The 54,161-nt window shown below is 69.6% G+C and carries 41 protein-coding genes and 3 pseudogenes; 20 read left to right on the top strand and 24 right to left on the bottom strand.

Annotation, left to right across the window (positions count from 1 at the left end):
• The 3 genes and pseudogenes from A5673_RS30045 to A5673_RS14965 form a co-directional block, all read left to right on the top strand.
• Positions 1-796: pseudogene (locus tag A5673_RS30045) on the top strand (serine/threonine protein kinase); the annotation flags it as partial.
• Complete coding sequence (locus A5673_RS30040; RefSeq protein ID WP_231971109.1) at positions 775-1,431, top strand: bifunctional 2-polyprenyl-6-hydroxyphenol methylase/3-demethylubiquinol 3-O-methyltransferase UbiG; 657 nt, start codon at positions 775-777, stop codon at positions 1,429-1,431. The pseudogene A5673_RS30045 and the gene A5673_RS30040, both read left to right, overlap by 22 nt.
• 138 nt (positions 1,432-1,569) lie before the next feature.
• A complete protein-coding gene (locus tag A5673_RS14965; protein ID WP_068233543.1) occupies positions 1,570-3,456 on the top strand; it encodes a serine/threonine-protein kinase PknH/PknJ in 1,887 nt (628 codons plus the stop codon).
• A gap of 23 nt (positions 3,457-3,479) precedes the next feature.
• On the opposite strand, the gene A5673_RS14960 is transcribed toward A5673_RS14965, so the two are convergent.
• The 3 genes from A5673_RS14960 to A5673_RS14950 all read right to left on the bottom strand — a co-directional run bounded on the left by A5673_RS14960 (position 3,480) and on the right by A5673_RS14950 (position 6,824).
• On the bottom strand, positions 3,480-4,049 hold the full coding sequence (locus A5673_RS14960; protein ID WP_068233540.1) for a hypothetical protein: 570 nt from the start codon (positions 4,047-4,049) through the stop codon (positions 3,480-3,482).
• 230 nt (positions 4,050-4,279) lie between these two features.
• Positions 4,280-5,416: an adenylate/guanylate cyclase domain-containing protein gene (locus tag A5673_RS14955; RefSeq protein ID WP_068233537.1), complete on the bottom strand. Its 1,137-nt coding sequence runs from the start codon at positions 5,414-5,416 to the stop codon at positions 4,280-4,282.
• Between the two features lie 16 nt (positions 5,417-5,432).
• Positions 5,433-6,824, bottom strand: a complete 1,392-nt coding sequence (locus tag A5673_RS14950; RefSeq protein ID WP_082958748.1) for an amidase — start codon at positions 6,822-6,824, stop codon at positions 5,433-5,435.
• Positions 6,825-6,871: 47 nt separating this feature from the next.
• Between A5673_RS14950 and A5673_RS14945 the strand changes: the two genes are divergently transcribed.
• The 3 genes from A5673_RS14945 (at position 6,872) to A5673_RS14935 (ending at position 11,820) form a co-directional block, all read left to right on the top strand.
• The gene (locus A5673_RS14945) at positions 6,872-7,306 is read left to right on the top strand and encodes an HIT family protein (protein ID WP_068233568.1); all 435 of its coding nucleotides are present in this window, start codon (positions 6,872-6,874) and stop codon (positions 7,304-7,306) included.
• Between the two features lie 4 nt (positions 7,307-7,310).
• Positions 7,311-7,760, top strand: a complete 450-nt coding sequence (locus A5673_RS14940) for a nitroreductase family deazaflavin-dependent oxidoreductase (protein ID WP_068233535.1) — start codon at positions 7,311-7,313, stop codon at positions 7,758-7,760.
• A gap of 97 nt (positions 7,761-7,857) precedes the next feature.
• Complete coding sequence (locus A5673_RS14935; protein WP_068233532.1) at positions 7,858-11,820, top strand: bifunctional diguanylate cyclase/phosphodiesterase; 3,963 nt, start codon at positions 7,858-7,860, stop codon at positions 11,818-11,820.
• A gap of 3 nt (positions 11,821-11,823) precedes the next feature.
• Here A5673_RS14935 and A5673_RS14930 read toward each other — a convergent pair whose 3' ends face one another.
• From A5673_RS14930 to A5673_RS14920, 3 genes are all read right to left on the bottom strand, one after another.
• Positions 11,824-12,855, bottom strand: a complete 1,032-nt coding sequence (locus tag A5673_RS14930; protein WP_068233566.1) for an LLM class flavin-dependent oxidoreductase — start codon at positions 12,853-12,855, stop codon at positions 11,824-11,826.
• A gap of 142 nt (positions 12,856-12,997) precedes the next feature.
• Complete coding sequence (locus tag A5673_RS14925) at positions 12,998-14,116, bottom strand: FAD-binding protein (protein WP_068233529.1); 1,119 nt, start codon at positions 14,114-14,116, stop codon at positions 12,998-13,000.
• A complete protein-coding gene (locus A5673_RS14920; protein WP_068233521.1) occupies positions 14,113-14,940 on the bottom strand; it encodes a uracil-DNA glycosylase in 828 nt (275 codons plus the stop codon). Before A5673_RS14920 ends, A5673_RS14925 begins: the two co-directional genes overlap by 4 nt.
• A 61-nt stretch (positions 14,941-15,001) precedes the next feature.
• Here A5673_RS14920 and A5673_RS14915 point away from each other — a divergent pair, with 61 nt between their 5' ends.
• A complete protein-coding gene (locus A5673_RS14915; protein WP_068233519.1) occupies positions 15,002-16,243 on the top strand; it encodes an MFS transporter in 1,242 nt (413 codons plus the stop codon).
• Here the strand turns inward: A5673_RS14915 and A5673_RS29555 are convergent, their stop codons facing one another.
• Positions 16,244-16,846, bottom strand: coding sequence for an SHOCT domain-containing protein (locus A5673_RS29555; RefSeq protein WP_068233515.1), 603 nt, complete (start codon positions 16,844-16,846; stop codon positions 16,244-16,246).
• A 65-nt stretch (positions 16,847-16,911) separates the two neighbouring features.
• Here A5673_RS29555 and A5673_RS14905 point away from each other — a divergent pair, with 65 nt between their 5' ends.
• The 3 genes from A5673_RS14905 to A5673_RS14895 all read left to right on the top strand — a co-directional run bounded on the left by A5673_RS14905 (position 16,912) and on the right by A5673_RS14895 (position 20,254).
• The gene (locus A5673_RS14905) at positions 16,912-18,279 is read left to right on the top strand and encodes an FAD-binding oxidoreductase (protein ID WP_068233509.1); all 1,368 of its coding nucleotides are present in this window, start codon (positions 16,912-16,914) and stop codon (positions 18,277-18,279) included.
• A gap of 158 nt (positions 18,280-18,437) precedes the next feature.
• Positions 18,438-19,679 carry a cytochrome P450 gene (locus A5673_RS14900; protein WP_197518386.1) on the top strand — a complete coding sequence of 414 codons (1,242 nt, stop codon included), beginning with the start codon at positions 18,438-18,440 and terminating at the stop codon, positions 19,677-19,679.
• A complete protein-coding gene (locus A5673_RS14895; RefSeq protein WP_068233500.1) occupies positions 19,679-20,254 on the top strand; it encodes a TetR/AcrR family transcriptional regulator in 576 nt (191 codons plus the stop codon). Before A5673_RS14900 ends, A5673_RS14895 begins: the two co-directional genes overlap by 1 nt.
• 9 nt (positions 20,255-20,263) lie before the next feature.
• On the opposite strand, the gene A5673_RS14890 is transcribed toward A5673_RS14895, so the two are convergent.
• Genes A5673_RS14890 through A5673_RS14870 form a run of 5 tightly spaced genes read right to left on the bottom strand, consistent with a single transcriptional unit; the run spans position 20,264 to position 26,706 of the window.
• A complete protein-coding gene (locus A5673_RS14890; protein WP_082958752.1) occupies positions 20,264-21,496 on the bottom strand; it encodes a lysine N(6)-hydroxylase/L-ornithine N(5)-oxygenase family protein in 1,233 nt (410 codons plus the stop codon).
• A gap of 10 nt (positions 21,497-21,506) precedes the next feature.
• The gene (locus A5673_RS14885; RefSeq protein ID WP_068233494.1) at positions 21,507-22,313 is read right to left on the bottom strand and encodes a GNAT family N-acetyltransferase; all 807 of its coding nucleotides are present in this window, start codon (positions 22,311-22,313) and stop codon (positions 21,507-21,509) included.
• A gap of 11 nt (positions 22,314-22,324) precedes the next feature.
• Positions 22,325-23,866, bottom strand: a complete 1,542-nt coding sequence (locus tag A5673_RS14880; RefSeq protein WP_082958751.1) for a DHA2 family efflux MFS transporter permease subunit — start codon at positions 23,864-23,866, stop codon at positions 22,325-22,327.
• 30 nt (positions 23,867-23,896) lie between these two features.
• Complete coding sequence (locus A5673_RS14875; RefSeq protein ID WP_068233493.1) at positions 23,897-25,039, bottom strand: acyltransferase; 1,143 nt, start codon at positions 25,037-25,039, stop codon at positions 23,897-23,899.
• Complete coding sequence (locus A5673_RS14870; protein ID WP_068233491.1) at positions 25,036-26,706, bottom strand: DEAD/DEAH box helicase; 1,671 nt, start codon at positions 26,704-26,706, stop codon at positions 25,036-25,038. The genes A5673_RS14875 and A5673_RS14870 overlap by 4 nt, the downstream gene beginning before the upstream one ends.
• 185 nt (positions 26,707-26,891) lie before the next feature.
• On the opposite strand from A5673_RS14870, the gene A5673_RS14865 reads away from it, so the two are divergent.
• Both A5673_RS14865 and A5673_RS14860 read left to right on the top strand, forming a co-directional pair.
• Complete coding sequence (locus tag A5673_RS14865; protein ID WP_082958750.1) at positions 26,892-27,491, top strand: LppP/LprE family lipoprotein; 600 nt, start codon at positions 26,892-26,894, stop codon at positions 27,489-27,491.
• A 61-nt stretch (positions 27,492-27,552) separates the two neighbouring features.
• Positions 27,553-30,951: a TM0106 family RecB-like putative nuclease gene (locus A5673_RS14860; RefSeq protein ID WP_068233485.1), complete on the top strand. Its 3,399-nt coding sequence runs from the start codon at positions 27,553-27,555 to the stop codon at positions 30,949-30,951.
• Here A5673_RS14860 and A5673_RS14855 read toward each other — a convergent pair.
• A complete protein-coding gene (locus tag A5673_RS14855) occupies positions 30,948-32,690 on the bottom strand; it encodes an MFS transporter (RefSeq protein WP_082958747.1) in 1,743 nt (580 codons plus the stop codon). The genes A5673_RS14860 and A5673_RS14855 overlap by 4 nt on opposite strands.
• 164 nt (positions 32,691-32,854) lie before the next feature.
• Here A5673_RS14855 and A5673_RS14850 point away from each other — a divergent pair, with 164 nt between their 5' ends.
• Together A5673_RS14850 and A5673_RS14845 are read left to right on the top strand one after the other, a co-directional pair.
• Positions 32,855-33,619: a hypothetical protein gene (locus tag A5673_RS14850; RefSeq protein WP_068233480.1), complete on the top strand. Its 765-nt coding sequence runs from the start codon at positions 32,855-32,857 to the stop codon at positions 33,617-33,619.
• Positions 33,620-33,792: 173 nt separating this feature from the next.
• Entirely contained in the window at positions 33,793-37,530 is a 3,738-nt protein-coding gene (locus A5673_RS14845) for a multifunctional oxoglutarate decarboxylase/oxoglutarate dehydrogenase thiamine pyrophosphate-binding subunit/dihydrolipoyllysine-residue succinyltransferase subunit (protein WP_068233479.1), read from the top strand.
• 135 nt (positions 37,531-37,665) lie between these two features.
• On the opposite strand, the gene A5673_RS14840 is transcribed toward A5673_RS14845, so the two are convergent.
• Positions 37,666-38,886: a bifunctional 2-polyprenyl-6-hydroxyphenol methylase/3-demethylubiquinol 3-O-methyltransferase UbiG gene (locus A5673_RS14840; RefSeq protein WP_068233477.1), complete on the bottom strand. Its 1,221-nt coding sequence runs from the start codon at positions 38,884-38,886 to the stop codon at positions 37,666-37,668.
• On the bottom strand, positions 38,883-40,109 hold the full coding sequence (locus tag A5673_RS14835; RefSeq protein WP_068233563.1) for a bifunctional 2-polyprenyl-6-hydroxyphenol methylase/3-demethylubiquinol 3-O-methyltransferase UbiG: 1,227 nt from the start codon (positions 40,107-40,109) through the stop codon (positions 38,883-38,885). The genes A5673_RS14840 and A5673_RS14835 overlap by 4 nt, the downstream gene beginning before the upstream one ends.
• A gap of 475 nt (positions 40,110-40,584) precedes the next feature.
• Here A5673_RS14835 and A5673_RS14830 point away from each other — a divergent pair, with 475 nt between their 5' ends.
• Positions 40,585-41,412 carry an SDR family oxidoreductase gene (locus A5673_RS14830; RefSeq protein ID WP_068233475.1) on the top strand — a complete coding sequence of 276 codons (828 nt, stop codon included), beginning with the start codon at positions 40,585-40,587 and terminating at the stop codon, positions 41,410-41,412.
• 87 nt (positions 41,413-41,499) lie between these two features.
• Here A5673_RS14830 and A5673_RS14825 read toward each other — a convergent pair whose 3' ends face one another.
• From A5673_RS14825 to A5673_RS14815, 3 genes are read right to left on the bottom strand one after another with little or no spacing between them, the layout of a single operon-like run.
• A complete protein-coding gene (locus tag A5673_RS14825) occupies positions 41,500-42,351 on the bottom strand; it encodes a glycine betaine ABC transporter substrate-binding protein (protein WP_068233474.1) in 852 nt (283 codons plus the stop codon).
• Positions 42,348-43,520 (bottom strand): NADP-dependent malic enzyme, encoded by a 1,173-nt coding sequence (locus A5673_RS14820; protein ID WP_068233471.1) that lies wholly within the window; start codon positions 43,518-43,520, stop codon positions 42,348-42,350. The genes A5673_RS14825 and A5673_RS14820 overlap by 4 nt, the downstream gene beginning before the upstream one ends.
• A gap of 52 nt (positions 43,521-43,572) precedes the next feature.
• The gene (locus tag A5673_RS14815; protein WP_068233468.1) at positions 43,573-44,562 is read right to left on the bottom strand and encodes a malate dehydrogenase; all 990 of its coding nucleotides are present in this window, start codon (positions 44,560-44,562) and stop codon (positions 43,573-43,575) included.
• Positions 44,563-44,738: 176 nt separating this feature from the next.
• Here A5673_RS14815 and corA point away from each other — a divergent pair, with 176 nt between their 5' ends.
• Entirely contained in the window at positions 44,739-45,842 is a 1,104-nt protein-coding gene (corA, locus tag A5673_RS14810) for a magnesium/cobalt transporter CorA (protein WP_068233560.1), read from the top strand.
• 25 nt (positions 45,843-45,867) lie between these two features.
• On the opposite strand, the gene A5673_RS14805 is transcribed toward corA, so the two are convergent.
• Genes A5673_RS14805 through A5673_RS14780 form a run of 6 tightly spaced genes read right to left on the bottom strand, consistent with a single transcriptional unit; the run spans position 45,868 to position 51,250 of the window.
• Positions 45,868-46,452, bottom strand: a complete 585-nt coding sequence (locus A5673_RS14805) for a suppressor of fused domain protein (RefSeq protein ID WP_156748237.1) — start codon at positions 46,450-46,452, stop codon at positions 45,868-45,870.
• Complete coding sequence (locus tag A5673_RS14800) at positions 46,449-47,621, bottom strand: ABC transporter ATP-binding protein (RefSeq protein ID WP_068233465.1); 1,173 nt, start codon at positions 47,619-47,621, stop codon at positions 46,449-46,451. Before A5673_RS14800 ends, A5673_RS14805 begins: the two co-directional genes overlap by 4 nt.
• Positions 47,622-47,625: 4 nt before the next feature.
• A complete protein-coding gene (locus tag A5673_RS14795; RefSeq protein ID WP_156748239.1) occupies positions 47,626-48,450 on the bottom strand; it encodes a carbohydrate ABC transporter permease in 825 nt (274 codons plus the stop codon).
• A 1-nt stretch (position 48,451) separates the two neighbouring features.
• Positions 48,452-49,291 (bottom strand): carbohydrate ABC transporter permease, encoded by an 840-nt coding sequence (locus tag A5673_RS14790; protein ID WP_068233552.1) that lies wholly within the window; start codon positions 49,289-49,291, stop codon positions 48,452-48,454.
• A gap of 20 nt (positions 49,292-49,311) precedes the next feature.
• On the bottom strand, positions 49,312-50,718 hold the full coding sequence (locus tag A5673_RS14785) for an extracellular solute-binding protein (RefSeq protein ID WP_068233547.1): 1,407 nt from the start codon (positions 50,716-50,718) through the stop codon (positions 49,312-49,314).
• 4 nt (positions 50,719-50,722) lie between these two features.
• Complete coding sequence (locus tag A5673_RS14780) at positions 50,723-51,250, bottom strand: general stress protein (RefSeq protein ID WP_068233460.1); 528 nt, start codon at positions 51,248-51,250, stop codon at positions 50,723-50,725.
• Here A5673_RS14780 and A5673_RS30625 point away from each other — a divergent pair.
• From A5673_RS30625 to A5673_RS14760, 4 genes and pseudogenes are all read left to right on the top strand, one after another.
• A pseudogene (locus A5673_RS30625) lies at positions 51,153-51,655 on the top strand (DUF4190 domain-containing protein). The gene A5673_RS14780 and the pseudogene A5673_RS30625 sit on opposite strands and share 98 nt — an antisense overlap.
• A 57-nt stretch (positions 51,656-51,712) precedes the next feature.
• On the top strand, positions 51,713-53,023 hold the full coding sequence (locus A5673_RS14770) for a magnesium transporter MgtE N-terminal domain-containing protein (RefSeq protein WP_068233453.1): 1,311 nt from the start codon (positions 51,713-51,715) through the stop codon (positions 53,021-53,023).
• Positions 53,020-53,562, top strand: coding sequence for a DUF1003 domain-containing protein (locus A5673_RS14765; RefSeq protein WP_068233450.1), 543 nt, complete (start codon positions 53,020-53,022; stop codon positions 53,560-53,562). Before A5673_RS14770 ends, A5673_RS14765 begins: the two co-directional genes overlap by 4 nt.
• 101 nt (positions 53,563-53,663) lie before the next feature.
• Positions 53,664-54,161 (top strand): annotated as a pseudogene (locus tag A5673_RS14760) (hypothetical protein); the annotation flags it as partial.

Genomic DNA, 54,161 nt, shown 5'->3' with positions numbered 1-54,161 from the left:
CGCGCCCGCCAATCCGTCGGGATCCGGGCGGATACCGCAGCCCGGGCACGGCGCGGCCCCGCCCCCACCGAGTCTGCCGGGCTACCAGCCGCCCTTCGGCGGGCCGCCGCCGCAATTCGCCGGCCCTGTGCCATGGGGCCCCGGGCGCCCGCCGGCACCCCCGCGCCGCCGCAACCCCTGGATCCTCGTCGCGGCGATCGCCGCCGCCGTGATCCTCGTCGCCGCGGTCATCGGCATCTCGATAGCCGTCGGGAACGACGACAGCGAAACCCCCACCGCGGCCAGCACCACCACCACCACGACGACCACGACCACCAAGAGAACGAGCACCCGCACGACCTCCCCATCGCCGTCCGGCCCGCCGCCCGGCGCGGTGAGCCGGCTGCAAAGCCTGCTGCCCACCGGCTACCCACCCGGCACGTGCAATCCGGACCCCCAGCCGATGGTGGGCTCGATCGTCTCCATCTCGTGCGGGCAGAACACGGATCCGGGCGGCCCAACCATCTCGGCCTACGCGCTGTTCTCGGACCTGCAGGGTGTGCAGGACGCGTTCACCCGCTTCACCGGCGCCGACACGCTCGTCAAGTGCCCGGGCGACAAGGCCTCGCCCGGCACCTGGTGGCACAACAAAGACCCGAACACCATCCTCGGCCAGATCGCCTGTGGGACCTACAAGAACGACGAGCCGAAGGTGATGTGGACGAACCAGCAAACCCTGGTGTTCGCGGTCGTCGGGGGAAACACGCAGGGGCCGAACCTCGACCAGCTGTACAAGTGGTGGGCCAACCACTCTTGAGCGCGAGCTGGCTGGCATGGGACCACAACGCCTACTACCAGCGAGTGCTGTTGCGGCAGCTGTCGCCGCGGTGCGGGCGGGTGCTCGACGTCGGTTGCGGGGCGGGGGCATTCGCGGCGCGACTGGCCGCCCGCGCCGATCATGTCGATGCGATCGACAAGTCGGCCGCGATGATCGAGGTGGCCCGGCGGCGCGCACCGGCCAACGTCACCTGCACCCTGGCCGACGTGATGGACACTCCCTGGGCCGCAGGCCATTACGATGCGATCGTCTCGCTCACCGCGCTGCACCATGTCCCACTCGACGACGCTCTGCGGCGGCTGGGGCCGGCGTTGCGCCCCGGCGGCGTGCTGGCCGCGGTGGTGTTGCCGCGCGTCGACCTGCCCCGCGAGGCGCCCACCGAAATCGTTGCGGCGGCGGCCAATCCGGCGCTGGGCGCAGTGTTCGCCGCGCTGCGGGCGGGCCGCGGCGACTGGTATGGACCGGACCCGGTTGACGAGGCGATGCCGACAGTCGTCGATCCGCCGCTGACCACCCGGCAGGCCCGCGAAATCGCGGGCGCGACCCTGCCCGGCGCCCGCGTCCGCCGGCTGCTGTTCTGGCGTTATCTCCTGCTGTGGCGGCGCCGCGCCTAGCGATGTGGTGGTTGTCCCGCGGCGGCGCCGCCGCGCGCCCACCGTCTTGATTGCTGAGCCCGGGCTCGCGGTTGGCCGTTTGAGGCCGCCCGATGTTGATATGGTCGGCGGGTCCGGGGTTGGTTTGGAGGGTCAGGAATGAGCGACGCGCAGGCCTCACGGGTGGGTTCGATGTTCGGGCCCTATCACCTAAAACGACTGCTGGGCCGCGGTGGGATGGGCGAGGTCTACGAGGCCGAGCACACCGTCAAGGAGTGGACGGTGGCGGTCAAGCTGATGTCGGACACGTTCAGCAAGGACCCGGTGTTTCGCGAGCGGATGAAGCGCGAGGCCCGCATCGCCGGCCGTTTGCAGGAACCCCACGTGGTGCCCATTCACGACTACGGCGAGATCGACGGCCAGATGTACATGGAGATGCGCCTGATCGAGGGCACGGACCTGGATTCGGTGCTCAAGCGGTTCGGCCCGCTGACCCCGCCGCGCGCGGTGGCCATCGTCACCCAGATCGCCTCGGCGCTGGACGCCGCCCACGCCGCCGGCGTGATGCACCGCGACGTCAAGCCGCCCAACATCCTGGTCACCCGCGACGACTTCGCCTACCTGGTGGACTTCGGCATCGCCAGCGCGACCACCGACGAGAAACTGACCCAGCTCGGCACCGCCGTCGGCACCTGGAAATACATGGCGCCCGAACGGTTTTCCAACGACGAGGTCACCTACCGCGCCGACATCTACGCGCTGGCGTGCGTGCTGCACGAGGCGTTGACCGGATCGCCGCCCTACCGCGCCGACAGCGCCAGCACCCTGGTCACCGCACACCTGATGGATCCGATCCCGAAGCCCAGCGCCGTGCGCCCGGGCGTCCCCAGGGCCTTCGACGCCGTGATCGCGCGCGGCATGGCCAAGAAACCCGAAGACCGCTACGCCAGCGCCGGCGACCTGGCGCTGGCCGCCCACGAGGCCCTCAGCGACCCCGATCAGGACCACGCGAACAACATCGTGCGGCGCAGTCAGGAAGCCACCCTGCCCGCCACCGCCGAGGCGCACACCGCGGACAGCGGCGGCCCCACCCTGGCCGCCAGCGCCGTGGGCCCGCCACAACCTCCGGCCAGCACCCCACCGCCCGCGCCGGTGCAGGGTTCACCGCCGCCCTACCCCACGGCGCCCAGCTCGGGTCCGATGCCGCAGGCAGCCCCGACCCCGCGGCCGTGGGCCCCCGACAGCGGCCCGGTGCCGTCCGGACCGCAGGCCTACCAGGGCGGCAGCGGTAATTGGGGGGGCCCGCCGCCACAGTTCACCGGCCCGGCTTCCTGGAATCAGCCGGTGCCCAAGCCCAAACGCAACGCGTGGCCCATCGTCGCAGCCGTCGTCGCCCTGGTGGTCCTGGCGGGCGGCGGCGTGGGGATCTGGCTTCTGACCCGGCCGGCGCCGGCGCCGCCTCCGCCGGATCCCATACCCGCCGGACGGCTCAGCGCCCTGTTGCTGGATCCGTCGGGCGTCAACACCATCATGGGTTCGTCCGCGATGACGCCCGGCAAGCCGATCACGTCGACGGACACCTCGACGGTGACGCTCTCGCTGCCGAACTGCCTGGGATCGCTCTACACCAGCCAGGACCCGGTGTACGCGGGCACCGGCTACACCGGGATCAGTGGGCTGGTGTCCTCCGAACCGGGCGACGACTACGACCACTGGGTCAACCAGGCCGCCGTCGCGTTCCCGTCCGCCGAGAAAGCCAAGGCGTTCGTGCAGGCGTCGGCGGACAAGTGGAAGAACTGCTCCGGCAAGACGGTGACCGTGACGAACAAGACCAAGACGTTCCGGTGGACGTTCGCTCAACTGGGCGGCGGCCCACCGAAGATCGCCATGCTGGAAACCCAGGAGGGCGCCGACGGCTGGGAGTGCCAGCGCGCCATGGGGGTTGCGAACAACGTGGTCGCCGACGTCAACGCGTGCGGTTACCACATCAGCGATCAGGGCGCGCAGGTCGTCGACAAGATCCTCGCCAAGGTCGACAACGAATAGCCAAGGCGCACAGCGTCGTTGGCCTATGACTGGAGGTCGGGCCCCTCGGCGCGCAGATCGTCGACCGCCGACATCGCGTCGCGCAGCTTGGCCAGCCACTCCTCGGTGTGCTCGCCGACCAGCTTGACCGTCCACGCGAGCGCGTCGGCGCGGGACCGGGCGACGCCGGCGTCGACCAACGTGTCGAGCACCTGGCGCTCGGGTTGCTTGAGGCGCGTCATCACCGGTACGGCGATGTGGGTGAACAGGATTCGCTCGCCGCCCACTTCCACGCCCCAGGAAACCTTGCGCCCGTAGCGATCCTGCGCCTCGTCGGCAATGCGCATCCGCTCCGAACGGGTCTCCTCGCGGAATCGCGAGACCCGGCCCTGCGCGCGGGCCTCGCTCTCGTCTCCGGCGGCCTCGGGTTCGGCCAGCTTGCCGATCACGGTGATCTCTTCGCGATCGACGATGACGGTGGGGTCGCCGTCGAACCAGACCTCGGGGAGGCGACCGGCGAACCATTCCGCCGCGCCGCTGGCGTCGGGCTGCTGGGCCTGCTGCCAGCCGCCGGGGCGGCCGTAACGCCGCCCGTGTGTGTGGTGCGATTTCATGATTACATGATTACACCGTTACAACTGTAATGGAATGCCGTTCACCGCAGGCGAACAGCTCGAACCGTTCCCCGGCGCGGGGCCGACCCTTGTCCGGGGCTGTTCAGAGTTGTAGTTTTGGTAGCGAAGCAGGCCCGGAAGCGACCGATTCGAAGCGCTGGGAAACGGGGTAGGAAACCAGCCGCGTGCGACCTAAGCGTCAAACGCCCCCTAGAGTCGCCCGGGCCTGCCTATGCGGAAGAACCATCCCCGCGGCGCATCCGAAATAGCTTGACCTCGCTCTTGATGCCCTTGAGCCGGCGCGCGCCGGCGAACGACCCCTGGAAGTCGCCGTGGTCGCCGAGGGCGTCGAGGACCGAGTCGGCGGCCAGCACGGTGCCCGGGCGGGCCACGGCGGTCACCCGGCTGGCCACGTTGACCGGGCTGCCGAACCAGTCGCCGGCCCTGCTCACCGCCATCCCGGCGGCCATTCCCGCCCGCAACCGCGGGAAGTCGTTGTCGCTGTCGACCGCCTCCACCAGCTTCAGCGTGACGTCGAGCATGGGCTGCGGCTCGGGACAGACCAACATGACCGCGTCGCCGATCGTCTTGATGAACCGCACCGGCGGGACGGTCAGGTCCCGGGCCAAGTGGGCCAGGCGGTTGGCCAGGTGCCCCAGCTCTTCGGCCGACATCACTTCGCCGAGCCGGGTGAAGCCAACCAGGTCGGCGAAGGCGACCGTGATGTGGCGCGCGCCCGGAAGCGGCTTGCCGGCGGCCCGTTCCGCGGCGTTGACCGCTTCGGTCTCCATCATGTGGCGCAGCTGCATGAACATCATGTTCTGGATCAGCGGGCCGAGCTGGGGCGCGATCTTGCTGACCAAAGCCTTTGACGCCTGGGCGATTTCCAGTTCCGTGGCTCCCGCGTGCATGATCGCCGACAGGGCGGTGTACCGCATCACCTCGGCGGCGCGCGAAAGCCCTTCGGCGAGCACCTGGACCACGAGCACCAATTGCTCGGGATCCAGGCCCAGCTCGACGAACCGCTGGATGAACGCGGCGGCCTCGCCGTCGGCCCGCATGTGCACGACCGCGTCGGGGTCGTCGACTCGGACCAGGCCGATGGCGCGCTGCAGCCGCTGCAGCAGCGCCAGGTCCACGCCGTAGGTCTCGCTGATCTCCCGGGTGGAGACGTAGGTGCCGTCGTCCCCGATGAGGTGGCGGGTGGCCAGCAGCAGCGGCGGGTTGGTGCTGCGGATCTCCTCGGCGGTGATGCCCTGATCCAGCAGCCACCGCACCAGTTCCGCGCGCTCGGCCCGCGCGGCGCCCTCGAGCGCCTCGAGCAGATCGTCGATGTTGTCGTCGGCGCCCACGTCGTCAAGGTACAACGCGCGCGCGATACCCCTAGGACACCGGCGGTCGCCGGTGGGCCCACGGGCGGGCGGCCTCGATCTGCGCCGACAGCGACAGCAACGTCGCCTCGTCGTAGGGCCGGCCCACCAGCTGCACCCCGAGCGGCAGCCCGTCGCCGTCGAAGTCCCACGGCACGGCCGCGGCGGGCTGCCCGGTCAGGTTCCAGACCTGCTGGTACGGGACCCGCTGGGCCACCGCCAACAGCGTCCACACCGCGCCGCGACGCTGGTAGGCGCCGATGCGGGACGGGCCCGTCGCGTTGCCCGGCGTCACGACGACGTCGACGTCGTCGAAGATCGACTGGATCCGGGTGATCGCCTCGCCCTCGGCCTCGCGCAGGGCGGTCATCCGCCGGTCGGAGAACATGGCACCGGCGCGCGCCAGGTTGCGGGTGCGCGCCTCGAGGCGCTCGGGGTGGGCCAACGAGTCCGCGTCGTCGCTGATGCCGCGCAGGTAGCGGGGCAGGTAGTTGGCGATGATGGCCGACGGCGGATAGTCGGGGTCACGGGTGATGACCTCGTGGCCCAGGTCGCGCAGCAGCGCCCCGGCCTCCTGCACCGCCGCCAGCTGCGCCTTGCCCACCCGGACGGGCAGCGGCGTCGGGCCCTTGGTGCTCAACGCGATTCGCAGCCGGCCGGGGTGGCGGGCGGCGGCGGCCGCGAACTCCCCCTCGGGCCCGGGCACGGTCGACGTCGCATCGAGGAACAGCGCCGCGTCTGCCACCGACCGGGCCAGCGGGCCGTTGACGCTCAGCCCGTACCAGGCGTCGTCGTGCGGCTCCAGCGACACCCGATCGCGTTGCGGCTTGAGGCCGAACACGCCGCACCAGGTCGCCGGGATGCGAATCGAGCCGCCGCCGTCGGAGCCGAGCGCCAGCGGGGCCAGCCCGGCGGCCACCGCCGCGGCGCTACCGCCGCTGCTGCCGCCCGGCGTGCGCTTGGGGTTCCACGGGTTGCGGGTGGCCCCGAACGTCAGCGACTCGGTGTAGGGAAACATCATCAGCTCGGGCACGTTGGTCTTGCCGATGATCACCGCGCCGGCCGCGCGCAGCCGGCGGACCGCCTCCCCGTCGGAGGTCGCCGCTGGGCGGTGCCCCCCACTGCCGTAGGTGGTGACCTCGCCGGCGACGTCGACGTCGTCCTTGATCGCGACCGGCACGCCGAGCAGCGGCAGCCGCTCCCCCGCGTCCAGGCGGTCCTGCGCCTCGGCCGCCGCGTAACGCGCGCTGTCGGACAACACCACCCGGTAGCAGCGCAGCTCGCTGTCCAGGCGCGCGATCCGCTCCAGATAGATCTCGAGCAGCTCCGGCGCGGTCAGTTCGCCGTCGGCCAGCATCCGCGCCTGCGCGGCCGCGCCGGCGTAAGCCACATCGCGGGCGTCCACTGCGGCAGCGTATCCCGCGGCGCGCGGCAGTCAGTACCGTGGGCGACATGCCCTGTGTGTTCTGTGCGGTCGTCGCCGGGGAGGCCCCTGCCCTGAAGATCCACGAAGACGACGACTACCTCGCCATCCTCGACATCCGCCCGTTCACCCGCGGCCACACGCTGGTGATCCCCAAGCGGCACACCGTCGATCTGACGGACACCCCGCCCGAGACGCTGGCCGGCATGGTCGGCATCGGCCAGCGGATCGCCCGGGCCGCCCGCGCGACGGAGCTGGCCGACGCGACCAACATCGCCATCAACGACGGCCGCGCCGCCTTTCAGACCGTCTTTCACATCCACCTGCACGTGCTGCCGCGGCGCAACGGGGACAAGCTCTCGGTGGCCAAGGGGATGCTGGTGCGCCGCGACCCGGACCGGGAGGCCACCGCGCAGCTCCTGCGGGACGCCGTGGCGCGCATCGACGCGAGTCAGCAAGACTGAGCCCGTGAGCAACCTGACCCCACTGGAGCAGTTCGTGCTGCTGCCGTTCCTGCGCCTGCACGACACGATCTATCGCAAAACCGACGGCCGGATCGGCCACCGCATACCGGGAATGCCGCCCAGCCTGCTGCTGCACACGACCGGCGCGAAGACCGGCCGGCAGCGCACCACGACGCTGACATACGCCAAGGACGGCGACTCGTACCTGGTCGTCGCCTCCAAAGGCGGCGACGACCACAACCCCGCCTGGTACCACAACCTGCGCAAGCGCCCCGACTGCGAAATCAGCGCCGGGCCGAAGCGGATCGCGGTGACGGCCCGGCAGGTCGGGCCCGACGACTCCGACTACGCGAGGCTGTGGGACATCGTCAACAAGAACAACGGCAACCGCTACGACGGCTATCAACGCCGGACGGCGCGGCCCATCCCGATCTTCGCACTGACTCCGCGTTGAAAATGGCCAGGTAGGCCCGGATAGCGGCGCAGCGGTCTATTCTCCTGACACGCGCGGTGAACGCTCACCGCAAAGCGCGGGATCGGCTGGAGCGGCTATGACACGGCGGGCGGGAAATCCGTGGCGGCGGTTCGGCCTGTCCGCCCGCGCGGGTTGGCTCCTCGTCGGCGTTTACGGTGTCGCGGCGCTGCTGGTGGTGGCCTCGTCGCTGTTCAGGTGGCGCGGCGCGTTCGGGACGCGGCCGGTCGACGAGGCCGCGTTCGCGCTGTGCATGCTCGTGGCGGGCGCCAGCGCCGGCTATGCGGCAAGCTTCTCGACCGGGCGCCGCAGGTTCGGCTGGCTGGCGCTCGTGATCGGCCTGGTGGGCTGGGGCGCGGGCGAGATCCTCTGGTCGGGTTACGAGGCGCGCCCGGAGATCGAGCACGCCACCCACCCCGCCGTGGCCGAGGTCGTGTTCAGTTTGTATCCGCTCGGCGCCATGGCGTCGCTGGCGCTGTTGTCGCATCTGTCCCGCCACAGCCCCCGGCGGCTGGTGCTGGACGGCCTCATCGTGGCGACCTCGCTGTTCGTCATCTCGTGGGTGTTTGTCCTGGACAAGCAGCTGCGCGAGGACAGCGGCTCGCGGCTCGCCACGCTCATCGAGGTCTTCGCCGACGTCGTGATCCTGACGACGGCCATCCTGATGCTGTCGCGGGTCCGCTCCAACGACCTGCCGAGCCGGGGTCTGCTGGCCGGCGGCATCGCGACCATCGCCGCCGCCGACATCGCGATGGTGTTCCAGACCGGGGTGGGCAGCTACCACCTGGGCGATGTGACCGACCTGGGGCGGGTGGCCGGGTTCGGGCTGCTCGCACTGGCGGCGCTGACCAGCGTCCACGAAACCGGCAACGACAATCCGCGGACCGAGATCATGTCCCCCGCCCTGCTGTGGCTGCCCTACCTGCCGCTCATGCTGGCCGCCGCGGTCGGCCTGGGTCACGCGGTGGGCCTGATGGCGCACGGGCCGCTGCTCGCCGCGCTGGGGATCCTTGTCGCCGCGGTGCTCGCCCGGCAGTTCATCGTGCTCGTTGAAAACCAGGGCCTGCTCACCGAAGTCGCCCGGGAAGCGTTCCGCGACAGCCTGACCGGCCTGGCCAACCGGGCGCACTTCCTGCATCGCCTGGAACAGGCCGTCGCCCGGCAGCGCCGCGCCGGTGGGCCCATCGCGGTGTTGTGCCTGGACCTCGACAACTTCAAAGCGGTCAACGACGCGTTGGGTCACCCGGCCGGCGACGAGCTCCTCGTGCGGGTGGCCGGCCGGCTCACGGCCGCGCTGGGCGACACCGGCATCGTGGCGCGCCTCGGCGGCGACGAATTCGCCGTCCTCATCGAGGCTTCGGTCGAAGAATCCCAGGCCGCCGCCGACCGGGTGCTCGACGCGTTCGGCACACCGATTGTGATCGACGGCGTCCCCATCGAGGTCAGGCCCAGCGTCGGCTTCACCGCGGCCGCCGCCGCGTCCAATTGCACCGTCGACCAGCTCCTGCAGCATGCCGACTTGGCCATGTACGCCGCCAAACGCGAAGGCGGACAATGCATTCGAGGCTTTGTGCCCGACCTGCCCTTCCCCTACGCGTTCCCCGAAGCCACGACGTCGGCGGAACCGATTTCGGCGGGGGTGGCCCGAGTCGCCAACGCGGCCGCGGTGGGCGCCTTCGGCACCCAGACCAAACTGGCACGATCGCTGGCACCGATCGCCGAAGCCGCGACCTCACCGCGGGAGCGACCGCACGACACCCCGCCCGGCATGCGGTGGCCGCCTACATCGATCCGGATTGCCTTGGCGGCATTGGGGATTGGCGTGGCGGTGTTCGCCTTGACGAGCGTGGTGGATCCGGGTGCCGCGCGCAACGCGTTCTTCGTCAAATTCCTCTATCCCGCGCTGAACCTGTCCGCCGCGGCGCTCATCGTCGTTCGGGCCTCCCGCGTCACGGCCGACCGCCTCGCCTGGGTCTTGATCGCGATCGGCATGGCGGTGTCGGCGGTCGGTGACATCGTCTACGCCACGTGGGTGCCCGACGGCCAGTCGCCGTCGGCGGCAGATCCCGAATATTTGGCGTTCTACCCCTTCCTGTACGCCGGGCTGCTGCTGCTCATGCGGTCACGGCTGAGGTCGGTGCCGCTGCCGATCCGGCTCGACGCGCTGGTGTGCGCGCTGGCCGCGGCCGCGGTGGGCGTGGCGCTGCGCGCGGGGCCGATCCATGCGGCCGCGGTGCGCGCACCGGCGACCGTGCTGTTGGGGCTGATCTACCCGTGGGGCGACCTGGTGCTGCTGGCGCTGACCGCCGGCATGCTGCCAATCCTGGGCTGGCGCAAGGGATTCCGCTGGGGCCTGCTGGTCGCCGGGTTCATCGCCTTTGCCGTCGCCGACACGGCGTATCTCTTCGAGACGGCCGAAGGGACCTACCGGGTGGGCACCACGCTCGACGCCCTGTGGCCCGCCGCGTCGCTACTGGTGGCCATGGCGAGCTGGGCGCCGTGGACCTCGACGACGCCCGCCCCGAAACGCGGAGTGGCCTCCTACACCGTGCCGGTGGTGTGCACCGTCGCGGCGCTCGCGGTCGCCGTCGTCGCGCACAACTCAAGGCTGGCAACGGCTCTGGCCGCGTTGAGCCTGATCGCGGTCGCGGCGCGATTCTCGGCGACCTTCCGCGACGTCAGCCTGCTGGCCGAACGGCACAAGCAGGCCATGACCGACGAATTGACCAACCTGCCCAACCGGCGGTCGCTGGCGACCGCCTTGACGGGGCTGTCCGACTCGGCGCCGGCGGGGCCGCTGTCGGTCCCCGGGGCGCCCTCACGCCGGGCGCTGTTGTTGCTGCACCTGTACGAGTTCGACGAGATCAGCGACTCGGTCGGCGCCCGGTTCGGCGACGAGCTGTTGTGCCACGTCGCAGACCGCCTGGCGCACTGCGTCCGTCACGACGATCTGCTGGCGCGGGTGAACGACGACGAGTTCGCCATCCTGCTCGCCGAGGGGTCGGACCTGATCGCCGCGCGCGCCCAGGCGGGCCGGCTGCTCGAGGCCCTGAGCGACCCGTTCGCGCTCGATCCGATCACCGTGCAGGTCGATGCCCGCATCGCCATCGCGCTGTGCCCCGACCACTGCGACCACCCGCAGGAGCTGTTGAACCGCGCCGAGACCGCGCTGCCCCACGCGAAGTCCGCCATCAGCAAGATCGCGGTGTACGACTCGGCGTACGAGATGTACCGCGACAACGACCCCAACCTCGTCGAGGAATTGCGCGTCGCGCTGCTGGATGACCAGCAGCTGACCGTGTACTACCAGCCCAAGATCACTGCGACCGACGGCAGCGTCCACAGCGTCGAGGCGCTGTTGCGCTGGCGCCATCCCCACCGCGGGTTGCTGCTGCCGGAGGAATTCCTGTGCGCCGCCGAACGCGCCGGGCTGATGCGCCAGATCGCCAACCGCACCATCAACCTTGCCCTCAGGCAGGCCCGGTCCTGGCGCGACCAGGGCATGGCGCTGCCCGTCGCGGTGAACCTGTCGACGACGAACCTGCTCGACCTGGACCTGGTCAGCACGATCGAGGGGCTGCTGAGCACCCATGGCCTGCCGGCCGACTCCCTGATCGTCGAGATCACCGAAAGCGCCCTCGTCGACTCGGCGCGCTCCCGTCACACCGTCGCCGCGTTACAGGCCCTCGGCGTTCGGATCTCGCTGGACGACTACGGCACCGGGTGGTCTTCACTGGCCCGCCTGCAGGACGTCTCGGTCGACGAGCTCAAACTCGACAGGGTTTTCGTGTCACGGCTGGCCCACGACCCGCGATCGGTGGCGATCGTGCGTTCCACCGTGGCGCTGGCCCGCAGCCTGGGCGCCGACCTGGTCGCCGAGGGGGTGGAAGACGAGGTCACCCTGCGCGCGCTGCGCCGGTACGGCTGCACCATCACCCAGGGCTTCGTGCACAGCCCGCCGCTGCCGCCGGACGACCTGCGCGACTGGATCGCCGTCCACGCCCCCACGTCCCGGCGGAGCACCTCACGCGTGACCGACTGACCGCTAGAACAGCTCCTTGGCGAGCAGCTCCAGCGTCGCCACGCGCGCGGGCGCGGCGGCCGGGTCGGTGCCGAGGTGGGCCGACGCGACCGGGTGCACCATCACCTCGTCGACGCGGAACCGTTCGGCGAGCGCGCGCACCTGTTGGGCGGCCTCTTCGGGCGTGCCGAGGACGGCGCGGCGCAGCCCGCTTTCCACGATGCGCTGCTGCTGTTCGGTCAGCTGGGCGACTTCGGCCTCCTCGACGAGCGGCACCGGCCCGAGCGGCTGCCCGGTGCGCAGCCGCGCCATGATCTGCAGGTTGGGCAGCATCAAAGCCGTTGCCTCGTCACGTGTTTCGGCCACGGCGGCGTTGACCGTCAGGAACGTCACGGGCTCGGGCGTGAGCTTGCTGGGCTGGAATCGGGAGCGATACACCTCGAGCGCCTCCTCGGTCCCCTGCCCGGAGAAGTGGTGCGCGAACACGTACGGCAGGCCCTTGGCCGCGGCCAGGTGCGCGGAGTACATCGACGAGCCCAGCAGCCACAGCCTCGGCTCGCTCGCCGCGGCCGGGGTGGCCTTGAGCCGGTAGTCCCCCGACCGCAGCGGCACGATCACGCCGCGCGCGCTCATCAGCGCGGCCACGTCGTCGAGGTATTCGGGGAAGTTCTCGATATCTTCGTCGCCCCGGCTGCCGCGCAGGGCGTACGACGTCACCGGGTCGGAGCCGGGCGCCCGGCCGATGCCCAGGTCGATGCGGCCGGGCGCGGCCGCCTCCAGCAGGGCGAACTGCTCGGCGACCGCCAGCGGCGCGTGGTTGGGCAGCATCACGCCGCCCGAGCCCAGCCTTACGTGCGTGGTCTGCGCGGCCAGGTAAGCGATCATTACCGGCGGGCTGGTGGCCCCCACCGACGGCATGTTGTGGTGTTCGGCCACCCAATAGCGGGTGAAGCCCAGCCGGTCGGCCGTCTGCGCCAAACCGACGGTGGCCGTCAGCGCGTCGCCGGTGGTCTGGTCGGTGCGCACCGGCACCAGGTCAAGGACGGAAAGTCGCACGATGGCGTCAACGCCTTTGGGCATTCGAACGTTCCCGGTGAGTGTGCGCTCACGGCTTTCGGTGTGAACACAGGGCGGGATTTCGGCCGACTTTTCGCCGCGGCTTCACACCCAAAGCCCAGGCTTCACACCCGAAGCGCGATCAGTAGTCCTTCAACGTGATGGAGTTGACGATGCGGTCGAACACCTCCTGCGGGATAGGCGCACCCCCGGGGATGTTGTCGATCACCAGCCACTGGTTGCGCTTGACGTAGTCCTGAAATTCCTTCTGGTAGTTGGCGAAACCGGCCTCATAGTCGTCACCGGCGGCCGCGAGCTCGCCCGCCAGAATGTAGGCGCCCAGCAGCGCGACGCTGGTGCCCTGGCCCGACAGCGGCGAGCAGCAATACCCCGCGTCCCCGACGAGGGCGACCCGGCCCTTCGACCAGCGGTCCATCTTGATCTGCGACATCTCGTCGAAGTAGAAGTCGGGGGCGGTCCGCATGTACTCGATCAGCTGCGGGCGGACCCAGCCGTCGTCGGCCATGCGCCGTTCCAGCTCGGCGAACACCGCCTCGGTGTCGCGGTAGTCGATCCGCAGGTCGGCCTCCATGAAGCCGACCATGGCCCGCGCCTCGGTGTTGTTGCGCGCGCTGTAGACGCCGACCATGGTGTTGTCGCCGTAGTGCCAGGTCTGCCAGTAGTCCAGGTCGAGGAAGTTCGGCACGGTGAAGATCGCCGCGTGGGTGCCCAGCCGCTCGATGAACTGCGCCTCCGGGCCGAAGACCAGCCGGCGCACGTTGGAGTGCAGGCCGTCGGCGCCGATCACCAGGTCGAAGGTGCGCGCGTCGGCGCGCTCGAAGGTCACCTTGACCGAGGTGCCGTCGTCCTCCACCGCGGCGATGCTGTCGTCGAACATGTATTCCGTGTCCAGCTTCGTTGCGTCGTAGAGCAATTCGACGAGGTCGTCACGCAGCAGCTCGATGTCGGGGTTGGCGATGATCCCGCCGGTGGGCGTGGCTTCGGTGTCCTCCGACAGCTCGTTGCCGTCGCGGTCCACCACGGACGCACCCCGGATTCGCGTCCGCACGTGGTCGGCGGCCGCCCGCAGCATCATGCGTTCGAGCACCGTCAGCGCCGGGCCCCGCACGTCGATGGCCTGCCCGCCCGGCCGCAGCCCGGGGTGGCGTTCCACCACCGTCACCGAATAACCATGGCGGGCAAGCCAATACGCGGCCGTCGTCCCGGCCACGCTGGCACCGGAAACCAGGATATCGGTCACGTAACTCCCGCCAGTTTCTTCGCTTCGGTGAAGACGTCGTCGAGCATTTCCGGAGTCAACCTACCGGTGAACATATTTTGCTGGCTGGGGTGGTAGCAGCCCAGCAATCGCACCCCGGTTTCCAGCTCCACCGCGACGCCGTGGCCGAACCGCGGCTTGCGCAGTCCGGACAGGCCCGGCAACCGCAGCGCGATCTGCCACCCGAACCCGCCCAGGGCCACGATCACCTGGACATGCTCGGACACCAGCCGCCATTCGGCCTGCAGCCACGGCCAGCAGGTGTCCCGCTCCGCGGGCGTCGGCGCGTTGGCCGGGGGCGCGCAGCGCACCGGCGCCGAGATTCGAATCCCCTTGGCGCGCAAGCCGTCCGCCGCGTGGACGCTCGTCGGCTGGTTCACCAGCCCGGCGCGGTGCAGCGCCGCGTACAGCTGGTCTCCGGAGCGGTCCCCCGTGAACATCCGGCCGGTCCGGTTGGCGCCGTGCGCGGCGGGCGCCAGCCCGACGATCAGCAGCCAGGGCCGCTCCGATCCCCAGCCCGGGACCGGCCGCCCCCAATAGGGCTGATCGGCGAATGCCCGGCGCTTGACGGCGGCGACCTCCTCGCGCCAGGTGACCAGCCGCGGGCAGGCCCGGCAGACGCTGATCGCGGCGTCCAGTTCCGGGATCGACGCGGCTCCGGCCGCCAGCGCGGCGACCTGCGTCGGGTCGGCGGCCACCGGCGTCTGTGGGGTGGCCGGATCCCCCGGCCATCCGGTGCCGGGCACCACCGGAGACGTGAACTCCTGGCCGGTATGCGGGTGGGCGAGCACAGGAACATCCTGCATGAGCGCGAAAAATCGGTCGCTGCGACGAGCCCTTTGGCGCTACATTCAGCCGCGATATCCCATGAAAAGCAGCGGCCCGGCGGTTTTGATCCTGTTCGCCACCCTGGTGGCGACCGCGGGTACCGGCATCTCGATCGTCGCGTTCCCGTGGCTGGCGTTGCAGCACCACGACAGCGCGAAGGACGCGTCGGTGGTCGCCGCCGCCATGACGGTGCCGCTGGTGTTCGCCACGCTGGTGGCCGGGACGGCGGTCGACTTCTTCGGGCGCCGCCCGGTCTCGCTCGTCTCCGATTCGCTGTCCGGGACGGCGGTGGCCGCCGTGCCGGCGACGGCCTGGTTGTTCGGCGCGCAGGCGCTCAGCGTCGCGGTGCTGGCCGTGCTGGCCTTCTGCGCGGCCGGTTTCGACCCGGCGGGGATGACGGCGCGGCAGTCGATGCTGCCCGAGGCCGCCGACCGCGCGGGCTGGTCGCTGGACCGCACCAACAGCATCTACGAGGCGATCCAGAACCTCGGGTTCATCGTGGGCCCGGGCATCGGCGGCGTGATGATCGCCACCGTCGGCGGGACCAACACGATGTGGGTCACCGCGGGATTGTTCGGGTTGTCCTTCCTGGCGATCGGGGCGCTGCGGCTCGAGGGCGCCGGCCGGCCACACCATGCGACCCGGCCCGGCGGGTTGGTGTCCGGCGTCGCCGAGGGCATGCGATTCGTGTGGAACCTGCGGGTGCTGCGGGCGCTCGGGCTGATCGACCTGGTCGTCACGGCGCTGTACCTGCCGATGGAAAGCGTGCTGTTTCCCAAGTACTTCAGCGACCGCCACCAACCCGCGCAGCTGGGCTGGGCGCTGATGGCGTTGGGGGCCGGCGGGGTGGCGGGCGCGCTGGGCTACGCCGTGGTGTCCGGACGCACCCGGCGGCGGACGGCGGTGCTGACCGCGATGCTGACCTTCGGCGCGGCGACGGTCGGCATCGCGTTCCTGCCGCCGTTGCCGGTGATCCTGGTGCTATGCGCGGTCACCGGCGTGGTCTACGGGCCGATTCAGCCGATCTACAACTACGTGATGCAGACGCGTGCGCCGCGCCACCTGCGCGGCCGGGTGGTCGGGGTGATGACGGGGCTGACCTACGCGGCCGGCCCGTTGGGCCTGCTGGTCGCCGGGCCGCTGACCGACGCCGCCGGGCTGAAGGTCACGTTCCTGGCGTTGGCGGTGCCGATCCTGGTGATCGGCCTCATCGCGTGCGGCCTGCCCTCGCTGCGCGAGCTGGACCGCAAGCCGGAGTTCGCCGCGGAGTCGCCGCTGTGATCACTCGCCGAGGATCTTGCGCTTCTGCTGCTCGAACTCCTCCTCGGTGAGCAGGCCCCGGTCCTTCAGCGCGGCCAGCCGCTCCAGCCGGTCGATCGGGTCGGCAGGGTGCTGGGCTGCCGCCTGCGCCGCCTGCGCCGCGCCGAGCGCCTGCTGCTGCATCTCGGCGCCGCGCCGCATCATCTCTTGGCGGAAGGCGGTGGGATCGGCGATGGCCTGGCGGATGACGTCGCCCATCGGCATGCCCATGACCCGAGCGCCGGCGAGGTCGGGGCGCGCGGCGGTCACGGCGTCGATCGCCGCGTCCGCCGTGGCGGCCGGCTGGCGGTCGATTTCGACGCGGCTGTGATCCTTGGGGTCGTAGAGCACCGGCAGCCGCATGCCCGGCCGCGGCCGGGTCAGCTGGGGTAGCAGCGCGGTGACGCTGGCCTCGAAGGGCGGCTCGGCGTCGGGCGTGACCCGCAACGCCAGCTTCCAGCGAACCTCGGTGTTGCCGACCAGATTCGGGTTGCCGACGGTGACCGAGATCGCCGACTGCTCGGCGGCGACGACGTCCGCAACCGCCCGGATTCCGACCTTGCTGAGATTTCGCCGACCGAACACCTCTGACCCGACCTTTCGGAGAATCGCTCAACTGTACAGCGACGACGGGGCCGTAGGATCGGGTCGTGACTGCTGACGTCCTGGCCGAGCTGATCGCCGGCCTGCCCGACGGGATGGTCGTCACCGACCCGACCGTCACCGAGGGCTACCGGCAGGACCGCGCCTTCGACCCGGCGGCGGGCAAGCCGCTGGCCGTGGTCCGGCCGCGGCGCACCGAGGAGGTGCAGACGGTGCTGCGCTTGGCCACGGCGCACCGGGTGCCGGTGGTGACGAGGGGCGCCGGCAGCGGCCTGTCCGGCGGGGCGACCGCGCTGGACGACGGCATCGTGCTGTCGACGGAAAAGATGCGCGACATCACCGTCGACCCGGTCACCCGCACCGCGGTCTGCCAGCCGGGCCTGTTCAACGCCGAGGTGAAAAAGGCCGTCGCCGAGCACGGCCTGTGGTATCCGCCCGACCCGTCGTCGTTCGAGATCTGCAGCATCGGGGGCAACATCGCCACCAACGCCGGCGGGCTGTGCTGCGTGAAGTACGGCGTCACAACCGATTACGTGCTGGGCATGCAGGTGGTGCTGGCCGACGGCACCGCGGTGCGCCTCGGTGGCCCGCGGCTGAAGGACGTCGCGGGGCTGTCGCTGACCAAGCTGTTCGTCGGCAGCGAGGGCACCTTGGGCGTCGTCACGGAGGTGACGCTGCGGCTGCTGCCCGCGCAGAACACGTCGAGCGTGGTGGTGGCGTCGTTCGGGTCGGTCTCCGCGGCCGTCGACGCGGTGCTGGGAACCGTTGCGCGCCTGCGCCCTTCGATGCTGGAGTTCATGGACAACGTGGCGATCAACGCCGTCGAGGACACGCTGCGGATGGACCTGGATCGCGGGGCGGCCGCGATGCTGGTGGCCGGCTCCGACGAACGGGGACGCGCGGGTTCCGAGGACGCAGAGGTGATCGCCGCGGTGTTCGCCGAAAACGGAGCGACGGAGGTGTTTTCGACCGACGACCCGGACGAGGGCGAGGCCTTCATCGCGGCGCGCCGGTTCTGCATCCCCGCGGTGGAGGCCAAGGGGTCCCTGCTGCTGGAGGATGTCGGGGTGCCACTGCCGGCGCTCGGGTCGCTCGTCACCGGCATCGAGCGGATCGCGGCGGAGCGGGACCTGATGATCTCGGTGATCGCGCACGCCGGAGACGGCAACACCCACCCGCTGATCGTGTACGACCCCGCCGACGCCGCGATGACCGAACGCGCCCATCTCGCATTCGGCGAGATCATGGACCTGGCCGTCGGGCTGGGCGGCACGATCACCGGCGAGCACGGGGTCGGCCGGTTGAAGAGACCCTGGCTGGACGGTTACCTGGGCCCCGACGTCATGGAGCTGAACCAGCGCATCAAGCGCGCGCTGGACCCGCTGGGCATCCTGAACCCGGGCGCCGCGATCTAAGTTCGGCTCGTTCGGTGCATTGAATGTGCGCTGTCGGCGTTGGGTGTGAGCCGTTGGTGCGATTTTGTGCGCTTTTGCGCCTTGGACGCACGCCCAAAGCCCTCAACGCACCCTGAACGAGCCTTGACACGCCGCCGCACTTGTCGTACGAATGAGACATGGCTGCGGTTATGTCTCACGAGGCCCCGGCGGCGTTCCGGCTCGCCACCGCCGACACCTGGCCCGCCCCCTGGTCGATGTACCGCGCGCTGCGCGACCACGACCCGGTGCACCACGTGGTTCCCGACGGCAGGCCCGCCGACGATTACTACGTGCTGTCCCGGCACGCCGACGTCTGGGCGGCGGCCCGTGACCACGAGACGTTCTCCTCGGCGCAGGGCCTGACTGTCAACTACGGCGAGCTGGATCTCATTGGCCTGCGAGACAATCCACCGTTCGTGATGCAGGACCCCCCAGTGCACACCGAGTTTCGCAAGCTGGTGTCGCGCGGCTTCACGCCGCGGCAGGTCGAGGCGGTAGAGCCCAAGGTGCGTGACTTCGTCGTCGAGCGCATCGAGCGGCTACGCGCCCGCGGCGGCGGCGACATCGTCACCGAGCTGTTCAAACCGCTGCCGTCGATGGTGGTGGCCCACTACCTCGGTGTGCCCGAGGAGGATCGGGCGCAATTCGACGGCTGGACGGAGACCATCGTCGCGGGAAACACTGCGGACGGCGGGATCGGCGCGGCGCTGGACAACGTCGGCGAGGCCATCGGATCGATGATGGCCTACTTCACCGGGCTGATCGAGCGGCGCCGCGGCGAGCCCGAGGACGACACGATCTCGCACCTGGTGGCGGCCGGGGTGGGTTCCGACGGCGACATCGCCGGCACCCTGTCGGTGCTGGCGTTCACGTTCACGATGGTCACCGGCGGCAACGACACCGTCACCGGAATGCTCGGCGGCTCCATGCCTTTGCTGCACGAGCGCCCCGATCAGCGGCGGCGTCTGGTCGACGACCCCGGCCTGATTCCCGATGCGGTCGAGGAGCTGCTGCGGTTGACGTCGCCGGTGCAGGGGCTGGCGCGCACCGCCACCCGCGACGTGACGATCGGCGAAACCACCATCCCGGCCGGCCGCAAGGTCCTGCTGCTGTACGGGTCGGCCAACCGGGACGAACGCCAGTACGGGCCGGACGCCGGCGAACTCGACCTGACCCGCTGCCCCCGCAACATCCTGACGTTCAGCCACGGCGCCCATCACTGCCTGGGCGCGGCCGCGGCCCGCATGCAGTCGCGGGTGGCACTCACCGAATTGCTGTCCCGTTGCCCGGATTTCGAGGTCGACGAGTCCGGCATCGTGTGGTCGGGCGGCAGTTATGTGCGGCGGCCGCTGTCGGTGCCGATTCGGTTGAACGTCTGATGCCCGACTGGCTGACCGCGACCCGCGGCGAGGCGGCCGTCGATCGGATACTCGACGCGGCCGGAGAGCTCTACACCCAGCGCGACCAGGCGTCCATCGGCATGAACGAAATCGCCAGGGCCGCGGGGTGTTCCCGTGCGACGCTGTACCGGTACTTCGAGAACCGCGAGGCGCTGCGGACGGCCTACGTGCACCGCGAGACGCGCCGGCTCGGCCGCGCGATCGCCGACGAGATCGGCGGCATCGAGGACCCGCGCGCGCGGCTGGTCGCCAGCATGACCGCCACGTTGCGGATGGTTCGCGAAAGCCCCGCGCTGTCAGCGTGGTTCGCCATCAGCCGTCCCCCCCTCGCCGGTGAGCTGGCCGGGCACTCCGAGGTGATCACCGCCCTGGCCGCGGCCTTCGTCGGTTCCCTCGGCCCGGACGATCCGGCCGTCGTCGAGCGCCGGGCCCGCTGGATGGTGCGGGTGCTCACGTCGCTGCTGATGTTCCCCGGCGCGGACGAGGCCGACGAGCGGGCGATGATCGAGGAGTTCGTCGTTCCGATCGTGGCCCCGGTTTCAGCGCGCGGCTAGGTGACTGCGCTACGCGGAGGCGACGTGCGGCCTCAGCCGCCGCCGCGTCTCGAACGCGGTGACGATTTCGCCGGCGCGCACCGCCACGTTCGACAGCAATGACGACGACAGGCCGTGGGTGTGCTCGACGCCGCCATTGAGGTAGATGTCGCCCGGGGCCCCCGCTTTGGGTATCAGCCGATAGTCCCGGGTGACGGCGGGCCGCCCGTCGGGGTCGAATTCGTAGCGGCCGGCCAGCTCGCCCAGCAGGCACCGCACGTCCGTCGGCGCGTAGCCCGTCGCGTAGACCACCGCATCGCAGTCCAGCGTGGTCCGGGAGTAATCGATGAGGCGGGAGATCGTCAGGCGCACCTTGTCCGGAAACTCCTGCGCAGCAATGACTTCGGAAGCATTATGCATGAACAGCCGGCGGGCACCCGACACCAGCTCGGCGTACTCGCGCGAGTAAAGCTCGTGGATCAGCGGCGGATCGACCGCCGAATAGTTGGTCGAGCGATGGTAGTCGAGCAGTCGTTCGCGCACTTGCGCGTCGGCACAGTAGATGTCGTCCATCGCCGACGGGTCGAATATGCGGTTCGCGTACGGGGTGTCGTCGGCGCTGCTGTAGCCGTATCGGGCGAAAACCGCGTGCACCTCGGCCTGCGGATAGGTCTCGTGCAGGTGGGCGACCACCTCGGCCGCGCTTTGACCCGCACCGACGACCGCGAATCGCCTTGGCGCGGAGGGGTTCAGCGCGGCCAGCTTGCCGAGCAGCCGGTGGCTGTGCCATTGCCGGGTAGTGTCGACGACGCCGGCGGGCAGTTCCGGGCGCAGCCCCGTCGCCACCACCAACGTTGCGGCATGGATGACGCGGTCGGGTTCGGTCCGCACCACGAATCCCAGTTCGGCCGGGGAGATTTCGACGACGCGGTGGCCGTAGCGGACGTCGGCGGCCACCCGCGCCGCGGCCCACTCGAGATAGTCGTGAAACTCCATCCGGCTGGGAAACAGCGTGTGCTGGCCGATGAATTCGACGAGCCGGCCGCGCTCGCGGAGGTAGTTGAGAAACGTGAAGTCGCTCTGCAGGTTTCGCAGGGTCACCAGGTCCTTGAGGAACGGAATCTGCATGCGCGCATGCGGCAGCAGCATCCCCAGGTGCCAACCGAATTCGGGTTGCTGCTCGAGGAACACGGCACCCAGGCCCCGCTCGTCCAACGCGATCGCCAAGGCGAGGTTCGACGGCCCGAAGCCGACGCCCAGCAGGCCGGTGTTCTCAGGAATGGGCATACGGGCGCGCCAACCGTTCCAGATAGCGTTCGCGGACTGTGTTCCTATCGAGCAGAACGACGAAATCGGCCATGTCGAAGTCGGGATCGTAGGAGGGTTCCCCGCAGATCATCCCGCCGATCCGCAGCGATCCCTGCACCATCGGCGGGATGCGCACCCGCCCCGGATCCGGCAGCTCGGAAAGGCTCAACCCGTTGACGGTGACGGGGTTGCGCGGATAGACCCGGTAGCGGTCGGGGGCGCGATGCCTGCTCAGGGCCGCGTCGCGCACACCCCGGACCAGCGCGCCGCGCGGGCCGCCGTCCTCCATCCGGACCGACAGCGACCCGATGCCGAATCGGTAGCCGCTGATCTCCTGGTATCGCAGGATTCCCGCCCACAACAAGCCCATCACCGCCCCGCTGCGGTGATCGGCGTGCACGGTCGCCCGGCCGAGTTCGACGAGCTCGTCACGGATCTCGTTCAGGCCACCGATGTCGAAGGTGGTGTCGGCGAACAGTCCACCGGCGGCGCGGGCGCCGTCGGGTGGCAGCAGCCGGTAGCACCCGACGATCTGTCCGGTCGTCTCGTCTCGGGCCAGCAGATGATCGCTGTACGGATCGAACTGATCGACGTCGACCATGTCCCCGCTCAGCGCTCCGCGGACGGCCTGCGGCAGCGCCGCGCCCATCTCCTCGGCAAACGTCTGGTAGCGCAACCGCTGGGCGGCCTCGATGTCCGCGGGGTCGCTGGAGATGACGACGCTGTAACGGTTGTTATCCGTCGCGGGGATGATCACCGCATCGCCCAACATGGATGGGAACGTTACACGGACATGCCTTCAGCAAACGGCATTTCGGGCTCATCGTGGCGACGCGCGCCGACGGCAATCAAGATCGCGGTCGCAATCGCGGCGACGGTGGCGGCGACGGCCGCGGCGACGAGGGCGGCCTGCATTCCGGCGGCGCTGGCCTGGCGGGCCGCCCGGGCGATGGCCGGCAGCGCGGGGCGGTATTCGGCGGGCAGGAAATCGAGCACCCGCAGGCCCGCGCCGGCGGACACGCTGTCGATCAGGCGGCGCGCGGCGCCGGGGCCGACGACGCCGAGCCGGGCCAGTTCGTGCGTGGCGCTGTCGGATGCGCGGGGACCGAACAACGCTCCCAGCCCGGCGACGCCGGCCAGGATGCCGACCTGGCGGACCGTGCTCACCGCGCCGGTCGCCATTCCGGCATCGGCGACCGGCACGAATTGCAGCGCGATGTCGGACGTCAACGCGAACAGGCCGCCCAGGCCCAGCCCGGCGACGACGGAACCCGCGATGAAGTGCGTCCACTGCGTGTTCTCCCCGACGCCGGTCATCAGCCACAGCCCCGCCGCGATCAGCGCCACGCCACCCGGGATCGACGTCCACGCGGGGAAATAGCGCGCGGCGGCCATCGCCAGCGGGGCGCCCAGCACGCAGGCGACGGTCAGCGGGAGCGCCCGCAGCCCGGACTGAAATGGGCTGTATCCCAGCGTGTTCATGAAATACAGCGCCAGGTAGTTGGTCGCGGCGATCAGCGTCCCCGCCGCGGCGAACGCCGCGAGCGACACCCCCGCAAAGCCCGCGCGACGCGCCAGGCGCAGGTCAAGCATCGGCGCGCTGTACCTCGACTCCCACCAACCGAATGCCGCCAGGCCCAACACGGCGACGGCGCTCAGCGTAAGGATCACCCCGTCGGTCCAGCCGCGGCGATTGCCGTCGATCAACGCGTACACGCCCGCGAAGAGCGCGGCCGACAGCACGGCCGTACCGATCAGGTCGAGCGGACGGTCTTGCGCGGCACGGGTTTCCGGGACGAACCGGACGGCGATCGCCAGGGCCACGACCCCGATCGGCACGTTGATCAAAAAGATCGACTCCCAGCCGAACGCCCCGACCAGGGCCCCGCCGAGCAGCGGCCCGACGGCGGCGCCGGCGCCCATCACGGCGCCGTAGATCGCGATCGCGATGCCTCGCGCCCGCTGGCCGGGAAAGGCCGCGGCCACCATCGGCAGCGAGACACCCAGCAGGACCGCCCCGCCCGTGCCCTGCAGCGCGCGGCACGCGTTGAGCGTCTCGATGTCGCGGGCCAGCGCGCAGCCGGCCGACGCCAGCGTGAACACGACCATCCCGGCCAGATAGAGCCGTCGGCGCCCGAGCCGGTCACCCAACGTGGCGGCGGTCAGCAGCAGTCCGGCCATCGGCAGCGCGTAGGCGTCGACCACCCATTGCAAACCGCTGAGGTCGGCGTCCAGGGTGGCCTGGATGTTGGCCAGCGCGGCCGACACGATGGTCATGTCGAGCAGCAACATGAACACCGCGAGGCAGACCGCGAGCAGGGTCAGGCGGGGGTGAACGGCTGTCCCGTCGGCCACCTAGCCGTCCCTGACCCGGGTGAACCGGTGCAGCAGCCAGGCCAGCGGGATGGTGACGACCATCGTGGCGACGAACAGGTAGCCCATCGAGCCGGTGTAGACGTGCGCCCGGACGATGTAGACCATCGCGAATTCCATCGTGATGAGGTGGATCAGGAAGATCTCGTAGGAGATCTCACCGAGCCACACCATCGGCCGGCTGGCCAGCAGCCGCGCATACGCGCCCTGGTTGCCCAGCGCCAGCGGCGCCACCGCGAGCGCGGCGATCACGGCGTAGAACACCGTCTTAAAGATCGCCTGGCTCAGCGTCGCGGGCGAGGTGGTGGGCGCGCCGGCGATGGGCGTCGACGCGATGAAGTAGCAGATGATCGCCAGCGGGATGGCCATGAAGGCGTAACAGTGCACCTTCATCGCCTGCAGCACCGTCAGCGCCATCCCGGCGAGGAACCACGCCAGGTAGGTGGGCAGCCACAGCCGGGCGCCGTCGGGAAACCAGTGATCGGTGTGCACCAGGACCAACCACCCCGGGCTGATCAGCGCCAGCGCCGCCAGGGTGGCCAGCATCGCCTTGGGCTGCCAGCGCCGCCGGGCGATCAGCACCAGCAGCACGTACGCCAGCAGCGGCAGCACCACGTAGAACGAGGCCTCCACCGCCAGGCTCCACATCTGCGTCAGGCCCTGGTGCAGGTACTTGCCCAGGTAGCCGTTGCAGTAGATCTGCGTGAGCGTCAGGTTGCGCACCAGTCCCAGCCAGGTGTGCCCTGGATTCGGGCCCGCCTCGCGGAAGTGGTAGAGCACGTAGGCGAACAGCACGGTGATGAGGTAGGCGGGCATGATGCGCCGAACCCGGTGCCGCGCATAGCGACTCACCGACGGCCACGGCCCCCCGGTGGCGGCCGCTTTCACCCACGGGCGGAACAGCAAAAAGCCCGACAGCACGAAGAAGATCGGCACGCCGATCTCCAGCCGGGAGCCGACCAGGCCCCAGTAGCCGTGGGTGTACTTGCCGGTGGTGTAGGCCGCGTGGGTGCCGACGACGGTGAGCGCGGCGACCGCGCGGATGCCGGTCAGCGATGCGACCCGATCGACGTGGGAGACCTGCTCGAGCCCGCCCTGGGCGTCCTGTTCCTCGGACAGGGTCATCGGCGTGGCTTGGCCTTGCCGGGTGAGCGGTCGGGCCGCAGGTCGATCAGCACGCCCGAGATGCGGGTCTGCTCGAGCTTCTTCAGGGTCGCCTTGGGCAGTTTGGCCGGCAGCTCCACCAGCGAGAAGTCCGGCCCGATGGCGATGTGGCCGAAATCGCTGCGGTGCAGGCCGCCCTCGTTGGCGATGGCGCCGACGATCGCGCCGGGACCGATCTTGTGCCGCTTGCCCACCGAGATCCGGTAGGTGGCGAAGTTCCTTGGCTGCCTCGGTCTTTCGCTTGTCCGTTCGGGGCGGTCCCGGCGCTCGCGCCGCTGCGGCGGCGGTTCGGGCGCCATCAGGAACGCCTCGCCGTCGCGGGACTGCACCGCCAGCGCCGCGGCGATGTCGGCCATCGGGACGTCGTGCTCGCGTTCGTAGTCCTGCACCAGCTTGCGGAACAGGTCGATCCCCGGGGCGGTGAGCGCGTCGGTGATGGAGTCGCCGAACTTCGTGATGCGCTGGGTGTTGACGTCCTCGACGGTGGGTAGCTCGGCCTCGGTGAGCGTTTGCCGCGTCGCCTTTTCGATCGCCTTGAGCAGATGGCGCTCCCGCGGGGACACGAACAGCACCGCGGTCCCGGACCGCCCGGCCCGGCCGGTGCGCCCGATGCGGTGCACGTAGGACTCGGTGTCGTGCGGGATGTCGTAGTTCAGTACGTGCGAGATGCGTTCGACGTCAAGGCCTCTGGCGGCCACGTCGGTGGCGACCAGGATGTCGATGCTGCCGTTTTTCAGGGCGGCGATGGTCCGCTCCCGCTGCGCCTGCGGGATGTCGCCGTTGATGGCGGCCGCGGAAAACCCTCTCGCCCGCAGCTTTTCGGCGACCTCCTCGGTGGCCTGCTTGGTGCGGACGAAGACGATCATCGCCTCGAACGGCTCCACCTCGAGAAGCCGCGTGAGCGCGTCCATCTTGCGGGGGCCGAAGACCTGGATGTAGCGCTGCGAAATGTTCTCGGCGGTAGCGGTTTTCGCCTTCGCGGTGATCTCGACCGGATCGTGCAGGTACTTCTTGGTGAGCTTGCGGATCGCCGGCGGCATGGTCGCCGAGAACAGGGCCACCTGCTTGTATTCCGGGGTGTCGGACAGGATGCGCTCGACGTCCTCGGCGAACCCCATGGTGAGCATCTCGTCGGCCTCGTCGAGCACCAGGTAGTCGATGTGGGACAGGTCCAGCGTGCCCCGCTCGAGGTGGTCGATGACGCGGCCCGGCGTGCCGACCACCACCTGCGCGCCGCGCCGCAGCCCGGCCAGCTGCACGCCATAGGACGACCCGCCGTAGACCGGCAGCACGTGGATCTGCGGCAGGTGCGCCCCGTAGCGGCTGAACGCCTCGGCGACCTGCAAGGCCAGCTCGCGCGTGGGCGCGAGCACCAGCGCCTGCGTCACTTTGCTGGTGACGTCGATCTTGGACAGGATCGGGATCGCGAACGCCGCCGTCTTGCCGGTGCCGGTCTGGGCCAGCCCGACGACGTCGGACCCGGCCATCAGCGGCGGGATCGTCGCCGCCTGGATGGCCGTCGGCGTCTCGTAGCCGACGTCGGCGGTTGCCTTCAGGACCGCAGGGTGAATCTGCAGGTCGGCGAACGTCGGAGAGGCAGCCTCGGGGGGACTGTCGGGGAGGGTCATCGCACCTTGGAGTGTAGTGGTGATCGCGGGCTTAGCGGACCGGAGCGCGGCGGCCCGCGGCGGCCCATCACGATCGCGAGCGTGCGTGTTTGCTCGGCGACACGCCGCGTGGGCGGTACATCTGCGCACGCTCGCCAAGGGAGAGCCGGCAACCCTCGGCCACGCCTGCCACGCCGACGGGCCCGATAACGGTACGGTTTCGCGATGTGTGTTCGCTGACTCATCGCGCGCTGACGGGCCTCGCCGTTGTCGTGTTTTCGGCTCTGACCGCCTGCGGTTCCGGGGATTCGACCGTCGCCAAGACACCGCAGGCGACGACGACCAGCGAGACCGCGTCGATCACGGCCCCCGCCACGCCGACGCCTGCCGCGGCCCCGCCCGGCGGTGGCCCGGCGCCGGCCGACCCCTGCGCGGTCAACCTCGCCTCGCCAACCATCGCGAAGGTCGTCTCGGAGCTGCCGCGCGACCCGCGCAGCCAGCAGGCCTGGAACCCCGAGCCGCTGGCCGGGAACTACAACGAGTGCGCTCAGCTGTCGGCGATCATCATCAAGGCCAATACCAACGCCGGCAATCCCTCGACCCGGGCGGTGCTTTTTCACCTCGGCCAGTTCATCCCGCAGGGCGTGCCCGACACCTACGGGTTCACCGGGATCGATCCGGCACAAACAACCGGCGACACCGTCGCCCTGACCTACCCCGCCGGTGTCACGGGCCTCAGCACCGATGTGCGGTTCCACTGGGACGGCAACGGCGTCCAGCTGATCGGCAACGCGCCCGGCCGCTGAGCCGACGGCCGGCCGGCGCAGCTCCGCCAGACTGTCGGCCGCCTCACCTACTGTGGCTGCTGTGTTCGTCACCGACGACAGGATCGTCTACAGCGCGTCGGACCTCGCCGCGGCCGCCCGCTGCGAGTACGCCCTGCTCAGGGACTTCGACGCCAAACTCGGCCGGGGCCCCGCGGTCGGCGTCGAGGACGAACTGCTCGCCCGCACGGCCACGCTCGGCACCGAGCACGAACGGCGGCGTCTCGACCGGTTCCGCGACGAGTTCGGCGACGGCGTCGCGGTGATCGGCCGCCCGGCATACACCGTTGCCGGGCTCGCCGCCGCGGCCGAGGCGACGCAGCGCGCCATCGCCAACCGCGCCCCCGTGGTGTATCAGGCCGCGATGTTCGACGGGCGCTTCGTCGGGTTCGCCGACTTCCTGGTGCGCGACGCCGACCGCTATCGGGTCATCGACACCAAGCTGGCGCGCTCCCCCAAGGTCACCGCGTTACTGCAGCTGGCCGCCTACGCCGACGCGCTGGCCGATTCGGGCGTTGCGGTGTCGCCGGAGGCCGAACTGGAGCTGGGCGACGGCACCGTCGTGCGCTACCGGGTCGGTGACCTGATTCCCGTATACCGTTCGCAGCGCGCGCATTTGCAGCGACTGCTCGACGAGCACCACGAGGCGGGCACGCCGGTGCGCTGGGACGACGACGGCGTGGCCGCCTGCTTTCGCTGCCCGTTGTGCACCGAACAGCTGCGCGCCAACGATGACTTGCTGCTGGTCGCCGGCATGCGAATCGCCCAGCGGGACAAGCTCATCGGCGCCGGCATCACCACGATCGCAGCCCTGGCCGACCATGCCGGCCCGGTGCCCGACCTGGCGCCCCCGGCGCTGAACAAGCTGACAGCGCAGGCCAAACTGCAACTGCGCCAACGCGACACCGGAATGCCGCAATTCGAGCTCGTCGACCCCCATCCGCTGACCCTGCTGCCCGAACCGGATCCCGGCGACCTGTTCTTCGACTTCGAGGGCGACCCGCTGTGGACGGCCGATGCCCACGAGTGGGGCCTCGAGTATCTGTTCGGCATCCTGGACGCCACGGGAAACTTTCACGCGCTGTGGGCGCACGACCGGATGGACGAACGCAAGGCGCTCATCGATTTTCTGGCGATGGTCAAAAAGCGCCGCAAGCGCCGGCCCAACATGCACATCTACCACTACGCGCCCTACGAAAAGACGGCTCTCCTCAAGCTCGCCGGGCGGTACGGCGTCGGCGAGGACGAGGTGGACGAGCTGCTGCGCAGCGGCACGCTCGTCGACCTGTATCCCCTGGTGCGCAAGAGCATTCGCGTCGGGGCGGAGTCGTTCAGCCTCAAGGCGCTCGAACCGCTCTACATGGGGGCGCAGCTGCGCGCCGGTGACGTCACCACGGCGGCCGAATCGATCACCTCCTACGCCCGCTACTGTGACCTGCGCGCCGCCGGCGAACACGACGACGCCGCATCCGTGCTCAAGGAAATCGAGGAATACAACCACTACGATTGCCGCTCGACCCGCGAGCTACGCAACTGGCTGATGCTGCGGGCGTACGAGTCCGGCGTCGTACCGATTGGCGCCCAACCGGTTCCGGAGGGCAACACCGTCGACGACCGCGACCAGGTGGCGGTGACGTTGTCGACGTTCGCCGGGGACGCGGGAGTCGGCAACCGTACGGCCGAGCAGACGGCGGTGGCCCTGGTGTCGGCAGCCCGCGGCTACCACCGGCGCGAGGACAAGCCGTTCTGGTGGGCCCATTTCGACCGGCTGAACTTTCCCGTGGAGGAATGGTCCGACAACACCGACGTCTTCCTCGCCGAGTCGGCGTCGGTCGACGCCGACTGGCACATCCCGCCCCGCGCGCGCAAGCCGCGGCGTCAGGTGCAACTCAGGGGACAGCTGGCGCGCGGTGACCTGATGAAAGGTGTCTTTGCGCTCTACGAGCCCCCGGCCCCACCGGGCATGACGAACAACCCGGACCGGCGCGCGGCCGGCCGCGCCGAAGTCGTCGCGGTCGACGACCCGGCGGTGCCCACGAAGGTCACCATCGTGGAGCGCGTCGGCAACGACGGCAACACCTTTCACCAGCTGCCGTTCGCCCTTACCCCCGGCCCGCCGATCCCCACGACGGCACTGCGGGAGTCGATCGAGACGACCGCCGCAGCGGTGGCCGCCGGGCTGCCGCGTCTACCGCGCAGCGCGGTGGCCGACATCCTGCTGCGCCGCGCGCCCCGCACCCGCAGCGTCAACCCACTGCCCCGCGGCACCGACACCGTCGCCGACATCACCGCCGCCGTCCTGGATCTGGACTCGTCGTACCTGGCGGTGCACGGGCCGCCGGGCACCGGCAAGACCCACACCGCAGCGCGCGTCATCGAACGATTGGTCACCGGCCATGGCTGGCGCATCGGCGTGGTGGCGCAATCCCACGCCACGGTGGAGAACCTGTTGGACTGCGTGATCGACGCGGGCCTGGATCCGGCGCGGGTCGCAAAGAAGCCCGCCGGCCACGACGCGCCCCGCTGGCAGGAGATCGAGTCCAACGAGTACGCGGCGTTCGTCACCGGCACCCGGGGCTGCGTGATCGGCGGCACCGCATGGGATTTCGCCAACGCCACCCGGGTGCCGCCGGGCGCGCTGGACCTGCTGGTGATCGACGAGGCGGGCCAGTTCTGCCTGGCCAATACCATCGCGGTGGCACCGGCGGCCGCCAACCTGCTGCTGCTCGGCGACCCCCAGCAGCTGCCCCAGGTCAGCCAGGGAACGCACCCCGAACCGGTCGACACGTCGGCGCTCGACTGGCTGGTGGACGGCGGGCGCACCCTGCCCGACGAACGCGGCTACTTCCTGGACCGCTCCTACCGCATGCACCCGGCGGTCTGCGCCGCCGTGTCCGCGCTGTGCTACGAGGGCAGGCTGCATTCCCACGAGTGCGCCGCCAACCGTAGTCTCGACGGCTACCAGCCCGGTGTGCACGTAAAAACGGTTGCCCACCAGGGTAATTCGACCGAGAGCCCCGAGGAGGCGGACGCCCTCGTCGCGCAGATCGGCGAGATCCTCGGCCGGTCGTGGACCGACGAGCGCCGCTCCCGAAAGTTGACCACCCCCGACGTGCTGGTGCTGGCCCCGTACAACGCGCAGGTGACGCTGATTCGCCGACGGCTGGAGTCCGCCGGGCTCGGCGCCGTGCGGGTCGGCACCGTCGACAAATTTCAGGGCGGGCAGGCGCCGGTGGTGTTCGTATCGATGACGGCGTCGTCGGTCGACGTGGCGCCGCGCGGAATCGCGTTCCTGCTCAACCGGAACCGGCTCAACGTGGCCGTCAGCCGGGCGCAGTACGCCGCGGTGATCGTCCGCTCGCAGTCGCTCACCGAGTATCTCCCCGGCACACCCGCGGGCTTGATCGACCTGGGCGCGTTCCTCGCGCTGACGCGGGACTAGCCGGCCGGCGAGTGCCGGCCGTAGCCGACGGGCGGCTCGTCCGGATCGGGGCGGTAGCGGTGTCCCGGTGCCACCATCGGGCGCGGCGGCTGCCCGCCCTCGATCCGAGCGCCACGAGAACCATTGCGGGCGAGGCCGGTCGGCGCGGGGCCAGCGTCCGGTTCGCGGAGCAGGATGAATTCGACGTACTCGTCGTCGTCATAGTCGTCGCCGACGACGTCGCCCTCGTCGGCCTCGGCGCCGCCGGCCGGGCGGGCGAACCCGAGCAGGAACAGCGCGGCGATGATGCCGAACAGCGCGATGAACGCGGGCAGCAGCACCGACTGCGCCATCGCGGCGGAAAACGGGGCGCGCAGGAACTCGGGCAGTTGCGCGGAAGCGGTGTCGTCGCCGACCGGCGCGGCCGACGGCAGCTCGGCGCCGATCCGCCACGTCATGAACGCGGCCATGCCCGCGCTGCCGAGCACCGCCCCCAGCTGGCGCACCGAGTTGTACACGGCGGAGCCCGTCCCGGCCAGGTCGTCGGGCAGGTTGCGCGTCGCGGTGGCCGTCAGCGGCGCCCACACGAACGCGCTCCCGACGCCGATCACCGCGAACGGCAGCAGCAGCCGCCAGATCGGCGTCGACGGGGACATCTCGAACGAAAGCCAGGTCAGCCCGATCGCCATCATCGAGAAGCCGAAACCGAGCACCGGGCGCGGGTGGTACCGGTCGACGAGCACCCCCGCGAACGGCGCCAGCACACCGCCCATGACGGCCATCGGCGCGATCACCAGGGCCGAGCGTGTGGGCGACAGCCCGCAGCCGGCCTGCAGGAAGAACGGCAGCGGCAGCATCAACGCCGTCGTCGCGAACGAGGTGATGGCGACCCCGGCGTTGCACACGGTGAAGTCGCGGTCGGCGAAGACCTGCAGCGGGATCAGCGGCTCCCGGGTGTTGATGGCCTGCCAGTAGACGAACACCGACATGAATCCGACGCCGGCGACGATCATCGCCCAGATCCACGGCTGCCAGTGGCCGGCCTGGCCCTGCTGCAGGCCGAACACGATCAGGAACATGCCCAGCCCGGACAGCGCGACACCGACCAGGTCGAACCGGTGCGCCTGGGTCGGGAGCGCGGGAACGCCCCACACCGCCAGCGCCAGCCCGGCGACGCCGATGGGGACGTTGACGAAGAAGATCCACTGCCAGCCCAGCCCGTCGACCAGCGCGCCGCCGACCAGCGGGCCGACCAGGGTGGCCACGCCGGCGGTGGAGCCCCACAGGCTCACCGCCACCCCACGCCGCTCCGGCGGGAAGATCCTGGTGATCGTCGACAGGGTCTGCGGGGTGAGCACCCCGGCCCCCACGCCCTGGACCACGCGGGCCGCGATCAGCATGGCGGCGCTGCCCGACAACCCGCACCACATCGACGCGGCGGTGAACACCGCCAGCCCGATCAGGTAAAGGTTCTTGGTGCCGAACCGATCGCCGAGCCGCCCGGCCACCAGCAGCACCACCCCGTATCCCAGCAGGTAGGCGCTGGTCACCCAGACCACGGTGGCGTACCCGGTGTGCAGGTCGGCCTTGATGGTCGGGTTGGCGATGACGACGATGGTCGAGTCGACCATGATCATGAAGAAGCCGACCATCATCGCCCAGAGCGCGTTCCAGGGGTTCCCGGTGCCCCGCGGATTCGACGCCGTCGCCGAGTTCCACAGCGTCACGAAGTCGGCGCGACCCGACGTCGCCCTGGTCATGCGGCCTCCCCTGGACACGAACTGCCCGAACCTCACCCTGCCCGCATTATCCCGATGCGGCAATCGGCCGACACCGCGGGCTTGCTGACCGACCCAACGTTTCGGCAACGGGGGGTTAGCCTGGAAAAGGACGCCATGCGGCGGGGAAGGCCAGGAGAGGCAGTATGCGAGCCCGACGGAACAGAGCTGCACATATGTCAAAGCTGGACCCCACGCCGGCCGACGGCGGTCGGCCCAAAGCATCGGCGCGCGCATTGGCGCAGGTCATCGAGCGCAGCACGCGCATCCACGGCCCCGCGGCGCAGGCCTACGTCACGAGGCTGCGCCGGACGCACCCAGGCGCCAGCCCCACCGAAATCGACGCGAAGCTGGAAAAGCGCTACCTGGCCGCGTTGACGGCCAGCGGCGCCGCAGTCGGGTCGGCCGCGACGTTCCCCGGGGTCGGGACGGTGGCGGCGGTGTCGGCGGGTGCCGGGGAAACCGTGTTCTTCGTCGAGGCCACCGCCCTGTTCGTGCTGGCGAAGGCCGCGGTCTACAACATCCCGGCCGACCACCGGGAACGCCGCCGCGCCCTGGTGCTGGCCGTCCTGGTCGGAGACGACAGCCAGCGCGCGATCGGCGAGTTGATCGGCCCCGGCCGCACCCAGGGCGGTTGGCTGGCCGAGGGCATGGCGTCGCTGCCGCTGCCGACGCTGGGCCGGTTGAACACGCGGATGCTGAAGTACTTCGTCAAGCGGTACACGGTCCGCAAGGGCGCGCTGATGTTCGGCAAGGCGCTGCCGGTCGGCATCGGCGCCGTGATCGGCGGCGCCGGCAACCGGATGGTGGGCAAAAAGATCGTCACCAACGCCCGCCACGCGTTCGGGCCCGCCCCCGCCCGTTGGCCCAGCACGTTACGACTGTTGCCCCCGGTCCACGAGGCCGGCTAGCGGTTCGCTCACCGGTCGCACTCGCGGATCGCCGGCAAAAGGTTAGCCTTTATTGGGGCGGCAACGTCCCGGGACCGGCGCGGGTGTGAGGTGCCCCACCATCAGGGGCGCGGGAGAGTCGCAGGCGCGAGGAAAGCGCTTGCAGAGGAAAAGAATTGAGGCGAACAGCGGCCGTGAGCAACATATCGCCATTCGGGCAAAACGAATGGCTGGTCGAGGAGATGTACCGCAAGTTCCGCGACGACCCCTCTTCGGTCGACCCGAGCTGGCACGAATTCCTGGTCGACTACAACCCCGACGCCACCGCCGACACGGGTGACGGGCAGGCCGCCGAAGCACAGGCCCCCGCCGCGGAGCCCAAGCCCGCCGCGCCGGCGCCGGCGCAGCCCACCGGCGGCAACGGCGCCGCGGCCCCCGCCCCGGCGGCGCCCACAGCTCCCGCGGCTCCCGCGGCTCCCGTTAAAGGGGCCGCCGCTCCCCCGGCCACCGCAGCTCCCACCCCACCACCCGCGGACGGCGACGAGGTGCAGGTCCTGCGCGGCGCCGCCGCGGCCGTCGTCAAGAACATGTCGGCCTCGCTGGACGTGCCGACGGCGACCAGCGTCCGAGCGATTCCGGCCAAGCTCATGATCGACAACCGGATCGTCATCAACAACCAGCTCAAGCGCACCCGCGGCGGCAAGATCTCCTTCACCCACATCCTGGGCTACGCGCTGGTGCAGGCGGTCAAGCAGTTCCCGAACATGAACCGGCACTACGCCGAGCTCGACGGCAAGCCGACGTCGGTCACCCCGGCCCACACCAATCTGGGCCTGGCCATCGACCTGCAGGGCAAGGACGGCAAGCGCTCCCTGGTGGTGGCCGGCATCAAGCGCTGCGAGGAATTGCGCTTCGCGGAATTCGTCTCGGCCTACGAGGACATCGTCCGCCGCGCCCGGGACGGCAAACTGACCGCCGAAGACTTTGCCGGCGTGACGATTTCGCTGACCAACCCCGGCACCATCGGCACCGTGCACTCGGTGCCGCGGCTGATGGCCGGTCAGGGCGCCATCATCGGTGTGGGCGCGATGGAATACCCCGCCGAATTTCAGGGCGCCAGCGAGGAGCGCATCGCCGAGCTGGGCATCGGCAAGCTGATCACCCTCACGTCGACCTACGACCACCGCATCATTCAGGGCGCGGAATCCGGTGACTTCTTGCGCACGATCCACGAAACGCTGCTCTCGGATGCCTTCTGGGACGAGATCTTCCGCGAGCTGGGCAACCCGTATCTGCCGGTGCGCTGGAGCACCGACAACCCGGACTCGATCGTCGACAAGAACGCCCGGGTGATGGAGCTCATCGCGGCGTATCGCAACCGCGGTCACCTGATGGCCGACATCGACCCGCTGCGATTGGATTCGAACCGGTTCCGGAGCCACCCCGACCTCGAAATCCTCAACCACGGCCTGACGCTGTGGGATCTCGACCGGGTGTTCAAGGTCAACGGTTTCGCCGGTCGCGAATACAAAAAGCTGCGCGACGTTCTCGGCCTGCTGCGGGACGCCTACTGCCGCCACATCGGCGTCGAGTACACCCACATCCTCGAGCCCGAACAACAGGCGTGGCTACAGGAGCGGGTCGAGACCAAGCACGTCAAACCGACCGTCGCCCAGCAGAAGTACATCCTGAGCAAGCTCAACGCCGCCGAGGCCTTCGAGACCTTCCTGCAGACCAAATACGTTGGGCAGAAGCGGTTCTCGCTGGAGGGCGCCGAAAGCGTCATCCCGATGATGGACGCGGCCATCGACCAGTGCGCCGAGCACGGCCTCGACGAGGTGGTCGTCGGGATGCCGCACCGCGGTCGGCTCAACGTGCTGGCCAACATCGTGGGCAAGCCGTACTCACAGATCTTTTCCGAGTTCGAGGGCAACCTGAACCCGTCGCAGGCGCACGGCTCCGGGGACGTCAAATACCACCTGGGCGCCACCGGCGTGTACCTACAGATGTTCGGCGACAACGACATTCAGGTGTCGCTGACCGCCAACCCGTCGCACCTGGAGGCCGTGGACCCCGTACTCGAGGGCCTGGTGCGGGCCAAGCAGGACCTGCTGGATCACGGCTCCGAGGACGACGGCGACGAGAAAGCCTTCTCCGTGGTGCCGATGATGATGCACGGCGATGCCGCGTTCGCCGGCCAGGGTGTGGTCGCCGAAACGCTGAACCTGACGAACCTGCCCGGCTACCGCGTCGGCGGCACCATCCACATCATCGTCAACAACCAGATCGGGTTCACCACCGCCCCGGAGTTCTCCCGGTCCAGCGAGTACTGCACGGACGTCGCGAAAATGATTGGGGCGCCGATCTTTCACGTCAACGGCGACGACCCGGAGGCCTGTGAGTGGGTCGCGCGCCTGGCCGTGGATTTCCGCCAGGAGTTCCACAAGGACGTCGTCATCGACATGCTGTGCTACCGCCGGCGCGGACACAACGAGGGCGACGACCCGTCGATGACCAACCCGTACATGTACGACGTCGTCGACACCAAGCGCGGCGCCCGCAAGAGCTACACCGAAGCCCTGATCGGCCGCGGCGACATCTCGCTCAAGGAGGCCGAGGACGCGCTGCGCGACTACCAGGGCCAGCTGGAGCGGGTGTTCAACGAGGTCCGCGACCTGGAGAAGCACGGCGTGCAGCCCAGCGAGTCGGTGGAGGCGGACCAGCCCGTGCCCGCGGGGCTGGCCACCGCGGTGGACAAGTCGCTGCTGGCCCGCATCGGCGACGCGTTCCTGGCGGTGCCCGACGGGTTCACCGCGCACCCGCGCGTCCAGCCGGTGCTGGAAAAGCGCCGCGAGATGGCCTACGAGGGCAAGATCGACTGGGCGTTCGGCGAGCTGTTGGCGCTGGGTTCGCTGGTCTCCGAGGGCAAGTTGGTGCGCCTGTCCGGGCAGGACACCCGGCGCGGCACCTTCTCCCAGCGGCACTCGGTGGTCATCGACCGCAACACCGGCGAGGAGTTCACGCCGCTGCGGCTGCTGGCGACCAACCCCGACGGCACCCCCACCGGCGGCAAGTTCCTTGTCTACGACTCGCCGCTGTCGGAGTACGCAGCCGTCGGCTTCGAGTACGGCTACACCGTGGGCAACCCGGACGCGCTCGTGTTGTGGGAGGCGCAGTTCGGCGACTTCGTCAACGGCGCGCAGTCGATCATCGACGAGTTCATCAGCTCCGGTGAGGCCAAGTGGGGCCAGCTGTCCAACGTGGTGCTGCTGCTCCCGCACGGCCACGAAGGGCAGGGCCCCGACCACACCTCCGGCCGCATCGAACGCTTCCTGCAGCTGTGGGCGGAGGGTTCGATGACGATCGCGATGCCCTCGACGCCGTCCAACTACTTCCACCTGTTGCGCCGCCACGCCCTCGACGGCATCCAGCGCCCGCTCATCGTGTTCACGCCGAAGTCGATGCTGCGCAACAAGGCCGCCGTCAGCGACATCAAGGACTTCACCGAGATCAAGTTCCGCTCGGTGCTGGAGGAGCCCACCTACGAGGACGGCATCGGCGACCGCAGCAAGGTCCGTCGGATCCTGTTGACCAGCGGCAAGATCTACTACGAGCTGGCGGCGCGCAAGGCCAAGGACAACCGCGACGACGTCGCGATCGTGCGCATCGAACAGCTCGCGCCGCTGCCCAAGCGACGGCTCAACGAGACGCTGGACCGCTACCCGTCCGTCGAGCAGTTCTTCTGGGTCCAAGAGGAGCCCGCCAACCAGGGCGCCTGGCCGCGCTTCGGGCTGGAGTTGCCAGAACTGTTGCCCGACAAGCTGACCGGGCTCAAGCGGATCTCGCGCCGGGCGATGTCGGCCCCGTCGTCGGGTTCGTCGAAGGTGCACGCCGTCGAGCAGCAGGAGATCCTCGACACGGCGTTCGGCTGAGCCCGCCCGCCCCCTCTCTCCGCGAGCGTGCGTGTTTGTCCAACGACACGCCGCGCTGGCCGGCATTTTGCGCACGCTCGGCGGTTAGCCCGCGCGCCTAAGCCCTGGTAGACCCGTGGGCGCCGAACAGCGGCGCTAGCCCAAATTCAGGCCCATTTCAAGGAAATCGAGGCGCCACAACCCCTGGAACAGCTTGCGGGCGAACTTCTCGACGTCGGCCGTGTCGCCGCGCCGCGACCCCGGACCCTGCGCGACGGACGCGACGATCTCCCGGATCGTGCGACGGCCGTCGATCAGCTGCACAAAGGGGAGTTGCGCCGCGTTGAGTGGCGCGCGCCAGTCCGGCCGGTAGAGCTCGTTACCGGCCAGACCGCAGCGCATGCGCATCATCGGGACATAGTCGAGGGAAGCTTCGGTCGAAAAGTCAATGGCGTAGGACTCTTTCGGCCGCTCGGGACGGCAGGCCATGAAGAAATGGCACGCGTTGAGCGTTTGGATGCGTTCCATCACCGACCAGATCTTGGCCTCGGGCAACGCGTTCACGGCCGGATAGAACGCGCTCGGCGGCGCGAGCAGTTCGTGCGCGTAGTACGGCGCCTTGAGGAGCCAGCCCTGAAACACCAGCCCGGCCGAGGTCACCAGATCGATGCACTCGTCGACGGTATAGCTGCGCTCCCGACCGTGCAGGAACGTATCGACGAGGGCGGCATCCGACGACTCCAGATCGTTCGCCACGCTCAGGTAGCTTTTCAGCGGGTGATCCGGCGAGAGCACGGACATGGCCTCTTTGACCGTCCGGACCGACGCATCGTCTTGGCGCAATCCCATGTCGCGAAAGACCGATTCCATGATTTCGACCCCGATTCGGCCGTACCGCGCGTACAGCATCATCGCCACCGCGCCGTCCGGTCGCAGGCAGCGGGCGAGCGCGGTCATGCCGGCCAAGGGGTCCGCCAGGTGATGCAGGACGCCGGTCGACACGACCAGGTCGAAGTCGAGGTTCAGGGTGGGCGTCTCTTCGATCGGGAGCAGGTGCAGCTCCAGGTTCCACAGCCCGTGCTTGTCCTTCAGATATTGCTCATGGTCCAGCGACGGCTGACTGATGTCGACGGCCACCACCCTCGCGGCGGGATTGTTGTAGGCGAAGATCGCCGCCTGATTGGTGCCGCATCCGGCGATCAGAATATCGAGATCGGGCTTGTATTCCCGGTCGGGCCACAACATCCGGTGCGCGTACACGGGATCGAACCACTGCCAGTTGTTGACGACCCAGGCCTCGAGGTCCTGGATGGGTCGCGGGTACCTCCACCGCTCGTACTGGCGAGAAACAACATCCGCGCGCGGATCGTCGGTCACTGTGGCGTCACCGGCGGCAGCCCCATTGCCAGGAAATCGAGACGCCACAGCGCCTGAAACAGCTTGCGGGCGAAGTTCTCCACGTCGGTCGCATCGCCGCGGCGCGCCGCCGGGCCCTGCGCCACGCACGCGGCGATTTCGCGAATCGTGCGACGGCGGTCGACGTGCTGCACGAACGGCAATTGAGCGGAGTTGAGGCCCAGGCGCCAGTCGTTGCGGAAGAGTTCAGCGCCGGACAGACCGCAACGCATGCGCATCATCGGCACGTAATCGAGGCAATTCGGCGTCGAAAAGTCAATCACATAAGACTCTTTCGGCCGCTCGGGACGGCAGGCCATGAAGAAGTGGCAGCCGTTCGCCGTCGCGATGCGTTCCATCACCGACCACACCTTGGCCTCGGGCAACGCGTTCACGGCCGGATAAAACCCGTTGGGCGGGGCGAACATGTCGTGCGGGTAGTACGGCGCCTTGAAAAACCAGTCCTGGAACACCAGCCCGGCCGAGGTGACGAGCTCGATGCACTCATCGACCGTGTAACTACGGTCGCGGCCATGCAGGAACGTGTCCACCAGACCGGTGTCGAACTGCAGATCCGGAGCCAGCGGGAGGTAGCTGCGGACGGGGTGATCCGGCGGCAGTGCCGCAATGGTGTCCTTGACTATCTGGACCGAGGCGTCGTCCTGGCCCAGCCCCATGTCGTGAAAGGCCGATTGCAGCATGTAGACGCCGGTGCGGCCGTACTTGGCGTACAGCATCACGCCGACGACGCCGTCGGGCCGCACGCAGTGCGCGAGTGCCTTCATGCCGGCCAGCGGATCCGCCATGACCATCAGCACACCGGTCGAGACGACGAGGTCGAAGTCGAGTCCGAGGGTGGGCAGCTCTTCGATCGGAAGGCGATGCAGCTCCAGGTTCGACAGCCGGTGCGTGTCCTTCAGGTACTGCTGATGATCCAGCGACGGCTGACTCACGTCGACCGCGACGACCTTCGCCGCGGGATTCGTGTAGGCGAAGATCGCCGCCTGATTGGTGCCGCATCCGGCGATCAGAATATCGAGATCGGGCTTGAATTCCCGGTCGGGCCACAACATCCGGTGCGCGTGGACGGGATCGAACCACTGCCAGTTGTTGGCCGTCCACGCTTCCAGGTCCAGAATCGGTTCGGGGTAGCGCCATCGCTCGTACTGGCGAGAGACAATGTCGGCGCGCGGGTCGTCGGCCACTTTGAGCATCACCCCTTCGCCGTCAGAGGTTGATCGAGCGTCGCCAGTTTGGCTGACCCTATCCCAGATCCCCCGTGGCTACGGCTGGATTTTGAGCTTCCCTCCGGGCCATCGCACAAAGTCGAGCCGCCAGAGCCAAAAGTCAGCGGCGTAGCCGTCTTTCGGCCGCTCGGGGCGACACGCCACGAAGAAATGGCACGATTGGCCGCGTCATGGGCGGCGGTTCCCCGGCATGAACCAATCGTGTGGGCAATACGGCGCGTTGATGAACCAGCCCTGAAACGCGAGCCCCCGCCGAGGCGACACGATCGATGCAGTCGTCGACGTCCTAACCACGGTCCCGGCCATCCAGGAAGGTGTCCACCACGGCGGCATCCTGAAGTTCCCAGTCCCCCTCCGCGCTGAACGGCCCTGCGATGGCCGGACCGCGGGTACCGGCTAGCCTCGACGAAGATCAACGGACAGGAGAGTGCTCATGAAGGGGTTCGCCGGCAAGGTCGCCGTGGTTACCGGGGCCGGTTCGGGCATCGGGCAGGCGCTGGCCGTCGAGCTGGCCCGGTCCGGGGCCAAGGTGGCGATCAGCGACGTCGACACCGAGGGCCTGGCGCAGACCGAGGAGCAGCTGAAGGCGATCGGAGCGCCGGTCAAGGCGGACCGGCTCGACGTCACCGAGCGCGAGGCCTTCCTCGCCTACGCCGACGCGGTGGCCGAGCACTTCGGCAAGGTCAACCAGATCTACAACAACGCCGGCATCGCGTTCACCGGCGACATCGAGGTCAGCCAGTTCAAGGACATCGAACGGGTGATGGACGTCGACTTCTGGGGCGTCGTGAACGGCACCAAGGCGTTCCTTCCACACGTTATCGCCTCCGGGGACGGCCACGTCATCAACATCTCGAGCGTGTTCGGGCTGTTCTCGGTGCCGGGGCAGGCGGCCTACAACTCGGCGAAGTTCGCGGTCCGGGGCTTCACCGAGGCGCTGCGCCAGGAAATGATCCTGGCCCGCCACCCCGTCGCGGTGACCACGGTGCATCCCGGCGGCATCAAGACCGCGATCGCCCGCAATGCCACCGCCGCCGAGGGGCTCGATCCCGCGGAACTGGCCAAGCTGTTCGACAAGCGGCTTGCGACGACCAGCCCGCACAAGGCCGCCCAGGTCATCCTGGACGCGGTCCGCAAGAAGAAGGCCCGGGTGCTCGTCGGCAACGACGCCAAGGTCCTGGACCTGATGGTGCGGGTGGCCGGCCCCTACTACCAGCAGCTGTTCGGGCCCGTCATGGGCCGGTTGATGCCCAAGGTCTGACGCCCTCACCGCCGAGACTGCGCTCAGCGCGCCCGATCATGGCCCGAGCACGCGCTGAGCGCAGGCTCGATCGTCGAGCAAGCCGGCTCAGCGGCCCAGCGGGTGTTCGGCCAGCCAGCCACCGGCCACCGCCTGCGGGTCGGCGCCGCCGGCCACCTGCCGGCGCATGTCGGCCAGGGCCGCGGTGTCCAGCACGCCGGCCACCTCGTTGATGGCCAGCAGCTGCCGATCGCTCAGCGCGTTGCGCCGATACAGCGGCACCACGTTCTCGGCCCGCACCAGCGCGGGTTTGCCGTCGGCCAGCGCGACCAGGCCGGTGGGGCTGGCGGGGTCGGCGGTCGTCGTCCATCCCGCGGTCGGCCGACCGTCCTGCACCGCCGCGAAAAGTGCGTTCTCCGAAGGGAATTGGAGCGGCGCGGGCAGCCGGCAGGAACCCACGGAGGCTGGCGCGGAAAACCCGTCGACGGCCCCGAGCGTCAGCCCGTCGCAGTGCCGGGGCAGGGCGCTCAGCTCCGCGGTGAGGTCGTGCCCACCCCAGGCCTTGGCGGTGGCCCGCGTGACCAGCAAGACCGGCTTGTCGTCGGCCGCGGTGGTGTAGTCGCCGGCCAGGACGCCCTCGGGCAGCGCCGCGATCATCGCGCGGTAGACCTGCGCGTCGGACATCGCCACCGCGCCGGGCTGCAGCCGCTGCAACGTCTGGCCGGTGAACGCGGGGACGACGGTGAACGCGCCGGAGTCCAGCTTGGCCATCGGGTCGGCGTCGGTGTCGGGGCGGGCCGCGAAACCGTAGGACCGCAACGCCGCCACGTAGACGCCGGCGAGCAGCTTCGACAACGCGTCGTCCCGCGACCCCACCACCAATTCCGGTGCGGGGCGGCGCTCGCCACAGCCCGCCACCGCCAGCAGCGCGGCCAGCAGCAGCGCAGCGAGCCTGATCACACGGACGTGTCGGCGGCGATCGCGGCGGCGGCGGCGACGGCCTCCCGGACGCGCGAGTCCAGCGGGCTCGGGACGATCCGGTCGATCGCGAGGTCGTCGCTGACGACGGAGAAGATCGCCTCGGCCGCGGCCACCATCATCTTCTCGGTGATCCGGCGGGCCCCGGCGTCCAGCGCGCCGCGGAACACCCCCGGGAACGCGAGCACGTTGTTGATCTGGTTGGGGTAGTCGCTGCGGCCGGTGGCCACCACCGCCGCGTACCTGGCGGCCACCTCGGGGTGGATTTCCGGGTCCGGGTTCGACAGCGCGAACACGATCCCACCGGGCGCCATCGTGGCGATCAGTTCCTCGGGCACCACGCCCCCCGACAGTCCGAGGAAGACGTCGGCGCCCTCGAGCGCCTCGACGAGGCCGCCGGTGAGGGCGTCGGGGTTGGTGCGCCGCGCGAGATCGACCTTCACGCTGTTCATGTCGTCGCGGCCGGTGTGCAGGATGCCGCGCGAGTCGAGCACGGTGATGTCCGAAACACCCATCGTCAGAAGCAGATTCGTGCACGCCACGCCCGCCGCGCCGGCGCCGGAGACCACCGCGCGCAGCGAGGACATGTCGCGGCCGAGCAGCTTGCTGGCGCCCATCAACGCGGCCAGCACGACGATCGCGGTGCCGTGCTGGTCGTCGTGCATCACCGGGCAGTCCAGCGCCTCGATGACCCGCCGCTCGATCTCGAAGCACCGCGGCGCGGAGATGTCCTCGAGGTTGACGGCGCCGAACGTCGGCCGCAGCCGCACCAGCGTCTCGACGATCTCGTCGGGATCCTTGGTGTCCAGCACGATCGGGATCGCGTTCAGCCCGCCGTAGGCCTGGAACAGCGCGCACTTGCCCTCCATCACCGGCAGCGACGCCTCGGGACCGATGTCGCCCAGGCCCAGCACCGCGCTGCCGTCGCTGACGACGGCCACCAGCCGGTTCGACCAGGTGTAGCGGGCTGCCAGGGTGCGGTCCGCCGCGATCGCACGGCTGACCTGCGCCACCCCCGGGGTGTAGGCGATCGACAACGCGCGTTGGGTGTCCAGCGGCGCGCTCAGCGCTACCGAAAGCTTCCCTCCTACATGCGCATCGAAGATCTCGTCGTCTCCGATGGCGAGCTGGGGTTGCGCGATTTCCGGCATCGCCTCAGGGTAAGGGCTACCCATTAGTAGGCCTAATTTCCTCTCGATCGGTTCAGATGAGCCCGAGCTCGGTCACCGCGCTGCGCTCGTCGGCCAGCTCCGCCGTCGACTTGTCGATGCGGCCGCGGGAGAACTCGTCGATCTCCAGCCCCTGCACGATCGACCAGTCGCCGCCCTTCGTGGTCACCGGGAACGACGAGATCAGGCCCTCGGGCACGCCGTAGGAGCCGTCGGAGAGGACCGCCATCGACACCCAGTTGCCCTCCGGGCTGCCGAGTAGCCAGTCGCGGGCGGCGTCGATGGTCGCCGACGCGGCCGACGCGGCCGACGAGGCGCCGCGGGCGTCGATGATCGCCGCGCCGCGCTTGGCGACGGTCGGGATGAAGTCGTTCTCGATCCACGCCTGGTCGCCCACGACCTCGGCGGCGTTCTTGCCTTTGACCTCGGCGTGGAAGATGTCGGGGTACTGGGTGGCCGAGTGGTTGCCCCAGATCGTCATCTTCTTGATGTCGGTGACGGCGGCGCCGGTCTTGCGGGCCAGCTGCGTGATCGCCCGGTTGTGGTCGAGGCGGGTGAGCGCGGAGAACCGCTCCGGCGGGATGTCGGGCGCATTGCTCATCGCGATCAGCGCGTTGGTGTTGGCCGGGTTGCCCGTCACACCGATGCGCACGTCGTCGGCCGCGACCGAGTTCAGCGCCTTGCCCTGCGCGGTGAAGATCGCGCCGTTGGCCTCCAGCAGGTCGCCGCGCTCCATGCCCGGGCCGCGCGGGCGGGCGCCGACGAGCAGGGCCAGGTTCACGCCGTCGAAGATCTTGTTCGGGTCCGCGCCGATCTCGACGCCGGCCAGCAGCGGGAAGGCGCAGTCGTCGAGCTCCATCACGACACCCTCGAGCGCCTTGAGCGCGGGCTCGATCTCCAGCAGCCGCAGCTCGATCGGGCGGTCGGGCCCCAGCAGCGCGCCGCTCGCCAGGCGGAACAACAGGCTGTAGCCGATCTGGCCGGCGGCGCCGGTGACGGCGACCTTGACAGGACTTGCGCTCACTTCGGTTGGCTCCTTATGGAGAAGTTCAGGATTTGGTGTCGTGCTCGAAACTAGCGCACCGCCCACGGCGCGGAACCTCCGGTCCACGGCCCCCGCGGAGTCTTCACGTCGCGTTTCGCCAGGACGCGTAGCATTGAGCACCGCTTGGCGGACCTGCGTGGTGATCGGAGGTGAACGTGTTTCCCGGACCTGACGCCTTGCCCGAGGTGCTGCGACCGCTCGCCCGCGAGCCGCACGAGCCGCCGGCCCAACCCGTCGAGCACCGGCCCAACGAGACCCTGGTCGACTGCGCGGTCTACGCGGCCGGCCACCGGCTTGCGGGGAAGTTCACCTACGCCGCCGCGCTCGACCGGGTGCGCCAGCTCGAACTGATCGGGCAGGAGGCGTTCGTCTGGGTCGGCCTGCGTGAGCCGGGCCTGGCCGAGATGGAGGAGGTGGCGGATGTCTTCGGGCTGCACGCGCTGGCCGTCGAGGACGCCGTGTGCGCACACCAGCGGCCCAAGCTGGAGCGCTACGACGACACGGTGTTCTTTGTCCTGAAGACCGTCAATTACGTCCCGCACGAATCGGTGGCGGCGGCCCGCCAGATCGTAGAGACCGGCGAGATCATGGTCTTCGTCGGCAAGGATTTCGTGGTCACCGTCCGCCACGGCGAACACGGCGGGCTGTCCGAGGTGCGCAAGGGCCTGGAGGCTGATCCCGAGCAGGCGCGCCTGGGACCGTTCGCGGTGATGCACGCCATCGCCGACAACATCGTCGACCATTACCTTCAGGTGAGCGCCCTGGTCGAATCGGACATCGACGCCATCGAGGAAGTGGCGTTCGCCCCGGGCCGCAAGCTCGACGTCGAACCGATCTACCTGCTCAAGCGCGAGGTCGTCGAGCTGCGCCGTTGCGTCAGCCCGCTGTCGGGCGCATTCCACCGGATGCAGGTGGAGAACAAGGACCTGATCTCCAAGGAGGTGCGCCGCTACCTGCGCGACGTCGCCGACCACCAGTCCGAGGCCGCGGACCACATCGCCAGCTATGACGACATGCTCAACTCACTGATCCAGGCGGCCCTGGCGCGCGTGGGCATGCAGCAGAACAACGACATGCGCAAGATGGCGGCCTGGGCCGGTATTGCGGCATTGCCCACCGCGGTCGCTGCCATCTACGGAATGAACTTCCACTTCATGCCCGAGCTGAACTGGACCTGGGGCTATCCGGGCGTGATGGCCGGCATGGCCGTCGCCTGCCTGGTGCTGTACTTCCAATTCCGCCGCAACAACTGGCTCTAGGGGCGCCTTCCCCTCGCGATCGAAATCAACCCGGCTGCGCGGCAGGGCGTTTCGGGTCCAACACGTCGACACCGTCGCCCAGCCACGCCTGCCGCATCGCCTCGGCGCCCTTGAGCCGCACCCAGGCGGCCTCGGTCGCGGTGATCGGGGTCGCCGACAGGAATTGCACCGGGTCGCGGGGCGGGTCCAGCGGCAGGTCGCCGATGTCGCTGTGGCCCAGCAACACCGCGGTGAACGGCACCCGCCCCGACGGCCATGCCCACAGCGGCGAGCCGAGGTCGATCAGGGCGTCGGGGACCAGCACCACGCCGTCGACGGCCGGGGTCGCGGCCAGCACCGCCAGGCTGCGGGCGAGGCCGGTGGCGGGGCCGGGATCCCGCAGGCGCAGGACGACCTCGGCGCGCGGGCCGCGCTCGGTGTCGGCGACCATGTCCGTCGGGTCGGTCATCGGATGGCGCGAGCACCCCAGCGACACGTAATGCACCAGCCCGCCACCACGAAACCGCAGCACCTCGATCGGCTCGGTGCCCAGGAAAGTCACGCTCGCCGAATCGGGCTCGACACCGGGGAAGTGGTCGCGCAGGTGCGCGCGCACCAGATCCGTGATCACTCGGCGGCGACGATCGTCAGGTTGGCCCCGGTGTCGGCGTCGAAGACGGCCACCTTGGTCGTGTCGAGGGCCAACTCGATCGACTGGCCGACGGTCGCCTTCGACTCCGCGGAAACCCTTGCTACAAACTGATTTTCGTGCATTTCACCCTGGGCGTCCAGCTCGTCCAACTGGGCCGCGTGCACGGCCGGACCCGCGGTGGTGAAGTACACGTACTTGTCGGCGCCCAGCGATTCGACCAGGTCGACCTTCACCTCGAAGGTCAGCGCCCTGATGCGCTGGTAGCCGTCGATCAGGGCGGCGTCGGCCAGGTGCTCGGGGCGCACCCCGACGATGACGTTGTCCGGCCGCGGGTGCCGCGCGATCACCTCCCGGACCTCCGGCGCCAGCATCACCTCGCCGAAGGACAGCGTCAGGCCGGTCGGCGTCATGTTCGCGGGGAAGAAGTTCATCGCGGGCGAGCCGATGAAGCCCGCGACGAACAGGTTCGCGGGCCGCTCGTAAAGCTCGTCGGGCGTGCCGATCTGCTGCGCGACCCCGCCGTGCATCACCACCACGCGATCTCCCAGCGTCATGGCCTCGGTCTGGTCGTGGGTGACGTAGACGGTGGTGGTGCCCAATCTGCGCTGCAGCCGGGCGATCTCGCCGCGCATCTGCACGCGCAGCTTGGCGTCCAGGTTGGACAGCGGCTCGTCCATCAGGAACGCCTTGGGATGGCGCACGATCGCGCGGCCCATGGCCACCCGCTGCCGTTGCCCACCCGACAGCTGGGACGGCTTGCGGTCCAGAAGTTCGGTCAGGTCAAGGGTTTTGGCGGTCTCCTCCACCTTCTGCGCGATCTCGGCCTTTTTCATCTTCGCTAGGGTCAGCGGGAAGGCGATGTTCTGCCGGACGGTCATGTGCGGGTACAGCGCGTAGGACTGGAACACCATGGCGATGTCGCGGTCCTTGGGCGCCTTCTCGTTCATCCGCACGCCGTCGATTCGCAGCTCGCCCGACGAGATGCCCTCAAGCCCGGCAATCATGTTCAGCGTCGTCGTCTTGCCGCAGCCGGAAGGCCCGACCAGGATGAGGAACTCGCCGTCGGCGATGGTGATGCTCAGGTCCCGCACCGCCGTGGCGCCGTCGGCGTAGCTCTTGTTCACGTGCTCCAACACGATCTCGGCCATCGCGCTATCCCTTCACGGCGCCAGAGGTCAACCCGGCGACAATCCGTCGTTGGAAAATTAGAACAAAAACGATGATCGGGACGGTAATCACGACGGCACCCGCCGCGATCGATCCGGTCGGTTCCTCGAACTGCGAACTGCCGCTGAAGTTCGCGATCGCCACCGGGGCGGTGATCGCCGCCTCGGTGGCGGTCAGCGACAGCGCCAGCAGCAGGTCGTTCCAGGCGAAGATGAACACCAGGATCGCCGCGGTCACCAAACCCGGCGCCGCCAGCGGCACGATCACCTTGCGGAAGGCCTGAGCCGGCGTGGCGCCGTCCATCTTCGCGGCCTTCTCCAGATCCCAGGGAATCTCCCGGAAGAAGGCCGACAGCGTGTAAATGGCAAGGGGCAGCGCGAAAGTGATGTAGGGCAGGATCAGCCCAAGCCAGGTGTCGAACAGGCCCACCGCGCGTTCGATGTTGAACAACGGGGTGACCAGCGAGATCGCCGGGAACATGGTGATCAGCAGCGTCGCACCGATCAGCGTCCGCTTACCCGGAAAGTGCAGCCGCGCAACGGCGTAGGCCGCCATCGCACCGAGCACCACCGCGACCGCGGTGGTGATCAAGCCGATCCCGATGGAGTTGATCAGCGCGGAGGCGAAAAACTCACCGCGAAAGATGCCCCGGTAGTTGTCCAGGGTCACCGACGATGGAATCAGCTTGCCGTCCTTGACCGTTGACGACGGCTTGAGCGACAGCGACAGGATCCACAGCACCGGAACGAGCGCGTACAGCACGACCAGCGCGTCGATCACCGCCCACAGCGGGGCACGCCGCGCGCCCACTTCAGCGGCCATCGATACCGCCTGGAGCCGCCGCGCCGAACACCTTGATGTAGACGAGCGCGATGATGCCCACGCAACAGAAGATCAGCACGCTGATCGCCGAGCCCAGCCCCACGTTGAAGCCCTTGAACAAGTTGTCGTAGCCCAGGATTGACACCGAGTCGGTGTTGTTCGCGCCGCCGGTCAGCACGTAGATGTTGTCGAAGATACGGAAGGCGTCCAGCGTACGGAACAGCAGCGCGACCACCACCGCCGGCTTGATGATCGGCAGGATGACCCGGGTCAGCCGCCGCCACCCGCCGGCCCCGTCGACCTGCGCGGCGCTCAGCAGGTCCTCGGGCACCAGCGCAAGCCCGGCCAGCAGCAGCAGCGACATGAACGGCGTGGTCTTCCAGACCTCGGCCACCACGACGATGCCCAACGACGGGATCTGTTGCGTCAGAGGCGCGCTGCCGTGCGGCAGCAGGTTGGCCAGGTAGCCGGTGCCCGGCGTCCAGGCGTAGTACCAGCTGTACGACGCGACGACGGTGACGATGCCGTACGGGATGAGCACCGCGGTGCGCACCAGTCCCCTGCCGACGAGCGTGCGGTGCATCACCAGCGCCAGCGCCAGGCCCAGCACGAACTCGATCGACACCGACACCACCGTGATGCCCAGCGTCACCGCCAGCGCGGTCCACCAGTACCGGTCTGTCAAAATCGTTTGATAGTTACCCAACCCGATGAACGCCGTGTCATGCGGGGTGGCGAGGTTGTTGCGCTGCAGGCTGAGCCACACCGCGTAACCGACCGGGTACGCCGTCACGGCCAGCATCAGGATCGCCGCCGGCGCGACCAGCATCAGCCCAAGCCGCCGTTCGGTCACGGCAACAAGCCCTTGCCGTCGATCGCCCGCTGCGCCTGCGCGGTGAGCTCATCGGCCGTGCGCTCCGGGTCGATCTGGCCGATCGGGCTCAGCACCGTCGACAGCCGCAGCGACAACGACTGATACACCGGTGTCGCCGGACGCACGGCGGCGTCGGTGAGCTGCTCGCGGATCACGGTGTACATCGGGTACTTGGCCTGAAACTGCGAATCGGAATACAGCGACGTGCGCACGGCGGGCAGGCCGCCCTGGATCGACACGTACTTCTGGCTGGCCAGGCTGCGCAGGCAGCGCACGGCCTCGAACGCCTCGGCGCGGTGGCGGGTGGTGCTGGACACGGCCAGGTTCAGCCCGCCGATCGTCACCTTGGCCGGCCGGCCCGGCGCCACCCGGGGATAGGGCGCGAAACCGAACACCTTCTGGCTGGCCTCATACGCGATGCGGAATTGCTCGTCGTCGGGCACGAACGTGCCGACGTCGTTGACGCTGCCGGCCAACGCCGGGTCCCGGTTCAGCGGCAGGAAGGGCACTCCGCCCTTCACCGCGTTCTCGAGCAGCGACGCCAGCACGTAGGGCCAGTTCACCTCGAGCGCGGCCTTGCCCTGCTCCACCGCCAGCCGCGCGGTGCCCTCGTCGGTCCGGCTGATCGACGGGTCGGCCCCGGGTGCGGTCGCCACCGATTTGAGGACCCGCAGCGCGGCGACGGTGGCGGCCCGGTGCGCGGGCGTGTCGGTCAGCGTGACCCGCGTGCCGTCGTCGGAGAGCACCTGGCCTCCCGCGCTGACCAGCAGCGTGTTGAACCACACCACCAGGCCCTCGCCCTCGTTGGCCTGCACGGCAATCCAGCTGGGCTGGCCCGCGGCGTGCAACCGGGCGGCCTCGGCCACCACGGCGTCCCAGGTCATCGGTGGCTGCTTCACCAAATCCGGCCGGTACCAAAGCAGTTGGGTATTGGTCGTCACTGGCGCGCCGTACAACTCGTGCTTCCAGCGGGCCGTCGCGAGCGGTCCAGGGAGGGTGTCGACGGTCGCGTCGGTCTCGGCCCGCCCCCCCGGGTCGGCGGACAGCGGCAACGCCCAACCGGCCTCGGCGAACTCGGCGGTCCACACCACGTCGAGCGCCATCACGTCCAGCCCGCGGTCGTGCGCGCTCAGCCGCCGCGCCAGCTGCACCCGCTGCTCCCCCGGTCCCCTGGGCAAGCTCACGTGCCGGATCGTGAACCCGAGCTGCCCCGTGCATGCCTGCGCGACCGCGGTGAACGTCGCCGCGTCGGTGGCCGGCGTGTAGAAGCTGATCACCAGCCCGCCCCCGGTCGACCCGCAGGCCGACAGCACCGAAGCGGTGGCGAGCGTCGCCAGGGCGAACGCGCCTAGGCGGCGTGCGCGCCCACGACGGCTGTCCACCAATTCAGATCGCCAGGCGCGCCAACAGATCCCGCGCCTTCTCGGCGTTTTGCGGATCGCAGAGCACGTCGTAGCGGCCGGCCACCAACTGCATGGTCGAGCTGAAATCTCGTGTGCCCCGAGCCATTGCGTAGGGGACCGCGGAGGTGATCAGGCCGAAGAACACCCCGGCGACCAGGCCGGTGACCAGCGCGGCCCAGGGGTTGGGGCTGAAGAAGCCGAGCACCAGGCCGATGAACAGGCCGAGCCAGGCCCCGCTGATGACGCCGCCGCCGAGCACCTTCGGCCACGACAGCCGGCCGGTGACCCGTTCGACCTGCATGAGGTCGACGCCCACGATGGTCACCTGCTGCACCGGAAACTGCTGGTCCGACAGGTAGTCGACGGCGCGCTGCGCCTCCGCGTACGTCGGGTAGGACCCGACCGGCCAGCCCTTGGGCGGGGTCGGGAGCGAGGGCACGCCGCGCCGAGCGGCCGCCGCGCCGCCGGGCGTGGCGCCGGGAACCTGCCCGGGCTGGAAAGGACTAGTCATCGCTGCTCATTCTCCTCCGCCTCGGCCATCCTTTCATCCCGGGCCTGCGGCGGCCCATGGGCTAGGTTGAACGCCATGGCAGCACCCGGCGCTGGCCACGGTGACGAGGCTAATCGGCCGCCCGCCTATCCGGGCTACCCCGGCGGCTACCCGGGAGGCCCGGACTACGGCGTTCAACCAGGCACCAACGGTCTGGCGATCGCCTCGCTCATCGCGTCGTTCACCGGCTTCTTCTGCTGCGTCATCGGCTCGGTCGTGGCCATTGTGCTGGGCGCGGTCGCGCTGAATCAGATCAAGCAGACCCGCCAGGAGGGCTACGGCCTGGCGATCACCGGCATCGTGATCGGGGTCGGCACCCTGGTGGTGTTCTTGATCATCGCGATGTTCAGCATCCACTCGCATTAGCGCGACTCGCGCACGGCCCGCCAGCGATCCGCCGGCCGGCTGAATAGGCTCTCCTGCATGGGACCGGTCAACAGGGTGTACGTCGCGCGGCTGCCGCGGATGCTGGTGTTGGGTCCTCTCGGCGAGAACTTCGGCCGGGTCCGTGACGTCGTGATCAGCATCAGCATCGTCCGCCAGCAGCCCCGCGTCCTGGGCCTGATCGTCGACTTGGCCACGCGCCGCAGCATTTTCATTCCGATGCTCCGGGTCGCCGCGATCGAGCCCAACGCGGTGACGCTCAACACCGGCAACGTGTCGCTGCGCCACTTCCAGCAGCGCCCCGGCGAGGTGCTCGCGATGGGCCAGATCCTCGACACCCCGGTCAAGGTCAACGACCCGGAGCTGCCCGAGCTGGCCGGGCTCGACGTGGTGATCACCGACCTTGGCATCGAACAGACCCGCACCCGGGACTGGCTGGTCACCCGGGTGGCCGTCCGCAGCCAGCGAAGGCTGCGACGGCGCGGCCCCGTCCACGTGGTGGACTGGCAGAACGTGCAGGGCCTGACCCCGTCGGCGCTGGCTCTGCCGGATCAGGGGGTGGCCCAGCTGCTCGCCCAGTTCGAGGGGCGCCGGGCCGTCGACGTCGCCGACGTCATCCGCGGGCTGCCGCCCAAGCGGCGCTACGAGGTGCTCAAGGCGCTCGACGACGATCGGCTGGCCGACGTCCTGCAGGAGCTGCCCGAGTTGGATCAGGCCGACGTGCTCTCGCAGCTCGGCACCGATCGATCGGCCGACGTGCTCGAGGAGATGGATCCCGACGACGCCGCCGACCTGCTCGGCGTGCTGAACCCGACCGACGCCGAGATGCTGCTGACCCGGATGGACCCCGACGAGTCCGAACCGGTGCGCCGGCTGCTGACCCACTCGCCCGACACCGCGGGCGGCCTGATGACGTCGGACCCGGTGGTGCTGACGCCGGACACGTCGGTGGCCGAGGCGCTGGCCCGGGTTCGCGACCCCGACCTGACCGCCGCCCTGGCGTCGATGGTGTTCGTGGCGCGCCCGCCGACGGCCACCCCCACCGGGCGCTACCTGGGCTGCGTCCCGTTGCAGCGGCTGCTACGCGAAGCGCCGGCCGAACTGGTCGGCGGGATCGTCGACAGCGACCTGCTCACCCTGACGCCCGAGACGCCGCTGGGCTCGGTCACCCGCTATCTCGCCGCCTACAACCTGGTGTGCGGGCCGGTGCTCGACGACCAGAACCATCTGCTGGGAGCGGTCACCGTGGACGACCTCCTCGACCACCTGCTACCGCACGACTGGCGCGTGGATGTGCAGCAGCTGGACACCACCGGCCGGATCGAACGACGACTGGGAGGAGCCGGGTGAGCAGATCCACGGCAACACGACGGCTCTACACCCCGCGGACCTCCCGCAGGTACTCCCCGCGCCTCGACCCCGAGGCCGTCGGGCAGATCACCGAGTCCATCGCGCGTTTCTTCGGCACCGGCCGCTACCTGCTGATCCAGACGATCATCGTGGTGGTTTGGATCCTGCTGAACGTGTTCGCGGCCGCGCTGCGCTGGGACCCGTACCCGTTCATCCTGCTCAATCTGGCCTTCTCCACGCAGGCCGCGTATGCGGCGCCGCTGATCCTGCTGGCCCAGAACCGCCAGGAGAACCGCGACCGGGTGGCGCTCGAGGAGGATCGGCGCCGGGCCGCGCAGACCAAGGCCGACACCGAGTACCTGGCCCGCGAACTGGCGGCGCTGCGGCTGGCCGTGGGCGAGGTCGTGACGCGCGAGTACCTGCGCCACGAGCTCGAAGACCTCCGCTCTATGCTGACCCGGTTACTGCCGGAAGACGCGGACGGGGAGGCCGCAACGGCGAGCCAGGATTGGGAGCGGATCGCTAAGAAATCCCGCTAATTCTCAATTCCGCCATTGCGCCACTCCCGTCACGGGGGTTATGTATTGTGATCTGGTTCACGAAGCTAAGCAGTAGTTTCCCGACCTTTTAGGACGGTCGAGTGCGCATTGGGGGACGCTGGAGTCCACGCCCGGCCGCCGCGGCCGTGCGACAGCGAGCACTTCGCATCACAAAACTTCGCGTGAGCAAGACGCCGGCGTTCGGCGTCGCCGTGATCGCCCCGCTGGTGTTCGCCGGCGCCGTCGGCGGCTCGGGCCCCGAAGTTCACCCGAAGGTCACCCCCGGCCACGGCCAGGCCGCGCCGGTGCGCGCCGCCATTTACCCGGTCGCCGCCGTGTCGCCGAGCGTCCCCGACACCTCCGGGCCGGTCGTCATCGCCGCCGATCGCACGCCCACCGCCTTCCACATCGCCGAGGCCGCCCCGTCCGCGCCGCCGCCCCCGATGATCGTGAATGCGCCTGGCGCGCTGGGCATTCCGTCGATCGCCCTGGCGGCCTACCGCAGCGCCGAACAGAAGATGGCCGTCGCCGCCCCGGGCTGCGGCGTCAGCTGGAACCTGCTCGCCGGGATCGGGCGCATCGAGTCGGGCCATGCGGGC

This window comes from Mycobacterium sp. E3198 (genome assembly GCF_001667015.1).
Classification (GTDB): Bacteria; Actinomycetota; Actinomycetes; order Mycobacteriales; family Mycobacteriaceae; genus Mycobacterium.
Note: the sequence above shows the minus strand (reverse complement) of the source record. Positions and strands in the feature narration are given on the sequence as shown.

Bases quoted from the DNA above. Each gene is read 5' to 3' on its own strand.
- A5673_RS14965 (WP_068233543.1), top strand. From the start codon at position 1,570: ATGAGCGACGCGCAGGCCTCACGGGTGGGTTCGATGTTCGGGCCCTAT.
- A5673_RS14960 (WP_068233540.1), bottom strand. From the start codon at position 4,049: ATGAAATCGCACCACACACACGGGCGGCGTTACGGCCGCCCCGGCGGC.
- A5673_RS14945 (WP_068233568.1), top strand. From the start codon at position 6,872: ATGCCCTGTGTGTTCTGTGCGGTCGTCGCCGGGGAGGCCCCTGCCCTG.
- A5673_RS14935 (WP_068233532.1), top strand. From the start codon at position 7,858: ATGACACGGCGGGCGGGAAATCCGTGGCGGCGGTTCGGCCTGTCCGCC.
- A5673_RS14920 (WP_068233521.1), bottom strand. From the start codon at position 14,940: ATGCAGGATGTTCCTGTGCTCGCCCACCCGCATACCGGCCAGGAGTTC.
- A5673_RS14915 (WP_068233519.1), top strand. From the start codon at position 15,002: ATGAAAAGCAGCGGCCCGGCGGTTTTGATCCTGTTCGCCACCCTGGTG.
- A5673_RS14900 (WP_197518386.1), top strand. From the start codon at position 18,438: ATGGCTGCGGTTATGTCTCACGAGGCCCCGGCGGCGTTCCGGCTCGCC.
- A5673_RS14895 (WP_068233500.1), top strand. From the start codon at position 19,679: ATGCCCGACTGGCTGACCGCGACCCGCGGCGAGGCGGCCGTCGATCGG.
- A5673_RS14885 (WP_068233494.1), bottom strand. From the start codon at position 22,313: ATGTTGGGCGATGCGGTGATCATCCCCGCGACGGATAACAACCGTTAC.
- A5673_RS14875 (WP_068233493.1), bottom strand. From the start codon at position 25,039: ATGACCCTGTCCGAGGAACAGGACGCCCAGGGCGGGCTCGAGCAGGTC.
- A5673_RS14870 (WP_068233491.1), bottom strand. From the start codon at position 26,706: ATGACCCTCCCCGACAGTCCCCCCGAGGCTGCCTCTCCGACGTTCGCC.
- A5673_RS14855 (WP_082958747.1), bottom strand. From the start codon at position 32,690: ATGACCAGGGCGACGTCGGGTCGCGCCGACTTCGTGACGCTGTGGAAC.
- A5673_RS14850 (WP_068233480.1), top strand. From the start codon at position 32,855: ATGCGAGCCCGACGGAACAGAGCTGCACATATGTCAAAGCTGGACCCC.
- A5673_RS14830 (WP_068233475.1), top strand. From the start codon at position 40,585: ATGAAGGGGTTCGCCGGCAAGGTCGCCGTGGTTACCGGGGCCGGTTCG.
- A5673_RS14820 (WP_068233471.1), bottom strand. From the start codon at position 43,520: ATGCCGGAAATCGCGCAACCCCAGCTCGCCATCGGAGACGACGAGATC.
- A5673_RS14800 (WP_068233465.1), bottom strand. From the start codon at position 47,621: ATGGCCGAGATCGTGTTGGAGCACGTGAACAAGAGCTACGCCGACGGC.
- A5673_RS14790 (WP_068233552.1), bottom strand. From the start codon at position 49,291: ATGCTGGTCGCGCCGGCGGCGATCCTGATGCTGGCCGTGACGGCGTAC.
- A5673_RS14780 (WP_068233460.1), bottom strand. From the start codon at position 51,250: ATGACTAGTCCTTTCCAGCCCGGGCAGGTTCCCGGCGCCACGCCCGGC.
- A5673_RS14770 (WP_068233453.1), top strand. From the start codon at position 51,713: ATGGGACCGGTCAACAGGGTGTACGTCGCGCGGCTGCCGCGGATGCTG.